The sequence below is a fragment of the Pseudomonas sp. genome (assembly GCF_051660785.1).
Classification (GTDB): Bacteria; Pseudomonadota; Gammaproteobacteria; order Pseudomonadales; family Pseudomonadaceae; genus Aquipseudomonas.
The window spans coordinates 1-48,739 of the sequence record NZ_JBOFQE010000119.1 but is presented as its reverse complement, the minus strand read 5'-3'; the positions used below and the strand labels follow the sequence as shown (position 1 = coordinate 48,739).

General features: G+C 60.6%; 40 protein-coding genes and 1 tRNA gene. 9 read left to right on the top strand and 32 right to left on the bottom strand.

All coding sequences use genetic code 11. The annotated features are described in order from the left end of the window. Positions 1-96: 96 nt before the first annotated feature. The 3 genes from ACRC4F_RS31475 to gabD form a co-directional block, all read right to left on the bottom strand. Positions 97-1,311 (bottom strand): HDOD domain-containing protein, encoded by a 1,215-nt coding sequence (locus ACRC4F_RS31475; RefSeq protein WP_438662799.1) that lies wholly within the window; start codon positions 1,309-1,311, stop codon positions 97-99. Between the two features lie 138 nt (positions 1,312-1,449). Further along, a complete protein-coding gene (gene gabT / locus ACRC4F_RS31470; RefSeq protein WP_438662798.1) occupies positions 1,450-2,727 on the bottom strand; it encodes a 4-aminobutyrate--2-oxoglutarate transaminase in 1,278 nt (425 codons plus the stop codon). A 183-nt stretch (positions 2,728-2,910) separates the two neighbouring features. Then, positions 2,911-4,353 carry an NADP-dependent succinate-semialdehyde dehydrogenase gene (gene gabD / locus ACRC4F_RS31465; RefSeq protein WP_010464868.1) on the bottom strand — a complete coding sequence of 481 codons (1,443 nt, stop codon included), beginning with the start codon at positions 4,351-4,353 and terminating at the stop codon, positions 2,911-2,913. Between the two features lie 348 nt (positions 4,354-4,701). Here gabD and ACRC4F_RS31460 point away from each other — a divergent pair. Continuing rightward, positions 4,702-4,778, top strand: a tRNA-Arg gene (locus tag ACRC4F_RS31460). A 188-nt stretch (positions 4,779-4,966) separates the two neighbouring features. Here ACRC4F_RS31460 and ACRC4F_RS31455 read toward each other — a convergent pair. The 6 genes from ACRC4F_RS31455 to ACRC4F_RS31430 all read right to left on the bottom strand — a co-directional run bounded on the left by ACRC4F_RS31455 (position 4,967) and on the right by ACRC4F_RS31430 (position 10,904). Beyond that, a complete protein-coding gene (locus ACRC4F_RS31455) occupies positions 4,967-6,610 on the bottom strand; it encodes an RNA-binding domain-containing protein (RefSeq protein WP_438662797.1) in 1,644 nt (547 codons plus the stop codon). A 447-nt stretch (positions 6,611-7,057) separates the two neighbouring features. After that, positions 7,058-7,327, bottom strand: a complete 270-nt coding sequence (locus ACRC4F_RS31450; RefSeq protein WP_438662796.1) for a hypothetical protein — start codon at positions 7,325-7,327, stop codon at positions 7,058-7,060. Between the two features lie 20 nt (positions 7,328-7,347). Beyond that, positions 7,348-7,989 carry a hypothetical protein gene (locus ACRC4F_RS31445; protein WP_438662795.1) on the bottom strand — a complete coding sequence of 214 codons (642 nt, stop codon included), beginning with the start codon at positions 7,987-7,989 and terminating at the stop codon, positions 7,348-7,350. Beyond that, positions 7,986-8,552, bottom strand: coding sequence for an RNA polymerase sigma factor (locus ACRC4F_RS31440; RefSeq protein ID WP_438662794.1), 567 nt, complete (start codon positions 8,550-8,552; stop codon positions 7,986-7,988). The genes ACRC4F_RS31445 and ACRC4F_RS31440 overlap by 4 nt, the downstream gene beginning before the upstream one ends. A 1-nt stretch (position 8,553) precedes the next feature. Next, positions 8,554-10,254 carry a vWA domain-containing protein gene (locus ACRC4F_RS31435; protein WP_438662793.1) on the bottom strand — a complete coding sequence of 567 codons (1,701 nt, stop codon included), beginning with the start codon at positions 10,252-10,254 and terminating at the stop codon, positions 8,554-8,556. An 89-nt stretch (positions 10,255-10,343) separates the two neighbouring features. After that, entirely contained in the window at positions 10,344-10,904 is a 561-nt protein-coding gene (locus tag ACRC4F_RS31430; RefSeq protein WP_438662792.1) for a YbhB/YbcL family Raf kinase inhibitor-like protein, read from the bottom strand. Between the two features lie 139 nt (positions 10,905-11,043). Here ACRC4F_RS31430 and ACRC4F_RS31425 point away from each other — a divergent pair, with 139 nt between their 5' ends. Further along, the gene (locus ACRC4F_RS31425; RefSeq protein ID WP_438662791.1) at positions 11,044-12,573 is read left to right on the top strand and encodes an FAD-dependent oxidoreductase; all 1,530 of its coding nucleotides are present in this window, start codon (positions 11,044-11,046) and stop codon (positions 12,571-12,573) included. 63 nt (positions 12,574-12,636) lie between these two features. Here ACRC4F_RS31425 and ACRC4F_RS31420 read toward each other — a convergent pair whose 3' ends face one another. The 7 genes from ACRC4F_RS31420 to ACRC4F_RS31390 form a co-directional block, all read right to left on the bottom strand. Further along, positions 12,637-14,142 (bottom strand): YdgA family protein, encoded by a 1,506-nt coding sequence (locus ACRC4F_RS31420; protein WP_438662790.1) that lies wholly within the window; start codon positions 14,140-14,142, stop codon positions 12,637-12,639. Positions 14,143-14,424: 282 nt separating this feature from the next. Continuing rightward, the gene (locus ACRC4F_RS31415) at positions 14,425-15,060 is read right to left on the bottom strand and encodes an NADH:ubiquinone oxidoreductase subunit N (protein WP_438662789.1); all 636 of its coding nucleotides are present in this window, start codon (positions 15,058-15,060) and stop codon (positions 14,425-14,427) included. 81 nt (positions 15,061-15,141) lie between these two features. Then, entirely contained in the window at positions 15,142-16,590 is a 1,449-nt protein-coding gene (locus ACRC4F_RS31410; RefSeq protein WP_438662788.1) for an efflux transporter outer membrane subunit, read from the bottom strand. Next, entirely contained in the window at positions 16,587-17,474 is an 888-nt protein-coding gene (locus tag ACRC4F_RS31405) for an efflux RND transporter periplasmic adaptor subunit (RefSeq protein WP_438662787.1), read from the bottom strand. Before ACRC4F_RS31405 ends, ACRC4F_RS31410 begins: the two co-directional genes overlap by 4 nt. Next, on the bottom strand, positions 17,471-17,680 hold the full coding sequence (locus ACRC4F_RS31400) for a DUF1656 domain-containing protein (RefSeq protein ID WP_008148151.1): 210 nt from the start codon (positions 17,678-17,680) through the stop codon (positions 17,471-17,473). The genes ACRC4F_RS31405 and ACRC4F_RS31400 overlap by 4 nt, the downstream gene beginning before the upstream one ends. Beyond that, on the bottom strand, positions 17,677-19,749 hold the full coding sequence (locus ACRC4F_RS31395; protein WP_438662786.1) for an FUSC family protein: 2,073 nt from the start codon (positions 19,747-19,749) through the stop codon (positions 17,677-17,679). Before ACRC4F_RS31395 ends, ACRC4F_RS31400 begins: the two co-directional genes overlap by 4 nt. Further along, positions 19,746-20,174 (bottom strand): MarR family winged helix-turn-helix transcriptional regulator, encoded by a 429-nt coding sequence (locus ACRC4F_RS31390; RefSeq protein ID WP_438662785.1) that lies wholly within the window; start codon positions 20,172-20,174, stop codon positions 19,746-19,748. Before ACRC4F_RS31390 ends, ACRC4F_RS31395 begins: the two co-directional genes overlap by 4 nt. A 197-nt stretch (positions 20,175-20,371) precedes the next feature. Here ACRC4F_RS31390 and ACRC4F_RS31385 point away from each other — a divergent pair, with 197 nt between their 5' ends. Further along, a complete protein-coding gene (locus tag ACRC4F_RS31385) occupies positions 20,372-20,650 on the top strand; it encodes an antitoxin of toxin-antitoxin stability system (protein ID WP_438662784.1) in 279 nt (92 codons plus the stop codon). Beyond that, positions 20,647-20,970 carry a type II toxin-antitoxin system RelE/ParE family toxin gene (locus ACRC4F_RS31380; protein ID WP_438662783.1) on the top strand — a complete coding sequence of 108 codons (324 nt, stop codon included), beginning with the start codon at positions 20,647-20,649 and terminating at the stop codon, positions 20,968-20,970. The genes ACRC4F_RS31385 and ACRC4F_RS31380 overlap by 4 nt, the downstream gene beginning before the upstream one ends. Here the strand turns inward: ACRC4F_RS31380 and ACRC4F_RS31375 are convergent. Then, a complete protein-coding gene (locus tag ACRC4F_RS31375; RefSeq protein WP_131060483.1) occupies positions 20,931-21,176 on the bottom strand; it encodes a DUF2789 domain-containing protein in 246 nt (81 codons plus the stop codon). The two genes, ACRC4F_RS31380 and ACRC4F_RS31375, sit on opposite strands and share 40 nt — an antisense overlap. A 137-nt stretch (positions 21,177-21,313) precedes the next feature. Further along, positions 21,314-21,775, bottom strand: coding sequence for an aminoacyl-tRNA deacylase (locus ACRC4F_RS31370; protein ID WP_438662782.1), 462 nt, complete (start codon positions 21,773-21,775; stop codon positions 21,314-21,316). A gap of 198 nt (positions 21,776-21,973) precedes the next feature. On the opposite strand from ACRC4F_RS31370, the gene ACRC4F_RS31365 reads away from it, so the two are divergent. Together ACRC4F_RS31365 and ACRC4F_RS31360 are read left to right on the top strand one after the other, a co-directional pair. Beyond that, positions 21,974-22,504, top strand: a complete 531-nt coding sequence (locus tag ACRC4F_RS31365; RefSeq protein ID WP_438662781.1) for an NfeD family protein — start codon at positions 21,974-21,976, stop codon at positions 22,502-22,504. 2 nt (positions 22,505-22,506) lie between these two features. Beyond that, positions 22,507-23,265 (top strand): slipin family protein, encoded by a 759-nt coding sequence (locus tag ACRC4F_RS31360; protein ID WP_131060480.1) that lies wholly within the window; start codon positions 22,507-22,509, stop codon positions 23,263-23,265. A gap of 129 nt (positions 23,266-23,394) precedes the next feature. Here the strand turns inward: ACRC4F_RS31360 and ACRC4F_RS31355 are convergent, their stop codons facing one another. From ACRC4F_RS31355 to ACRC4F_RS31325, 7 genes are all read right to left on the bottom strand, one after another. After that, positions 23,395-24,390, bottom strand: coding sequence for a sulfotransferase family protein (locus ACRC4F_RS31355; RefSeq protein ID WP_438662780.1), 996 nt, complete (start codon positions 24,388-24,390; stop codon positions 23,395-23,397). Further along, the gene (locus ACRC4F_RS31350) at positions 24,378-25,163 is read right to left on the bottom strand and encodes an aspartyl/asparaginyl beta-hydroxylase domain-containing protein (protein WP_438662779.1); all 786 of its coding nucleotides are present in this window, start codon (positions 25,161-25,163) and stop codon (positions 24,378-24,380) included. The genes ACRC4F_RS31355 and ACRC4F_RS31350 overlap by 13 nt, the downstream gene beginning before the upstream one ends. Further along, positions 25,160-25,765: an adenylyl-sulfate kinase gene (gene cysC / locus ACRC4F_RS31345; RefSeq protein WP_438662778.1), complete on the bottom strand. Its 606-nt coding sequence runs from the start codon at positions 25,763-25,765 to the stop codon at positions 25,160-25,162. Before cysC ends, ACRC4F_RS31350 begins: the two co-directional genes overlap by 4 nt. Further along, positions 25,749-27,263 (bottom strand): TolC family protein, encoded by a 1,515-nt coding sequence (locus tag ACRC4F_RS31340; RefSeq protein WP_438662777.1) that lies wholly within the window; start codon positions 27,261-27,263, stop codon positions 25,749-25,751. The genes cysC and ACRC4F_RS31340 overlap by 17 nt, the downstream gene beginning before the upstream one ends. Positions 27,264-27,303: 40 nt before the next feature. Then, on the bottom strand, positions 27,304-34,590 hold the full coding sequence (locus ACRC4F_RS31335) for an Ig-like domain-containing protein (RefSeq protein WP_438662776.1): 7,287 nt from the start codon (positions 34,588-34,590) through the stop codon (positions 27,304-27,306). 51 nt (positions 34,591-34,641) lie between these two features. After that, positions 34,642-35,478, bottom strand: a complete 837-nt coding sequence (locus tag ACRC4F_RS31330; protein WP_438662775.1) for a sulfotransferase family protein — start codon at positions 35,476-35,478, stop codon at positions 34,642-34,644. Between the two features lie 126 nt (positions 35,479-35,604). Continuing rightward, positions 35,605-37,176, bottom strand: a complete 1,572-nt coding sequence (locus ACRC4F_RS31325; protein ID WP_438662774.1) for a glycosyltransferase family 39 protein — start codon at positions 37,174-37,176, stop codon at positions 35,605-35,607. A gap of 245 nt (positions 37,177-37,421) precedes the next feature. Here ACRC4F_RS31325 and ACRC4F_RS31320 point away from each other — a divergent pair, with 245 nt between their 5' ends. Both ACRC4F_RS31320 and ACRC4F_RS31315 read left to right on the top strand, forming a co-directional pair. Then, positions 37,422-38,009 (top strand): phage tail protein, encoded by a 588-nt coding sequence (locus ACRC4F_RS31320; RefSeq protein ID WP_438662773.1) that lies wholly within the window; start codon positions 37,422-37,424, stop codon positions 38,007-38,009. A 53-nt stretch (positions 38,010-38,062) separates the two neighbouring features. After that, the gene (locus tag ACRC4F_RS31315) at positions 38,063-38,374 is read left to right on the top strand and encodes a DUF6916 family protein (RefSeq protein ID WP_438662772.1); all 312 of its coding nucleotides are present in this window, start codon (positions 38,063-38,065) and stop codon (positions 38,372-38,374) included. Between the two features lie 121 nt (positions 38,375-38,495). Here ACRC4F_RS31315 and ACRC4F_RS31310 read toward each other — a convergent pair whose 3' ends face one another. Genes ACRC4F_RS31310 through ACRC4F_RS31295 form a run of 4 tightly spaced genes read right to left on the bottom strand, consistent with a single transcriptional unit; the run spans position 38,496 to position 43,200 of the window. Next, positions 38,496-38,993, bottom strand: a complete 498-nt coding sequence (locus tag ACRC4F_RS31310; RefSeq protein ID WP_438662771.1) for a GNAT family N-acetyltransferase — start codon at positions 38,991-38,993, stop codon at positions 38,496-38,498. Between the two features lie 11 nt (positions 38,994-39,004). Then, positions 39,005-41,101 carry an HlyD family efflux transporter periplasmic adaptor subunit gene (locus tag ACRC4F_RS31305; protein ID WP_438662770.1) on the bottom strand — a complete coding sequence of 699 codons (2,097 nt, stop codon included), beginning with the start codon at positions 41,099-41,101 and terminating at the stop codon, positions 39,005-39,007. Then, a complete protein-coding gene (locus ACRC4F_RS31300) occupies positions 41,102-42,421 on the bottom strand; it encodes an efflux RND transporter periplasmic adaptor subunit (protein ID WP_438662769.1) in 1,320 nt (439 codons plus the stop codon). Next, positions 42,418-43,200: an efflux RND transporter periplasmic adaptor subunit gene (locus ACRC4F_RS31295; protein WP_438662768.1), complete on the bottom strand. Its 783-nt coding sequence runs from the start codon at positions 43,198-43,200 to the stop codon at positions 42,418-42,420. The genes ACRC4F_RS31300 and ACRC4F_RS31295 overlap by 4 nt, the downstream gene beginning before the upstream one ends. Positions 43,201-43,730: 530 nt before the next feature. Between ACRC4F_RS31295 and ACRC4F_RS31290 the strand changes: the two genes are divergently transcribed. Then, positions 43,731-44,387, top strand: a complete 657-nt coding sequence (locus ACRC4F_RS31290; RefSeq protein ID WP_438662767.1) for an NYN domain-containing protein — start codon at positions 43,731-43,733, stop codon at positions 44,385-44,387. Here ACRC4F_RS31290 and ACRC4F_RS31285 read toward each other — a convergent pair. From ACRC4F_RS31285 to ACRC4F_RS31275, 3 genes are read right to left on the bottom strand one after another with little or no spacing between them, the layout of a single operon-like run. After that, positions 44,368-45,924, bottom strand: a complete 1,557-nt coding sequence (locus ACRC4F_RS31285) for an efflux transporter outer membrane subunit (RefSeq protein ID WP_438662766.1) — start codon at positions 45,922-45,924, stop codon at positions 44,368-44,370. The two genes, ACRC4F_RS31290 and ACRC4F_RS31285, sit on opposite strands and share 20 nt — an antisense overlap. Next, positions 45,921-46,985 carry an HlyD family secretion protein gene (locus ACRC4F_RS31280; protein ID WP_438662765.1) on the bottom strand — a complete coding sequence of 355 codons (1,065 nt, stop codon included), beginning with the start codon at positions 46,983-46,985 and terminating at the stop codon, positions 45,921-45,923. The genes ACRC4F_RS31285 and ACRC4F_RS31280 overlap by 4 nt, the downstream gene beginning before the upstream one ends. 26 nt (positions 46,986-47,011) lie before the next feature. Next, the gene (locus ACRC4F_RS31275) at positions 47,012-48,547 is read right to left on the bottom strand and encodes an MFS transporter (RefSeq protein WP_438662764.1); all 1,536 of its coding nucleotides are present in this window, start codon (positions 48,545-48,547) and stop codon (positions 47,012-47,014) included. Between the last annotated feature and the right edge of the window lie 192 nt (positions 48,548-48,739).

Below are 48,739 nucleotides of genomic sequence, written 5' to 3'. Positions count from 1 at the left end.
AGCCTGCTCGCGATAGCGGTGTAACAGTCGCTGGTGATGTCGACTGATCCACCGCTATCGCGAGCAGGCTCGCTCCCACAGGTTCTTGTGTGAAGTTTACTTTTTGCGAAGGCGCATCAATTCCGGCAACCCGATCTTGAGCAACCTCGCCGTCCGACTCTTGGCCAACTCCTCAATGCCCTCATGCTCGGTCAAGCGTGCCAGTTGCGCGGCCATGTTCATCACCAGCGCTTCGCGGGAGTAAACCCCGCCACCGAGCCGGTAGACCGCTGCAATCAGCTCTCGCAACTCCAGCGGCAGCCGCCAACGAGTGCGCAGCGCCGAGCCGTAGGCCGCACCGAACTCGGCCAAGGACTCTCCCACCTCCGTCCATTCATCCAGCTCGCCACCGGCCTGCTTCCATTCCTGCAAACACCTCAACAACGCGAGGTCGCCTAGGCAGTGCAACATGCCCGCGCAATAGCAGCGCTCCTGATCCAGGTCCAGCAAGCGCGCCAGCGTGCGGGCGTATTCGGCGGTGTGCAGCGACAACTCCCAGAAACGCTCGGCGTAGTCCGCCAGGAAAGGATCGCTGAGCCGGGCACTGCGCTTGAGCGCCAGCCCCAGAATCAGGTTCATGCTTTGCCCGGTGCCCAAGCGGTGCAGCGCCTGGGACAGGGTCTGTACGGCATCGCCAAGGTGATGAGCCGCACTGTTGGCGGCGGCGATCAGCACGGCAGTAACCTGCGGATCGGTGCGAATTTCGTCTCCCAGCCGGGTGAGATCGAGGCCGCCGGGATTGAGGCTACGCTTGATCGCGACCTGCACATCGGTCATCAACGGCGCACCTTCCGCCAGTTCACGGCGACGCTCCAGGTACACCGACAAAGTCATGCCGGGCGCCAGCGTTGGCACCTCGCAGGAAACTTCCTCTCCAGCATTCACCAGCAATTCTTGCAGGCGATGGGTCAGGCCCTCCATGTCCAGAGGTTTGGTCAGGTACGCCGTGGGCGCAAGGGGCAATGCTTCGCGCACGCTGGCGCTGTCGTTGCGGCTGCTCATCAGAATGAAGGGCAGCGGTGGATTGCGCCTGCGCTGACGCACATTGCGCAGGACATTCAGGCCATCGACGCCGGGCAACTCCCAGTCGACGATCACCAGGTCGTACGGATTTGCTGCCAGGAGTTCCAACGCCTGTTGGCCATCGGCACACACATCCAACCGAGCGTCACAACGCACACTCAACAACACCTGCTTGAGCAGGTCGCGGGACCAGGGGTCGGCCTCGGCAATCAATACTCTGGGTACAGCGGGTAAATCCACGGCAGTCATGCAGCACGCTCCCTCGCAATGCTTGAACCTTAGTCAACGCTTGCCATTCGATACAGTGTGAATGCCTTCAATGTGTTTCAAGAGGCGAAAAAAAACCCGCCTGAGCGGGTTTTTTGTCGATCAGATCACACTTGGCAATCAGAGCTCCGAGAAGCACTCTTCGATGATCGCCAGACCTTTGTCCAGTTGCTCGTCCGGCGAAGTCAGCGGTACCAGGACGCGCAGAACGTTGCCGTAAGTGCCGCAAGACAGCAGGATCAGACCCTTGTCGCGCGCCTTGGCCACAACCGATGCCACAGCGGCAGCGTTCGGCTTGTGGCTGTCGCCGTCGACGAACAGCTCGACCGCGATCATTGCGCCCAGGGCACGGACTTCGCCGATCACCGGGTACTTGGCCTGGATGGCTTTGAGGCCAGTGACCAGACGCTCGCCGACAGCCTTGCAGCGATCCAGCAGGTGCTCTTCTTCGAACACTTCCATCACGGCCAGGGCCGCGGCGCAAGCGATCGGGCTACCGGCGTAGGTGCCGCCCAGGCCGCCTGGAGCAATGGCGTCCATGTATTCGGCCTTGCCGCACACACCGGCCAACGGGAAACCGCCAGCGATGGATTTGGCGAAAGTGGTCAGGTCGGCAGCAACGCCCATCTGTTCCATGGCGAAGAAAGTACCGGTACGGCCTGCGCCAGTCTGTACTTCGTCAGCGATCAGCAGGATGCCGTGCTGATCGCACAGAGCACGCAGACGCTTCATGAATTCTTTCGGAGCGACGTAGAAACCACCTTCGCCCTGAACCGGCTCGATGATGATGGCAGCGATGTCACGAGGTTCGGCGTCGTTCTTGAAGATGCGTTCGATGCTGGCGATCGAATCGTCGATGCTCACACCGTGCAGTTCGTTCGGGTACAGCGCACGGAACACGCCGCCTGGCATCAGGCCCATGCCGGCCGAGTAAGGCACGACTTTACCGGTCAGACCCAGGGTCATCATGGTGCGACCGTGGTAAGCGCCGGTGAAAGCGATCACGCCGGCACGGCCAGTGGCAGCACGGGCGATCTTCACGGCGTTTTCTACGGCTTCGGAACCGGTGGTCACCAGCAGGGTTTTCTTCTCGAAATCACCTGGCACCTTGGCGTTGATTTTTTCGCACACTTCAACGTACGGCTCGTAAGCCAGTACCTGGAAGCAGGTGTGAGTCAGCTTGTTCAGCTGCTCGGTCACGGCGGCGATGATTTTCGGGTGCACGTGGCCGGTGTTCAGAACGGCGATGCCGCCGGCGAAGTCGATGAACTCGCGACCTTCAACGTCGGTTACGGTGGCATTCTTCGCGGACTCGGCGAAGATCGGGTGAATCTGGCCAACACCGCGTGGTACAGCGGCTTCGCGGCGTTTCATCAGGGATGCGTTAGTCTTGCTCATAAAGTCCTCATTCACCGCTCATCGGGCGGCGTGGTTCAAGGAAAATGCGGCGGGGAGGCAACTACGGCAGCATGCGATGATCGACTGCCACAGCGTTCCCGGCCACAGAGAAAATTCCGTTTGAAGCGCAGAAAGGGACAGCGCTCTCGTGCCCTTTCCGCTTGAAGCAATGCCTAGCCGGGCTTAGATGCCCAGGCAGAGGTATTTGATTTCCAGGTAATCTTCGATGCCGTACTTGGAGCCTTCACGGCCCAGGCCCGACGCCTTGATGCCACCGAACGGCGCGACTTCGTTGGAGATCAACCCGGTGTTGACGCCGACCATGCCGTATTCCAGGGCTTCAGCCACACGGAACACACGACCCAGGTCGCGGGCATAGAAGTACGAAGCCAGGCCGAACTCGGTGTCGTTCGACATCGCGATCACTTCGGCTTCGTCTTTGAAGCGGAACAGCGGCGCCAATGGACCGAAGGTTTCTTCCTTGGCCACGGCAGCGTTTTTCGGCACGTTGGTCAGAATGGTCGGCTCGAAGAAGTTACCTTCCATGACCTTGCCACCCGCCAGAACGGTCGCGCCTTTGCTGATCGCGTCAGCAATGTGCTCTTGAACCTTGGCCACGGCTTTTTCGTCGATCAGCGGGCCAGTGGTGGTGCCTTCTTCCAGACCGTTGCCGATCTTGAGTTTGGCCACGGCCACTTTCAGCTTCTCGGCGAACGCGTCGTAGACCGAATCCTGAATGTACAAGCGGTTGGCGCAGACGCAGGTCTGGCCGTTGTTCCGGTACTTGGAAATAATCGCGCCTTCGACGGCCTTATCCAGGTCCGCGTCGTCGAACACGATGAACGGCGCATTGCCGCCCAGTTCCAGGGACACTTTCTTGATGTCCTTGGCGCATTCGGCCATCAGCTGACGACCGATTTCGGTCGAGCCAGTGAAGGACAATTTACGCACGATCGGGTTGCTGGTCAGCTCGCTGCCGATGTCGCCGGCGCTGCCGGTCACGACGCTGAACACACCGGCAGGAATGCCGGCACGCTGGGCCAGTTCAGCCAAAGCGAATGCGGAGAATGGGGTTTGCGAAGCAGGCTTGAGCACCATGGTGCAACCGGCGGCCAGGGCCGGGCCGGCTTTACGGGTGATCATTGCGGCCGGGAAGTTCCACGGGGTGATTGCAGCGGTCACGCCGATTGGCTGCTTGATCACGATCAGGCGCTTGTCTGGCTGGTGGCCCGGAATCACGTCACCGTAGATGCGCTTGGCTTCTTCGGCGAACCACTCGATAAAGGAAGCGGCGTAAACGATTTCGCCCTTGGCTTCAGCCAATGGCTTGCCCTGCTCCAGGGTCATCAGGCGAGCCAGGTCGTCCTGATTCTCGATGATCAGTTCGAACCAGCGACGCAGCTTGTTCGCACGGTCCTTGGCGGTCAGCGCACGCCAGGCCGGCAGCGCTTTGTCAGCGGCTTCGATCGCACGGCGGGTTTCGGCAGCGCCCATTTTCGGCACAGTGCCCAGAATTTCGCCCGTTGCCGGGTTGTTGACCTTGATCGTCAGACCATTGTCCGCATCAACCCAAGCGCCATCGATAAAGGCTTGTTGGCGGAACAACTGGGTGTCTTTAAGCTGCATGTCGGCTTTCCTTAACAGCACCGCGACCAGCGCGGAGCGAATTATGATTGTAGAAAGGCGCCTTGTAGGCTGCCGTCAGGGAAATCATTCACCGGGCTGAAGCACATAAATAGCGCACGGAGTGGACTCGTGCGGTTCAGCACCCAGACAAGAGCGTTTGAAATCTCAAACGAATCCTAGGATCAAAGGGGGTAAAGGACAATAGCCTGTTCGAAAAAAAGAACGAAAACGCCGCATTTGCCTAATTTTTCTGATCAACGTAGCAAACGGTTGTTACGGTTGCGAAAACCGCAGTCGATTCAGCAGCATGGACGCCCGCAGTGCATATGAGTATCATGGCGCCCGCTTGCACCAGTAGCTCAGCTGGATAGAGTACTGCCCTCCGAAGGCAGGGGTCGTGGGTTCGAATCCCGCCTGGTGCACCATATAGTAGAAACGAGAAAGCCTCAGATCTTAGGGTCTGGGGCTTTTTTGTGGGTGCTGTCTCGTCCTGAAGAAGGTTTACACCTTCCGACTTCTTATCAAGAAGGTGCAGTTTCGTCGGCGTCGGGCTAACCCAACACGACGCGCGAATGTCTATAAATGTCTAAAAACGTCTAACAATGTCTAGAAATCAGCCTTTAGACATTTGCCACAGCTTGCCCTTGACCTTGATAACACCCTGAATCTTAAGCGCCTGCAGCAGATTTTTGATCTTGTTGGCTTTCTGCTGACGGTCTAGAACCTCGGGTAGTTTGTCTATGAGTAACTTATCGATGTCGATACGTTTGGCTGAGCCCGATTTTTGGATCAACTCGCAAATCAGGCGTTTGTAATGCGTATCGTCGATGCCCCGGTTACGGATGTACTGCGCCAGATCATCGCTGTGCTGGGCCACTTGGGCGGAGATATGAAAATTGGGCTTGCGCCCCTCAATCAGCCCCTGCGCCTTGAGATGGAGAGACTGCGCATCGGTCAGCGGTTTGCGCTTCTGCACCCGATCCAGCAGGAGGATGTCTTCCAGTGACAAATTGGGCATTTCCGCCAATTTGCGCGCATAGCTCATATCCAGCACGCGTCCGGTGATGGTGACCTGCACGCGATTCCGCTCAAGCTGATACTCAGGAAGGGGAAAGAAGCGGTTTTTCTGGATCAAAAACATCTTGCGGATGCCACTGCCGATGGTGTCGATCATGTTCAGGTTGACCATGGCATCGGTGAGGAAGCGATTGCGGTAGCGCGTTTCCGGTGCGTCGGCCTGAATCACTTGTTCCACCGAGCCGGGAATGAAGTCGCCGGGGTTGCTGAAGCATAGCCGCCCATCTTCGAACTCAACCACCGAGACCTTGCCACCCAGCTCGTAGTCCTGGTGGGCAATGGCATTGTTGAGTGCTTCGCGGATGATGAAGGGGTCATACTGGTCGACCTCCTCTGGGAACAACGAGCTCTCTGACATATAGCGGTATTTCAGGTTGCGGATTTTGCGGTAGACCTCATCGGCGCTGACCAGCAATGGACAGGAGAAGTGCTGGTAATCGCGCTCAAAACCGTCGCGGTCTTTGAGAATCCAGCTGAGGGTGGGCGAGGCTGGGTTGAGCCAATGCGCCGCCTCCGGTTTGCCCAGCAACAAAATGGCAGTTCGGGTGATATGCCCCTGGATGGTTACCTTAGCCTTGTTGAGAAAGGTTTCGTCGCACCAGCCCGCCAGTTCGTCGGTCAACTTAGGATGCTTAGTGGAATACTCGCGCCGGGCCAGCGCAATTGCCTCTTCGCTCAAGTCCGCCAGGCTGGCTCCGGGACAGAGACCCGCGCTCCAGTCCTGAAGCCGGTTCTGGCGGCGGATGCGTTCAATCTCTTCGAGCGAAAGCGGCCCAAGGGACTCACCGTCGCGGCCGTAGAAATGTCCTTCCCAGGCCATCGGCAGACCTTGTGGTGCAGCGGGAATTTCGAACAGCAACACCCGGCCCGCAAGATGCTGAACGGTATGAATCTCGATAAAGGTCAGGCGCTGACTGATCTTGTCAGCCACTTCCTTCTTCAAAGACTGCAACTGCTTGGGCGTCTCTCGAAAGCGTGTTCCCACCACTTGTTGGCGGTCATTGACGCCGAAGACCAGCCAGGCTGCGGACAGCCCCTTGAGGTTAGCCTCGTTGCTCAGCGCGGAGAAATAGCGGCCGAGCTTGTCGAAATCGTAGTTGCTCTTGGCTTCCTTGAACTCCACTACTTCACTCTCGCCATTGCCGGCCAGCAAGCGCTGCAGTTGCTGCTGGGCATCCATTAGGCCACCTCCATATCCACTGCAGATACTCCGTATCGAAGACGCTGGCCAACCGGGCGGCTTGGCAGCTCAAGGGTTGAGGAAACGCGGCATCTTAACCAAATGGGACCGAGACTGAGCTGAAATCTGGCCATGGAACAGCCGTCGATCACTTTGTCCCGTCTCTTTCGGATAAGGATACTTCGCGGGCTCGCGCCTAGGGTTGAGCGGACGCTCCCGTCGAAGGCGGGATTACTGCCATGACTAGGGCTGGCGGAACCTCAAATGGTAAAAAGAAAAATCCAGATAATAAAAACCCCTGAGCAGTATCAGCGCCGGAACGCATCAACCGACAGGGGCCGTGTTGACGGCGATTATAAGGGGTGAGGGCATCTCGGCAACTGCTGGTTGGTCCGATGCAACCGTCAAGGAAAACTTGATGGTTCAAATTGAGCGCACGCGTGCTTGTCATTCAGTCGTCCAATCAAACTCATCGTACTCATCATCGTCTTCTTCGTCCTCGATCAACTCATCATCAAGAACGTCTTCCTCCAGCGCCTCTTCTGCCTGCTTCGCCAGAAGAAACTCCTTGCGACTCTCAGTCACTGCTCGCCGCAATTCCTCGCCCTTCACAGGGCAGTTGAGCATTTGGGCGATGCGGTCAATTTTTTTTGCCACGGCATCCTCCAACGCATCGGCTATAGGCCGATAGTGCGCGCTTTCGGGTGTTGATGCCAAATCGCTGACCGCTTTGCCTCTCAGTTTTGCTGCAGATTTTTGAGTCGGACGGCGAGATTCTCCTTGGGAAAGCGTTTGTGCAAGGTCGCCATCAGGTCGTCGGCCGCTTTGGTTTGACCGGCATTTTGCAGGCGGATCACTTCTCGTAATTGGTCGTCGAGGAACTTCGGTGGGGCCGCGAAGCGTTTACTGACCTTCGCTTCTTCAGCCAGGTCAGCGCTGATCGATTCGCTCTGCGCGGGCGCAGCCATATCGGCCATTGGCGCCACAGGTGCTGGCGCTGGCGCTGGAGCGGACATCGTGCCGGCCGGGGCAGCCATTGAGCGTGCAACCGACTCAGGCGCTTCTGCGGCTTCTTTCTTGGCCGCAAAAGATGAGGCTTTCGGCGCGGGGGTGGAGTCGTAGGTCGGCACTTGCTCAGGCGTACGTTGCACCAACGCCAACATCAAAGCGACGCCAACGAGGCTGGCGAACGCGACTTGCCAACGGGGTTTCTGGCAGGCCAGAACCCAGCGTTGCCACAGGTTCGGTTTTGGCACAGGCGTTTCTCGGTGTGCGGCGGCGAGAATGAACGCGTCGAGATGGGCCGGTGGTTCGCCAGCCGCGTGTTCACGAAAATGCTTCACCACATCGTCTTCCGGTGTTTTGCGGGCGTCTGTCATGTCAGTACCTCCTCGGTCAGCAGCCGACGCAGTTTCTGCTGGGCGTAGCGCAAGCGACTCTTGACGGTTTCCAGGGGTGTTTCGGTGAGGGAGGCGATCTGCGGCAGGTCGAGATTGCCGTGGGCGCGCAGCAGGAAGACTTCGCGCTGATCGGCGGGCAGGTTTTGCAGGGCGGCTTCGAGGCGCTGGGTGTCGCGGCTCAGGCTCAGCAGTTGCTCGGGATCGGTCGCCTCATCAATCACGGCGTGGGTCTGTTCGTCATAGCTGTCGTGCAAAGGGTTGTGGATTCCATGTTTGCGCCAGTGATCGATCAATCGATTGCGGGCAATCTGAAACAGCCACGTACGAAAATTCGCCCGGCCTTGTGGCTGACTGGTGCTGCGGATCAGGCTCAGCCAGGTTTCCTGGTAAACCTCTTCGGCGAGCTCGGGCCTGCCGCTCAAACCGAAGAGGAATCGGTAGAGGCCTTGGCGATGACGGGCGTACAACATCTCGAACGCCGGCCCGTCGCCTGCGCGATACCGGGCCAGTAGCGATTCGTCGCTCGGTTCAGGCGCTGACATGTCAGTTGTAATCTCCTTTATGCGGCTCACTGCTGGAGGCGGTGGTGGTCCGCAGGCTCTGCGCCAACTCTACCAATTGCACGAACTCTGCCCGCAGGCCGAATCGGTCGTCGCCCCGCGCACTGCGCGCCAGGGCCTCGGTGTCCTTCAGGGTGAAATCACCGGTGTAACGCCCGTCCTTCAGCTGCTGGGAGAACGCGGCCACGGCCGCCGCAAATCGCAGGTCATCACTGGCTTTGCCGACCGGATTACCCGCGATCGGCCGCTCGATCAAGCGACTGTTCCCACCTTCCGGTAACTGATATCGCACACGCAACATCGCCAATTCCCCAGTAGAACCGGAAGCTACCGACTCAGACTTGCCATATCGCAACGGTTCCAGCCAGCCCTTCTCGCCCTTGGGCACAATTTCGTACAACGCCGTCACCGTGTGTCCTGCACCGATTTCTCCGGCATCGACTTTGTCATTGCTGAAATCCTCACGCTTCAACGCCCGATTCTCATACCCCAGCAGCCGATATTCGCTGACCTGCGCCGGGTTGAACTCCACTTGCAGCTTCACGTTCTTCGCCACCACCGCAAGGGTCGAACCGAGTTGATCCACCAGCACCTTGCGCGCCTCGCGCAGGTTGTCGATGTAGGCGTAGTTGCCATCGCCGGCGTCGGCCAATTGTTCCATCAGGTGTTCATTGTAGTTATCCACACCAAAACCCAAGGTGGTCAGGGAAACGCCGGTCTTGCGTTTATCCACAGCCATTTGCTTGAGGCTGTCGAAGTCGCTGATGCCGACGTTGAAGTCACCGTCCGTGGCCAACAGGATGCGCTTGATGCCTTTGGCGATGAAGGCCTGTTGCGCCATCTGATAGGCCAGTTCGATGCCCGAGGCACCCGCCGTCGAGCCACCGGCGGTTAATTGGTCGATCGCTGTACGAATCTTCGCTTTCTCGCGTCCGGAAGTTGGCTCCAGTACGACACGCGAATCGCCGGCATAGACCACCAGCGAAACGCGATCCTGCTCGCGCAGTTGATCGACCAGCAATTTCAGCGTGCTTTTGACCAGCGGCAGACCTTCGCGCCGGTCCATCGAACCGGACACGTCCACCAGAAACACCAGGTTCGCCGGGGCCAGTTCCGCAACCGCTCGGTCCGACGCCTTGATGCCGATGCGCAGCAAACGGGTATGCGGGTTCCACGGCGACGGCGCCAACTCAGTAGTCACGCCAAACGGCGAGCCATCGGTGGGCAGCGCGTAATCGTAGGGGAAGTAATTGACCATCTCCTCCAGTCGCACCGCGCCTTCGGGCGGCAGGCGTCCCTGATTCAGCAAGCGGCGGACATTGGCGTAAGCGCCGGTATCGACGTCAGCACTGAAGGTCGAGACCGGTGTCTCGGCCACGCTGTGAATCGGGTTATCCGCCAGCGCTTGATATTGCTCACGCGGCTCATCCCGATAACCCGGCGCAGCCATCTCAGGCGCAAAGCCCGCTACGGGCGCCGGACGCACGCTGCGCTTGGCCATCGAAGCATCCGCCGCAACGGATTCGTTGCGCACCAGCGCCTCAGTCTTCATTGCACCTTGAGCCGGAGGCGACACAACTGCGGAATCAGGTTTAGAGGAAACGCCGCAACCGGCAACGGCCAGCAGCAATCCGACGGCGAAACCCTGAGCGGCCGGGCGGAGGAAATGCAGAGGGAGGGACATGGGGGCTGACCTCAGGAGGAAATTGATCCATTCATCCTCTGAGACGAGCCCCGGTTCAGGTTCGGGTTAACCCGACTGAAAAATTAATCTCAGCGGTGATAACGCCGCACCACACTGCTGTTTTTCAGCACATGGCCTTTGATTTTTTCCATCAGCTGCACGCGGGTCAGGCCGGCAGGCAAGGCGTCCGGCGCCAGATCGAGGGCGTAGAGCTGGATGATGTAGTGGTGGGAGCTGTCGCCGACGGGCGGGCAAGGACCGATGTAGCCGGTGGCGCCTTTGCTGTTGTTGCCGCCCACGCCTTCGAGCGCGGATTTGGCGCCCACGCCGGCCGGGATCTGGCGTGTCGTTGCCTTGAGGCCGTAGTGAATCCAGTGATCGACGCCCAGGCCTTTCTGGCCGTCCGGGTCGTGCATGACGATGGCGTAGCTCATGGTACCGGGTGGGCCGGCGTTCCAGCTCAGGGCCGGGGACTGGTTCTTGCCGCCGCAACCACTGGCGTCGCTGGCCGCTGCCGAGGTGAACAGGCGGTTATCCGAAACACCGGGAATGCTGACGGTGAAGCGTTCCTGTGCCTGCGCCGGAAATTGCACGCAAAGGGCGACTGCAACGGCCGCCAGCCAAGGGTTCAGAGAGGTCAATCGGGTCATTCCGGAGCACCTTGTGCGGATGGGGCCTTCGTCGGCTTGCGAACTATAGCTGTACCGTTCGTGCGGTGGCAGTGGGAATTGGCTGAACCTCGGGATAAGCGCCAAACTCATAACTGAAACGCTTGCCTGGAGAGTGATCATGGCCCTGCACCGCGTCGCCCGTTTCGCCGATGTGCCCGAAAACCAAGGCCTGGAAGTACGGATCGCGGACACCAAAATCGTTTTGCTGCGGGTCGGCGATCAATTGCGCGCCTATCAAGGCGAATGCCCCCACGCCGGGGCGCCGCTGGCCGAGGGTGCGTTGTGTCATGGGCGCCTGATTTGCCCGTGGCACAAGGCTGCTTACCGGATCGAGGATGGAGGCCTGTGTGATCCGCCGTCTCTGGACAGCCTCAAGCGCTACCCCCTGGAAATGCGCGATGACGAGGTCTGGGTCGACGATCAGCCGCTATCGGATCCCCACACCCCGCCGGCCGATGACGAGCGAACGTTTGTCATCATCGGTGCCGGTGCTGCCGGCACGGCGGGGGCAGCGGCATTGCGCGAGAAAGGCTTCGGCGGGCGCGTCGTGTTGATCGACCGCGAAGCGGAGGCCGGTTACGACCGCACGGTACTGAGCAAATTTGTGATTGCCGGGGAAATGCCACCCGAAGAAGTGCCGCCGCTACGAGAGGAAAGCTTTTATCGCGAGCAGCGCATCGAACGAGTTACCGGGGAAGTGGCGAGCCTGGATGCCCCCAACAAAACCCTGCGACTGGTCGACGGTCAGTCGCTGACGTATGACGCGGCGTTGCTTGCGACCGGCGGCACACCCAACCCCCTCAAGCTGCCCGGTGCTGACTTGCCGCAGGTCTTCCTACTGCGTTCCAAGGATCAGGCGACACGGATTCTGAACGCTGCCAAACCTGGTCAGCGGGCGGTGATCATCGGCGACAGCTTCATTGCCCTCGAGTCCGCGTCGGCCCTGCGCGAATACGGTCTGGAGGTCACCGTCCTTGCCCGCCACGCTGTGCCGTTCGCCAAGCAGTTCGGTGAGGCAGTCGGCAAGTCGATTCGTGCCCTGCACGAGGCCAACGGCGTGGTGTTTCAGACCGACAGCGAAGCCATGCAGATCGAAGGCTCCGACAAGGTCGAAGCGGTGAAACTGGAAAACGGTCAACGTTTGCCAGCCGATCTGGTGCTGGTCGGCATCGGCGTCAGCCCCGCGACGGAGCCGTTTGCCGACCTGCCCAAGGAAAAAGATCGTTCACTGCAGGCCGATGGCGGCATGCTCGTGGCCGAGGGGCTCTGGGCGGCGGGTGATATCGCGACCTTCCCGCTCAACGGCCAGCCCCAGCGCATCGAGCACTGGCGCCTGGCCCAGCAACAGGCGCGGATCGCCGCGGCGAACATGCTGGGCGGCGACGAACACTACCTCGACGTGCCGTATTTCTGGACCTGGCACTTCGGCAAAAATTATGACTATCTCGGTCATGCCGAAAGCTGGGATGAAGTCGAGTTCAAGGGCGATCCTGACCATCCACCCTTTATCGGCCTGTTCAGCAAAAACGGCGTGGTCGCGGCGGCCGTAGCCTGCGAAAAAGAGCGGGCAATGGCGATGCTCGCCGAACGGATGAAACAACCGCTGCCGGTGGATGAGGCGTGGCGGCTGATTCGGGACGTGGATTAGGCTTTAAACAGCGGACGGCAAAACGCCCGGCAGAGACCGGGCGTTGCCTTGAAGCGAGCGGTTTTATTGAATCTGTGGAGCGCCGCCGAGCTTGCTCATCACGAAGCCGACAAATTCTTCAACGGTCATTTTCTGGCCATTGAATTCCACCTGATTGTTGGCGTAGTGCAATTTGGTGACGATGTCATTGCCTTCCAGTTTGGCCAATTGCGTACCAACCGCCATGCTGCTGAACATGTCCGCGGTCGCCGTTGCCTGATCGGCAATAAGCTTGGCGTCGGTCTGGCCTTCGATCTGCGATTGCACAGTAAGCAGATCAACGAGCATTGGTTTGGACACTTGCAGATTGAAATCCAGCAGCGCGATCAGCTGTTGAGTCAGCTGGTCCGGCGGCAGGTCCATGGACTTCGGCTTGGTCAGGTCGAGCACCATGTTGGCGCGGCTTTCACCGTTGGTGGATTTGAACGACAGATTTTCCAGGGCCACTTGCGGGCCAGCCGCGAGCAGTTTTTCCAGGCCGGTTTTGACCTGTGCCTCTTCGGCCGGGGTCAACACCAGTTCCGGGGTCGGTTCACCGGCGGCAGCGGCTTCAGCGGCGGCTTTCTCGTACGGCTGCAGTTTGGTCTGATAGACCTGCATCAGCGACATGGTCGCCGGGATGTCGAGGTTCTTCAGGCTCATGGCCATCTGCGCAGAGCCGACGGCCTTGCCATTCAACGACACCTCGCCCACCTTGTAATCGGCACGCCCCGAAGCGCTGGTGCCCGACTCTTCGGTCTGGTTCTTCATTTCAAATTTCTTGAAACCCAAGACCGATTGCTGGGCGCCGAAGGTGGTTTTGCTGTCGGTCAGCTCCAGCGTGTTGTCGCCGATGTAATAGCCGTAGGTGCTTTTGCTCAGGTTGCTGGCCACGGTCAGGCCGTTCAACTCGACCTTCACCGGCGTCTGGTCTTCAGCCACCGTGGTCAACGTCAGGGTGTCCATATAGCCGTTGGCCTTGACCTTTTGGGCCTGGGCACTGGCGGCGACGTCGAGGTTCAGGCCGGAAAACTTCAGGTTGGACTTGGCATCCAGCGCGACGTCCAGCGGCAGCAATTCAAGGGTGCCGTTGGTGGAGTTGTCGTAACCGATATTGACCAGGCCCTTGAGCGGCGATTGATCCTTGGCAGCGGCGAACCATTTTTCGGTGGCTGGAGTTCTTTCCAGTTCGTAGTGACTGGTGGCCATCACCGGCAGCCATTTCAGCGACATCAGGCGTGAGAACGGCAGCGGACCGTGTTCGAGGCGGTCGACGAACAGCAACTCGACCGGCGCTTCGCCAAACATTTCACCTTCGCCCTTGAGGCGGTAGTGCGCGGTGCTGCTGAACACGTGGCGCTCCAGCGACACCAGTTCCAGCGTCGCTGTGCCGTTGGAACCGACCAGCGCGGCTTTCAGCTCTTTGTTGGCGTCGGCGATCGAGGTGTTGAGCACGCCTTCGATTTTGGTGCCGGTATACCAGGCACCGCCGGCGCTGATTGCACCGATGGCAACGACGATTCCAAGAAGCACGCCTGCTGATTTATTCATGAATGACCCGATCAATGTCCGTTGTTGAAAATGTTGTCGTCTTCCCTGAACCCATGACGGGTTGCGGTTGCGACTGCGCTGAAAGTGCGATGCAGATTAGCATCAGGCGCAGTGGGCGGCCCAATGTTTAAAGGTTAAAGAGTGTCTATGGACCGCGTGCGGGGGTTGAGAGTTTCTGCGGACGTGAAATCGCCATCGCGAGCAGGCTCGCTCCCACGGGGACACGCAGTCAACTGTGGGAGCGAGCCTGCTCGCGATGACGTCAGCACAGACAACACCAATTCAGGAGTATTGGACCTCCATCTCATCCAGCTGATGATCAAAGCTCTTGAGCCGCGCCGTCCACGTATACACCAGCACTTCAAAATCGCGATTGATCACCGCGCCGCCCGTCACTTCCGCGCGAGGGTCGCAGAAGTCCAGCTGATAGCGTTCGCGGGCCATGGCGGCTGCCACATCGGAGAGTTCGCGGGCATTGTTGAGCCAGTGCCTGTCGTCGTCGCAGACTTGCTTGTCCAGTTCGAGGCATTGCTTCTTCAAGGTCTCGAGGCTTTTTTCCAGCGGCGTGCCGGTCAGTTCGCCCATGACTTCCTGGAACGTGCGCCCCGGTTGCCAGTAGCTGCCCCAGAAATACCGGTCAAACACCGTTTCGACCCGACGCAACGCCACCTTGGTGTCCCAGATCAGCACCAGGGTCTTGCCTTGTTCGAGTTGTCTTTTCTTGATGCGCTGGCCCTGGACTGAAGCCCAGGCCACCACCACGATTGCCATCACGGCAATCAGCGCCGCGGCGCTATCGAGGAACACCAAAGCCTTGTCGATCTGGTGAGCCAGCATGATGCCGTAGAAATAGGTGGCCGACAGCAGGACCAATGCCGTAATAGCGCACCAGAAGCCGGGAGCATAAGGGTTTTTCATTATTAGATCCCCATGACCAACGCGAGCCTTGATCGATGAAATCGACGCGCGACCTCATCAAGTCAAAGCATAGCAACGGCCTCAGGGTTTGCCGGAGTTCATGCCTTGCGTTCGTCCGCTTTCCCAGCCGCCACCCAGCGCGAGGAACAGATCAATCTGGCTCATGGCGACTTGCGTGTTGGCGGAGGCCAATTGGGCCCGCACATCGGTGTAAGTGCGGGTCGCTTGCAGGTCTGCCAGAAACGATTCACGGCCGGCCTGGAAGAAGCGATGGGTCTGATCCGCCGCCAGTTGTGCCGATTGCTCGGCATCCGCCAGCGCATCGCGGCGTTGCAGCAACGCGGAGTATTGGGCCAGACCGGTTTGCGTCTCGCGAATGGCGTTGAGCACCACGCCATCGAAGTGCGCCAGCGCGCCTTGGGTCGCTGCTTCGGCTTCGCGGATTCGCGCCCGTGAGCCATTGGACGGCACGGTCCAGGTCAGCAACGGGCCGAAGCCCCAGCGATTGGTCGCTGGTTTACCGAGGTTTTCCAGGATACCTACAGTGCCGACGGTCGCGCCGATGCTGATGTCCGGGTACAACTCGCCCGTGGCGATGCCGATGCCGGCGGTCGCGGCTGCCAGTCGGCGCTCAGCCTGGCGCACATCGGGTCGGCGCTTAAGCAAAGTTGCGCCGTCACCGACCGGCAACAATTGGGTAATTTTCGGCAGTTCGGCGCAAGTGGCGGTCCCGGCCGGCAACTGCTCGACCGGTTTAGCCAGCAACATCGACAAACGGAACAACCCGGCCTGACGCGCCGCTTCATAACGAGGCATGTCGGCGCGAAGGGATTTGAATTGGGTTTGTGAGCGGGTGACCTGGGTTTCGTCGCCGCGCCCGGCGTCGCGCAAACGCTGGATCAGGGTGGTGCCTTGAGCCTGCAGGTCGAGGGAATGCTGGGCGATTTCCTGCTCTTCATTGGCCGCGCACACTTGGGTATAAGCCCGGACCACATCGGCCACCAACGTGATGCGGGCGGTATCGGCGGCGGCTTGAGTCGCATCGGCATTGGCCTTGGCCGCTTCGATCCCGCGTTGCAAGGTACCGAACAGGTCGAACTGATACGAGGTGGTGATGCCGATGTCGCCGACGTTAGCCACCGGCACTTTCTCCGGTAGCAAGAAGGCTTCACCGGACTCCTGCAAACGCTGGGCGCCGATCTTCACACCACCGCTCCAACCGCCTGCTGCCTGCGCTTCGTCGACCTGAGCGCGGGCCCGGGAAAGACTCGCCGCCGCCACGCGCAAATCGGTGTTGCTGGCCATGGCCTGCTGCACCAGTTGGTCCAGGCGCGGGTCCTGATACAAGCGCCACCAATCGGCGGGAACGGGGGCTGAAACGACATTTTTACCGTTCACCGCCAGGTCGCCCTGCAAGTCTTCACGGTGGATGGCGGCCTCGTCCGGCAAATGATAATCCGGCCCGACCACCTGACAGGCCGACAGCAAAAAACCTAAGCCGACAACCGCCAAACCCGAGGCCCTGCTCATTTCGCGGGCTCCTGGGGTTGGTCTTCCATGATCGACACCGTGGCGGTGCGCCCGGCGATCATGCGGAAATCCGCCGGCACGTCATCGAAGGCAATCCGCACCGGAATCCGCTGGGCCAGCCGCACCCAGCTGAAGGCCGGATTGACGTTGGGCAACAGGTTGCTGCCGCTGCTGCGGTCACGGTCTTCGATACCGGCGACGATGCTTTCCACATGACCGCGCAAACGCGCGCGGTCGCCGACCACCCGAATGTCGACCGACTGGCCGACATGGATGCCGTCGAGTTTGGTTTCTTCGAAATAACCGTCGATGTGGAACGAATTGCTGTCCACCACCGACAACACCGGACGCCCGGCGGTGACGAATTCCTGTGCGCGCGGCGCGCGGTCGTTGACGTAACCGTCCACCGGGCTGCGGATGGTCGAGCGGTCGAGGTTGAGTTGGGCGCTGTCCACCGCAACCTGAGCTTCCATTAATGCCACTTCGGCGCGGGCCACCCGCGACTGGCTTTCTTCCAGTTGCTCGCCCGGCACCAGATTGCCGAGGCCACGGTTACGCTTGGCTTCACGTTGCGCCTGGGCCAGGGTTTCCTGACGGTCGGCGACTGCGGCCTTGGCTTGGCGCAGCGCCAGTTTGAAGCGGTCCTGGTCGATGCTGAACAGCACCTGGCCGCGTTTCACCAACTGGTTGTCGCGCACTAGCACTTGCTGGATCAGCCCGGACACGTCCGGGGCGATCTGCACGATGTCGGCACGGATGTGCCCGTCCCGGGTCCAGGGCGCGAACATGTAATACATCACCATGCGCCAGACCACGACGACGGCGAAGGTCACGATCAGCAGGGTCAGGACCACGCGACCGAGGGTCAGAAAAGGTTTTTTCATGTCATCAGGTATCGACTGAGTGAGTCCACGGCGCCGAGCAGCAAGGCGTAGAGAGCCACGTTAAACAATGCCCGGTGCCAGACCAGACGGTAAAAGTGCAGGCGCGTCAGCAACCCGTGCACCAACAGGAACAGCACGTACGTAATGCCCATCAGCACCAGCAGCGTGGGCAGGAACACCCCGCTGATGTCCAGATCACCGATCATAAAGGCGCTCCATCGATGCCATGGGGAAGCGGTTCTTCGAGTTCGCCCGAGGCGACGAATTCCACTCCAGGCAGCAGCGACAGACGCAGACCGCTCAAGGCGTGCAACAGGTGCAGACGCGCACCGTCATCACACTCGGTGGTCAGGGCGCGGCGGGTGCGGTCTAGGGTCATCAGCAGCGGGCTCGGTGCCGGCAAGCGCTCGCCAGCCTTGAGGCAGGCTTTGAAATATTCGCCGACTTCCGCCACCACTTGATGCAGAAGCACTTGCGGTGTGCCGTGTACTCGCGGCGTGTAGGCAAGCAGGTCGAGCATGTTCAGCGCTACGCGTACTTCCCGCAGCGCGATGCCGGTGTCTTGCCCGGTCATGGCCAGCCGCGGCAGGTGCTGCATCAGGCGATCGAGCATCTGCACGCCAAGCTGCCGGTGTTCGGCCAGCGTGGCTGGCTCGGTCAGGCTGACAATGTCGCGCCAGCTGAAACGGGTCAGGCGCTTGGCCGCCAGTTCCGCACCGAATGGCCGGGCGATCAGGGTCCAGACAAAGGCGAACAGCAAGCCGATAGGGCCGGCGAGGTTGGAGTTGGCGAAGCTGAGGAAATCCGCGTCGTAAGCGCCCTGAATGCTGATGAACGACGAGGTATTGACCAGGGTCAGCAGCATGCCCAGGTAAAACTGCGGCTTGACCGTCAGAGTGCCGATGCAAATGAACGGCACGGCAAACGCTAGCACCAGCATCGGAAAGTCATGCAGGTTCGGCAGTACCAGAAACAGATACAGGCTGGCAAACAACACCGACATCGCGGTCCAGAAAAAGAACCGGAAAATCTGCGGCGCCGGGTCGTCCATCGAGGCGAAGAAGCTGCACGCCACTGCTGCCAGAATCACCGCAGCACCACCGTCGGTCCAGCCGAGCAGAATCCACAGCACCGAGGCGACGATGATTGCGGTCACCGTGGACGCCGCCGAATAAAGCATCAGCCCACGGTCAAGAAACGGCGACAGCCGACCCAGGCGCCAATGCCGATACACCGCGCGCCAGCTGTCCTGGCTTTCGCACTGAATCGCGTATTGCAGGCTGCGGCAGTCTTGCCACACATCAATCCATTCGCCGAGGCGATACAACGCGTTGGAAAACAGCAGCTGTTTGCGATCATCCAATGCATTGGCGGACGGTTGCAGGGCCTCAAGTTGATCTTTCAGTGCTTGCCAGCGGCCGAGGTCGGCGTCTTTGTGGCCAAGCCATTCGGTGGTCGCGGTCAGCAGCGGCGCGAACTTATCCACAAGCTCGGGCGTTCTTCGTTCAAGGGCATGGAGCGCGTCGTCGAGCGCGTCGATCACCGGCAACAGGTGAATCATCCGCCCGCGCAATTCCTTGGTATTGCGCACCGTTTGCGGCCGGGCCCCCTCGTGGGGCAACTGACCAATCATCAGCTCCAGGCTGTTGAAGGTCGCCACCATCGCCGAGCGCAAGGCGCTGACTTCGTCCGGTTGCACGTTGCGGCTAAGGAAACGCAGGCTGTACGTCGAGGCATCGGCGAACCATTTGTTCACCGAATCGTTGAACACCGGCGCCAGCCGGCGTGGCCAGAACATCGCACCGACCACCGCCGCCACCGCGATGCCTAGGAAGATTTCTTCGGTTCGCGCTTCAGCGATATCCCACACCGCCAGCGGGTTATCCACCACCGGCAAAGCGATCAGCGGCAAGGTGTAGCCGGCGAGCATCAGCGCGTAACTGTTGGCCGTGCGCAGATGCAGGGAAAGGAACAGCAACGTACCGGTCCACAGTGCGATTACCACCACCAGCACATAGGGGCTCTGGACAAACATCGGCACGAAAAAAACCGCTGCCGCCGCACCGAGAAAGGTGCCGACCGCGCGGTACAAAGCCTTGGAACTGGTAGGGCCGACGAAAGGGCTGGAAACAATATATACGGTCGCCATCGCCCAATATGGACGCGGCATTTGCATGAGCATGGCGATGTACAGCGCAATCATCGACGCCGCGAACGTGCGCACCCCGTAAAACCAGTCCCGCGCAGGAGGAACGCCTGTGAAAAATCCGCTCAAGGGTTAGCCACCGACGGCGGATTAGCCGCTTCAAAGGCTCTCAGCACACGCAACGTCGCTTCCAGATCACTGCGGTCGATGCCTTCTAGCACTTCATTGCGCAAACGCACCAGCTCGATCTCGACAGCCTGCACCAACTCCCGACCGGTTTCCGTCAGGCTCAGGCATTTGGCACGGCGGTCATGGGCGTCTCCGGTGCGACGAACGTAGCCGGCATGACACAGCTGATCGAGCAGACGCACCAGCGACGGACTCTCCATCCCCGCCGCCTGCGCCACCGTCACCTGCCGCACACCCTCGCCCAGACGCCCGATCATCAACAACGGGACGGCGCAGGCTTCAGAGATTCCATAGTTGACCAGCGTGGACTGGCAAATCTTCCGCCAATGCCTGGCGGCCACCACCATGGAGCTGCTGATGTTCATCTGGAGAGCGTCGAGGTTTTTCGGCACGAGGGGAAACACACACTGTTAGTTTGCTAACTATCAATATGGCATTGGAGGGGAAAGTTGGTCAAGTTTTGAAACAATTTGGCCGCCATCCGTCGCCAGTCGGCTGCCTGAATCAACATTGGTACTGAAGATGTATATACTTCGTCGGTATCCACATCGAGGAAATGGAAATGTCCAAACAAGCTGTTTTTACGATGAAACTTGAACCAGAGTTGCGAGAAGAGTTCATGGCAGAAGCTGAAGCTTCTCATCGCCCCGCATCGCAAATCGTCAGGGAAATGATGCGTCAGTTCGTTCAAACACAACGAGAGTTGCGCGAGTACGAGTCGTTTTTACAACACAAAGTCGACAGTGCACGTATTTCGATGCGAGCTGGCGAAGGCCTGACCAATGATGAAGTTGAAGCACAATTCGCTGCCAGGCGTGCGCAGGTAACCAAGAACGGATGAAGATAATATGGACGCCCGCAGCAGCACAGGATCGTGCAGACATCTGGGATTACCTGCATGCCGTCAACCCAATAGCCGCCCTGGAAATGGACAACCGATTCATTGATGCGATATCTCGCATTTCCCAGTTTCCTGAAAGCGGCCCCGTCGGAATCATTACAGGTACTCGCGAGTCAACTCCCCATCAAAACTATCGCTTGGTTTATCAGCCCGAGCCGGACGCAATCTGGATACTCGCACTTGTCCATACCTCCCGACAGTGGCCCAAGAAAGGTAATTCTCACACCCCCCGCCCCTTCCTCATCAGCACATCCAGCTGATCCACCACCTCTGCCCAATCTGCGTCATCCAGAATCTCCTCCCGCAATAACTGCGCTTGGCCCTCGCTCCAGAAAAATGCATCGGCCAGATGCAATTCGGGCTTGAGCGGTGAATGGGTGGCGATGAATTTGTCGATGCTTTCGGCGTCGTCCGGCAGGCCGAGTTGTTTGAACAGGGAAGGGAGGCTGTGGGTTGGGGATTCCATGTCGGGCTCCTTTTTTATGGCAAATGATTGGGTGACTGCTGCGCAGTCAATCGCGGGCAAGCCTCGCTCCTACAGACAGCGTGATCCTGTAGGAGCGAGGCTTGCCCGCGAAGGCGATATAACTGACGCAGTAGAACTCACTGGCTCAACTCGCGCACCTCCGCATGCGGCACCATTTTCAGAAACTGCGGCATTTCCATGTGCAGCAGATTGGTGTGGTTGCCGGCTTCCAGGTAGATGTCTTTCTGCCGGGTCAATAGCGGGTCGATAACCACATCGAGTCCATAGGCCTCGCCAAGGGCTGGCACGGCGCCGCGTTCGCAATCATCGAACAGGTGCGGCAGGTTGCTTTCCCGGGAGACCTGCCATTCGCCACTGCTGCGAACTTTGCTCAGGTCCAGATGACGGCTGGCGGGCAGCACAGCCATCAGGAAATGCCCGTGCTGGTCGTCGAGGATCACCGACTTGGCCACCCTTTCGGCAGGAATGTTCGCAAGCCGTGCGGTTTCAAGGCTGCTTGCCGAGTGCGGGTGGGAAATGATGTCATATTCGCAGCGCGCCTTATCCAGGCTGCTCTGCAGGGTTCTTGCCATTCGCATGATGCACCTCGGTGTCCGCAACAACGTTTTGGCGGACGATGGTTAAACCTTTTTACACCTTTAAAGTCTAGGCCCGCCGGGGGATTGCGGAGTGAAATCCGCCCGCCGGACCAAGGTCGACAACTGTTCAAAATTCGTACAATCCACAGCTCAGCTAGACTGTATAAAGAACCATCAATGACTCTCCCGGAGGGTCACGTGAACACTCGTTGCTGGGCAATTGCGCTGCTGTTGGCCTTGAGCGGATCGGTCTTCGCGGCGGACACCGTCGTTCTTCTGGCTCCCAACCCCATGGGGATCTGGCTGATCACATTCGGCATCGCTTTTTTGATCGCCGAGGCGGCGCTGCCCAATTACGGCGTGATCGGGCTGGGCGGCATTGTGATGTTCGTGATCGGCGCGGTGATCATGACCAACACCGAGGTGCCTGTGCCGTTGATGATCGGCCTGGGATTGATCAGTGCACTGCTGCTGGTTTTCCTGCTGATCCACGCCCTGAAAACCCGACCGCGCGAAAACGTCAGTGGCGATGCCGGACTGGTGGGCAGTGTGACCCCGGTGATGTCGCTGGCCGGCAATGACTACAACGGCTGGGTGCATCTGCAAGGAGAGAAGTGGCAAGTCCTCAGCACCACGCCGCTGCGACCCGGTCAGAAGGTCCGTGTGGTGGCACGCAAGGGATTACTGCTGGAAGTGGCCGCGGCTGATGCGGCGTCGAAGGGAGAATAGACATGGGCCTGCAACTGGGTTTTGCCGCGCTGCTGTTACTGCTGATTGCACTGGCGGGGTCGACCTTCCGCATTCTGCGCGAATACGAGCGCGGGGTGGTGTTCCAGCTCGGGCGCTTCTGGCAGGTCAAGGGCCCGGGCCTGATCCTGCTGATTCCGGTGGTCCAGCAAATGGTCCGTGTCGATCTGCGGACCGTGGTGCTCGACGTGCCGCCGCAAGACGTGATCACCCGCGACAACGTCTCGGTCAAGGTCAACGCGGTGCTGTATTTCCGCGTGCTCGATCCACAGAAAGCCATCATCCAGGTCGAAGACTTCCTCATGGCCACCAGCCAACTGGCCCAGACCACGTTGCGGGCGGTGCTTGGTAAACATGAACTCGATGAACTGCTGGCCGAACGGGAACGGCTGAACATCGACATCCAGCAAGTGCTCGACGCCCAGACCGATGCCTGGGGCATCAAGGTGGCGAACGTCGAGATCAAGCACGTGGACCTCAACGAATCGATGGTCCGCGCCATCGCCAAACAGGCCGAAGCCGAGCGGGAACGCCGGGCCAAGGTGATTCACGCCGAAGGTGAATTGCAGGCCTCGGAAAAACTCATGCAAGCCGCCGAGATGCTGGGCCGCCAGCCGGGGGCCATGCAGTTGCGGTACATGCAGACGCTGAGTTCGATTGCCGGTGACAAGACCTCGACGATCGTCTTTCCGCTGCCGATCGAATTGCTCAAGGGGATGGCGGATTTGTCGTCCAAATCCTGATGGCTGCGATCTTTTGACCTTCCCCACAAACACCAACGCCGGCCGGCGTAGATTGGCGGTGAATTGACCACCGCCATCGCGAGCAGGCTCACTCCCACATTGGATCTCTGTCGTACACATAATTTGTGTTCACTGAAGATCAACTGTGGGAGCGAGCCTGCTCGCGATGGCGTCAGTACTGTCAATGCATGACTGGGTTACTAGCGCGTCATAAGGCACCCGCGCCCAACGCTCCACCCGCTCACACAACAGCGCCGAGGCCTCGCGGCGCTTATCATCGCAGTCCCCGACAAACACCGCTGAAGGCTGTTTGGCATGCAGACCCACCGCCGAAAACACTTGCTCCCTCTGCAAGTCATCCAACCCGAAAAACCCAGCCAACCGCCCCGCCATCGCCCCGGGCAATTCACTGTAATTCACCGCAAACCCACCAAACTCCCGACATTGCGCCAGTCCCAATTCCAGCAACCGCCCCAACCGCCGCGCAATGAAATCCTCGCGACTGTCGAACGGCAATTCGTCATCCAGCCCACTCGCCCCGATCATCCCCGGCACCATGTGCATGCCCGGGCGGCGTAAATGGGAAACAGCGATTTCCAGCGGATCGCGGTACACAAACAACCAAGGCGTGTTGGGAAAACAATCACGCAACAGGGGCAATTCAGCGATGCTCCAGGCATCGAGTTTGATCACCAGCCGCTGCTCGACACTGCACCGCCGCTGACCATAGGCGGATAACAACCCTCTGATCGCGGCACGTCGTTCGACGGCTGGCAAACCACTGCGCAACAAGGCATCCAGCGGCGGCGGTTCGCTGATGACGATGTGGTTGTCGAGTTGCGCGAGCATCTGGCTGATGAGGGTCGAGCCGCAGCGTGAAGCGTGAAAAATGAATGCACTCGGCGCCAAACCGGGACTTTGCGCTTGCCATTCGCTGAGAGCGACCAACGGCGTTTGCCGTCGAAACGCCTGATTGAACGGCAGTCTCAGCGCCTCCTCCACGGCATCACGGAAAAACGGCTGATGCAGCGGCGTTTCGCCGAACCAGCACCAATCGACCTGCCACTCGCCAGCCTGCTGCCAGACCCGAATCGGTAACCAGCCTTCAAGGCTCAGGCGTTCCATTGTTCATTCCATCGGCGACGGCCGTTGCGCATCTCGGCCCGCAGTTCTTCCCGAGAAAACACCAAGCCTCGCTCAGCCGCCAGTTCCAGCGTACGGGTGATGAAAACTTCAGTGTCCGGCAAACCCTGCAACGTCTTCGACAGCTGCAAATCACTAACCACCAGACGCTGAAACTGCAGCAAGGTGCCGTCGCCCATGCCAGGCGACGGTGTGGTCGAGACACCGTCGATAATCGCCTGCTCCAACCAGACACCCGGCCGGCAATCGAGCACCAGATGAACCCGCGCCTGAGTATCCCGATTGTCCACCCGATGCGGCCGCGACAAATCGAGAAACCAGCACTCGCCCTCCGCCATCGGCATGCGCTGGCCGTCCAGCATAAAGTCCACGTGAGGCGGGCTGAGCAAAGGAATGTGCAGGCGCAGATCGGCGTCTGGCCCGCCAAGGTCGTAGTCGCGATGTTCATGAATTTTTCCGCCCGGCCCAAGTCGCAACAGGCGCGCCGAAACGATATCCAACGACAGATCCCTCAAGCCCTGCTGCCATCGCGGATCCCGCAACCAAGGCGCGCGCAACTGCGGCTCTCCGCGCCCGGGCGATAATTCAGTCAACGCATCCGCCGCCGACACCAGCGCGACACCGCTCCAGTTTCCGGCGTAGTAATCGATGTTGAAATGAGCGCGCCACGCGTCCTCTTTAATGTTCGCCAGCGCCTGCAACAGCAGCGGTAAATCCACCGCCACCGGTAAGCGGGAGAATGCCGGTCGACTCATCGTCTCGGCAGCACCGCACACTCGCCGAGCCAGGTCAGCAAGCGGTCGAGACAGGCCTCAACCGACTGCACACCGGTGTCGAGCACCAAAGAGGCGGATGGCGGCGGTTCATAGGGGGCGGACACACCGGTAAACCCGGCCAGATCACCGCGACGGGCCCGCGCATAATGACCTTTGGGATCACGTTGCTCGCACACCGCCAACGAAGCGCTGCACCAGACTTCGCGGTAATCTTCGCCCAGTCGCCGGGCGAACACCTCACGCAATTCCACCAGCGGCGCGATCATCGCGAGGATGACAATCTGCCCGTTCTCCACCAGCAGCGCCGCGAGTTCGCTGGCGCGGCGGATATTCTCCAGGCGATCGCTGTCGGAAAACCCCAGGTCGCGATTGAGCCCGACCCGAAGCCCATCGCCATCGAGCACCACGCTCTGCACGCCGAGTTCGAACAACTCGGCGTGCAGCGCCTGGGCCAGCGTCGATTTACCCGCCGCCGGCAAACCGGTCAGCAGGATCGCGGCGCCGTGATGACCGTTACGGATCTCCCGTTGTTCGCGATTGATGCTCGCGGTCGGCACCCGCAGATTATTGGACTGGGGCATGGGACACCGGCACGGCGATGTTGCCCGACGCCCACGCCGCTTCGCGGTTGGCCAGGGCGGTGGCGATGGACTGAACTTCGGTGGATTGCACCTCATCCGGCATCGGGTCGAGGCCGGCGCTGGCGAAGATCTGACCGTAGGCGTTACGCAGATCGGCATAGGACAGATCGCGGCGCAAATCCGCCTGCAAGGTGTTCAGTTCACCCTGAATCAGGTCCAGTTCACCGAGGCCCGCCGCCTGATGGCGGTTACGCAACTGCCCAAGAATCTGCCCGTCAATGCTCGACAATTCCTGGTTGGTCTCGAACTGATGCAGCGCTTCCTGATAGTTGGCGTTGGCCACGTAGAGCTGGGCCAGCACCGCAATGGACATGGCCTGACGCCGAGCCTTGGCGACTTCTTCGCCGGCCTTGGCCACGTTGATCGCCGCCGGTGCGGAAATCACGTTGAACAGGTTCCAGGTCAACTTCACGCCGTAGTCGGCCCATTTGTCGTTGACCAGAAACGAGTTGCTGTCGTAATGCCCGCCCGCTGAGAACTCCAGCCCCGGCAACAGCCGCAGCATGGCTTTACGGGTTTCGGCGGTGCTGATGCGGGTCTGGTAATCCTGTTCGCGCAGTTCCGGACGGCTGGCCAGGGCTTCATGCTCGAGGCTGGCCATGCCGACCTTCAACTGCGGAATCGAGTAATCATCCGGGGTCGCCAGTTTCAGATCGGTGCCCATCGGCAAATTGATCAAGGTCGCCAGTTCGGTTTTGGCCAGGGACAGCGCCCGGCGCTGCTCTTGCAGCTGGCGAGTCGCCTCGATCAGCGAACGCTGGTAACCCAACGCCTGGATCGGATCGCCGATGCGCTGTGTGCTCATGCTTTGGCTGTTGCTGCGCGCGGTATCGACCCGGGCCATCAGGCTGTCGATCTGCGTGAGCAGGCGTTCGGCAGCCACCGCTCGCCAATAGGCCGAGCGCACGTCCTGGACAATGGTGTTGATTACTTTGCGTCGACGCTCCTGAACGATCAGTCGCTGGTCGCCTTGCTGCTTGGCGCTGATGTAACTGACGCCGAAGTCGAGCACGTTCCACACCATGGTCAGGTCGGCGACTCGACGGTCGCGGTCCTGGGAGGTCGACGGTTCCAGGGATTGAGTGTCGGTCAGCACACTCTGGCTGCTGGAGGCGCTGACGTTGCTACGCCCTGCGTAGCCTGCCGCCAGGGCCATGCGCGGCAGCATGTCGAAACTGGCCAGGTCGAGTTGGCGCTTGGCCAACGCCTCTTCCATGATCTTGAGCCGGCCTTCGAGATTGTATTTCACGGCGCGGGCCATGGCCTGGTGCAAGGTCAGCGGACCACTGAGGGGCTCCTGACCGGTGTACATAGTCTGCAGGTCGCTCTTGGCGCGCTGTTCGCTGACGCTGCGCTCGATCGGTTCACTTTTGACGGCACATCCGCTTATCGCAAGCGCCAGCAGGCTGGCGCCGAACAACATGTGACTTCTATTCATCCTTGACTGCCCCTGGGTACTGCACTGTTTTAAGGTTTTTTCAGGCCTGCATTTCGCTGATGCCGACGTGTTTCAAGGCTGCGGCCAGGCTGTCAACCTGCCGTTGCTCGGTGTCTTTGAGTTGCTGCAATTGCTGGTTCAGCGTCAGCGCGCCAAACACGCCGCGCAGTCCTTGGGATACATCCGAACCCTTGATCGAATGACTGCCGAATGAGTTCAGCTCGCCTCGCTCGCTACCGGAGTCCTGATTGAACAGGCTCGACAGCGTGCTGGTGCTGAACACCCCGCCATCGCCGCCGCCAAAGCCGAGGAACCCCTGCCCCGAGCCTTCGCCAACGCTGTCGCTGCTGCCGAATACCTGTGCAATGAAACTTGGCGAGAGCGCCCCGCGGTTAATGAAAATGTCCCCCAGTGGCCGGATGCCGTCGCCGATCACCCGCTGTTCGAACAGCGGCGCAAAGGTCAGCGGCGAGCCAAGCGTGCCCGTTGGCGGGGCAACGATGATCGGCTGCAGCGGCACGTTCGGTTGATCAGGAGCAATCACCGGTTGTGGCGCGCGGAACTCCGGATCCGCAGGCACCACCACAATGGGCGACGACGGTACCGACACGGTGCTGATCGCATAACTGTTCGACTGGCTAGAGCCGCTGCCGGCATTGCCCGAACCGTCACTGACGCCCGCGATGTTCAGGCTGATCGCATTGTTGCCGTTGCTGATATTGCCGGTGGGCGTCAGCGTCGCGGTCCAGGTTTTGCCACCGTCGCTGCTGACCAGGTTGGACAACGTGCCATTGGCCACACTGATGTCGGACAGGTCAAAACCGGTCACCGCCTCGTTGAAGGTGAAAGTCACCAACGAAGTATGACCAATACCCAGATTCGGGTTGGCGACGACGACGGTGGCGGTCGGCCGCTCGCCGTCGATGGCGTAGTTGTTGGAAACCGCCACACCACTCCCGGTGTTACCCGCCAGGTCCGAGATATTGTTGGTGTCGAGAGCGATGAAGTTGCTCGGGTCGGACAGGTTCGCGGTCGGTGTGAAGGTCGCGGTCCAGGTCTTGCCGCCATCGCTGCTGCTCAGATTGGTCAACTCGCCGTTGGTCACGCTCAAATCCGACAAGTCGAATTCGCTCACCGCTTCACTGAAGGTGAACGTCACGAGCGTCGTCTGGCCAATGCCCAAATTCGGATTGGCAACCACGATGGTCGCGGTCGGGCGAGTGGCATCGAGGACAAAGTTGTTGGAGATGGCAATCGCGGCGCCGGCATTGCCTGCAGCGTCGGCCACTTTGCCGGTGTCGAGCAGGATCAGGTTGGTGGTGTCGTTGATGTTCGCCGTGGGCGTCAGGGTCGCCGTCCAGGTCACGCCGCCATCGCTGCTGACCAGATTGGACAACACACCGTTGGCCACGCTGAGGTCTGACAAGTCGAAACCAGACACCGCTTCGCTGAAGGTGATCGTGACGGTGGTGGTCTCGCCGATGCCGAGGCGATTGTCCGCGACCACAATGGTCGCGGTTGGACGCGCGGTGTCGATGGCGTAGTTGTTCGAATCGGTCACGCCTACGCCGCTGTTGCCCGACGCATTGGTCACACCGCTGTTGTCGAGGCTGATCAGGTTGCTGCTGTCTGTCACGTCTACTGTTGGCGTGAACGTCGCCGTCCAGGTGACGCCGCCGTCGCTGGACGACACATTGCTCAACGTGCCGTTGGCGAGGGTCAGGTCGGCGTTGGTGAAACCGCTGACCGCCTCAGAGAACGTAATGGTCACGCCCGAGGTTTCACCGGCCTTGAGGGCGTTGTCGGCGATGACGATGGTCGCGGTCGGCACCTGGGTCTCGACCACGTAGTTGGCAGAGTTTGTTGTGCCCGAGCCGGCGTTACCGGCCAGGTCTGCGATCCCCGTGTTGTTCAGGGTGATGAGGTTAGTCGCATCGGTCACACCGAGGGTCGGGGTGAAAGTCGCGGTCCAGGTGATCCCGCCGTCGCTGCTGCTCACTGCGCTCAACGTACCGTTGGCAATGCTCAGGTCACTGTTGTCGAAACCGCTGACGGCCTCGCTGAAGGTGATGGTCACCAGCGCGGTTTCACCCGGTTTCAGGGTTGTATCGCTCAACACGATGGTCGCGGTCGGGCGTTGGCTGTCGATCGCGTAATTATTGGAATCGGTGGTGCCCGAACCCGCGTTGCCGGCCTGGTCGGCGATCCCGGTGTTGTTCAGCGTGATGAGGTTGGTCGCATCGTTGACGCTCACGGTCGGCGTGAAGGTCGCGGTCCAGGTGATGCCGCCATCGCTGCTGCTCACCGCGCTCAACGTGCCGTTGGCAATGGTCAGGTCGGCGTTGGTGAAACCGCTGACCGCTTCGCTGAACGTGATAGTCACCAGCGAGGTTTGGCCCAGCGCCAGCGAGGTGTCCGTCACGACGATAGTGGCTGTCGGGCGCACGGTGTCGATGGCGTAGTTGTTGGAATCGGTGGTGCCGCTGCCGGCGTTGCCCGAGGCGTTTTGCACCCCGGTGTTGTCCAGGGTGATCAGGTTGGTCGTGTCGGTAATAGCGTTGGTCGGCGTGAAGGTCGCCGTCCAGGTGATGCCGCCGTCACTGCTGCTGACTGCGCTGAGTATGCCGTTGGCGATGGTCAGGTCGGCGTTACTGAAACCGGTCACCGCTTCAGAGAAGGTGATGGTCACCAGGGAGGTTTCACCGATTTTCAGCGCGTTGTCGGCGACCACGATGGTGGCGGTCGGCAGCACGGTATCAATGGTGTAGTTGCCGGAATTAGTGGTGCCGCTGCCCGTGTTGCCAGACAGGTCGGCCACCCCGGTGTTGGCCAGGGTGATGACGTTGGTCAGGTCATTCACGCCCACTGTCGGCGTGAAGGTCGCGGTCCAGGTGATGCCACCGTCGCTGCTGCTCACCGCAGTCAACGTGCCATTGGCGATCGTCAGGTCGGCATTGGTGAAACCGCTGACCGCCTCGGAGAACGTGATGGTCACCAGCGACGTTTCGCCGGCACTCAGGGTTGGGTCTGCCAGGACGATGGTCGCGGTGGGGCGGACCGTGTCGATGGCGTAGTTATTGGAGTCGGTGGTGCCGCTGCCGGCGTTGCCCGACAGGTCCGCGATCCCGGTGTTGTCCAGGGTGATCAAGTTGGTCGTGTCGTTGATGCTGGCGCTCGGGGTGAAGGTTGCGGTCCAGGTGATGCCGCCGTCGCTGCTGCTCACCGCGCTTAACGTGCCGTTGGCAATGGTCAGATCGGCGTTTGTGAAACCGGTCACCGCCTCAGAGAAGGTGATAGTCACGAGAGACGTTTCGCCAATTCGCAGCGCGTTGTCGGCGACCACGACTGTCGCCGTTGGCCGTACGGTGTCGATGGCATAGTTGTTCGAATTGCTGGTGCCGCTGCCGACGTTACCGCTGCTGGCTCCCTGCACGCCGGTATTGTCCAGGGTGATCAGGTTGGTCGCATCGGTAATGCTGGCGGTCGGCGTGAAGGTCGCGGTCCAGGTGATGCCGCCGTCGCTGCTGCTCACCGCGCTCAAGGTGCCGTTGGCGATGGTCAGGTCGGCATTGGTGAAACCGGTCACTGCTTCGGAGAAGGTGATGGTTACGAGGGACGTTTCGCCGATTCTCAGCGCGTTGTCGGCGACCACAATGGTGGCCGTCGGCGCCACAGTGTCGATCGTGTAATTGCCGGAGTTGGTGGTGCCGCTGCCCGTGTTGCCGGACAAATCGGCCACCCCGGTGTTGTTCAGGGTGATGACGTTGGTCGTGTCATTCACGCCCACTGTCGGCGTGAAAGTTGCGGTCCAGGTGATCCCGCCGTCGCTGCTGCTCACCGCGGTCAACGTGCCATTGGCAATCGTCAGGTCGGCGTTGGTGAAACCGCTCACCGCTTCGGAGAACGTGATAGTCACCAGCGAGGTTTCGCCCGCTGTCAGTGCGCTATCGGCCAACACAATCGTGGCGGTCGGCCGGACTGTATCAATGGCGTAGTTGTTGGAATCGGTGGTGCCGCTGCCGGTGTTGCCCGACAGGTCCGCGATCCCGGTGTTGTTCAGGGTGATCAGGTTGGTCGTGTCGTTGATGCTGGCGCTCGGGGTGAATGTCGCCGTCCAGGTGATACCGCCGTCGCTGCTGCTTACCGCCGTCAATGTGCCGTTGGCAATCGTCAGGTCGGCGTTGGTGAAACCGCTGACCGCCTCAGAGAAGGTGATCGTAACCAGCGAGGTTTCGCCGATTCTCAATGCAGTGTCCGTCACCACGATGGTTGCCGTTGGCCGCACGGTGTCGATGGCGTAGTTGTTTGAATCGGTGGTGCCGCTGCCGGCGTTGCCCGACAGGTCGCTCACGCCGGTGTTGTCCAGCGTGATCAGGTTGGTCGTGTCGCTAATGCTGGCGGTCGGCGTGAACGTCGCGGTCCAGGTAATGCCGCCGTCGCTGCTGCTCACGGCAGTCAACGTGCCGTTGGCAATGGTCAGATCGGCGTTGGTGAAACCGGTCACCGCCTCGGCGAAGGTGATGGTCACCAGCGAGGTTTCACCGATTTTCAGTGCGTTGTCGGCCACCACGATGGTTGCGGTTGGCCGCAGAGTGTCGATGGCATAGTTGTTCGAATCGGTGGTGCCGCTGCCGGCGTTGCCCGCCAAGTCAGCGATCCCGGTGTTGTTCAGGGTGATCAGGTTGGTCGTGTCATTGATGCTGGCGTTCGGGGTGAAGGTCGCCGTCCAGGTAATGCCGCCGTCGCTGCTGCTCACGGCGGTCAAGGTGCCGTTGGCAATCGTCAGGTCGGCGTTGGTGAAACCGCTGACCGCTTCGCTGAAGGTGATCGTGACCAGCGAGGTTTCGCCGATTTTCAGTGCCGTGTCGGTCACGACAATGGTTGCGGTCGGGCGCACGGTATCGATGGCGTAGTTGTTCGAATCGGTGGTGCCGCTGCCGGCGTTGCCGGCCAGGTCGGCGATTGCGGTGTTGTCCACGGTGATCAGGTTGGTCGCATCGGTGATGCTGGCGGTTGGGGTGAAGGTGCCCGTCCAGGTGATGCCGCCGTCGCTGCTGCTCACGGCCGTCAACGTGCCGTTGGCAATTGTCAGGTCGGCGTTGGTAAAACCGGTCACGGCCTCGCTGAAGGTGAAGGTCACCAGCGACGTTTCGCCGACCCTGAGCGCGGTGTCGGTGAACACGATGCCGACAGTCGGGCGTGCGGTGTCGACGACGTAGTTGTTGGAATTGGTGACGCCCACGCCGGCAGTGCCCAGGCCGTTGATCACCCCGGTGTTGTCCAGGGTGATGAGATTGGTTGTGTCGGAAATACTGGCGGTCGGTGTGAATGTTGCCGTCCAGGTGATGCCGCCGTCGCTGCTGCTCACGGCCGTCAGCGTGCCGTTGGCAATCGTCAGGTCGGCGTTGGTGAAGCCGGTCACGGCTTCGGAAAAGGTGATCGTCACCAACGTCGTTTCGCCGATTCTCAGGGCGGTGTCAGCGACCACAATGGTCGCGGTCGGTGGCGGCGCATACGCCGTGTTGAGCACACCTCCGTCGTTGAAAATGGACGCGAAGGCGGTTGGCGAGGTGCCGGTTGTCCCGCCGCCCAACGCCGCACCACCCGCACCACTGCCCGCGGCATTGCCGGCAAGTGCCGCGAAGTTGGCGGCGGTAATCAGCAGTGTGCCTTTGTTCCAGATCGCGCCGACGCCCCGGCCGCCGATGCCGCCATTGGTGGCGTTGCTGCCGTAGCCACCACCGCCGCCACCGCCACCACCGGCACCAATGTTGTTGGTGATGCTCGACGTGCCAACGATGGTCAAGGTGCCGGTTGAGGCGTTGTAGATCCCGCCCGCCGCGTTGCCGCCAGCACCACCGACCTTGTCCCAACCGGCGCCACCGCCACCGCCGCCAATGGAAATCGTGCCATTGGTGGCCGTCGCACCGTTACCGCCGTTGCTGTAATAGGAAACGCCCAGCCCACCCGTTCCGCCGGTGCTGGTACCGCCGCGACCGCCCATGTGGGTCGCGTCATAACCGCCGCCGTAACCACCGACACCACCGCTGCCCGCCTGGCCACCCAGCGTGCCGGTGCCCGGCCCGGCAGAACCGCCATGCCCGCCGCCCTGGCCGCCCAAACCACCGCCGCCGCCACCGCCACCACCGTAAAAAGCGCCCGTGACACCGCCACCACCGCCGCCACCGGAAGCGGCGTTGGAGGTCACGGTCACGTTGTTAAGCGTCAGGATACCTGCGTTGAAAATCCCCCCGGCCATCGCGCCCGTGGCACCGTAACCACCGTTGCCGCCCGTGCCCGACACCAGGCCACGGGTGATTACCAGACCATCCAGCATGACGGTTCTACCCGCCGCAATTTCAATCACTCGGGTCCTGTACTGACCATCGAGAATCACGTCCGCCGCGCCGTCGTTGTTCAAGTCGCCATCGACGGTGATGTTTTTGTTGATCAGCAGTTCGGACGTCAGCTGTACGGTCATGCTGCCGTTGAAGGTGACGATATCGCCGTTCTGCGCCGAGGCGATGGCGGCACGCAACGAGCCGACACCCGTGTTGGCGTTGTTTGTGGCGGTCCAGGTCGCCAGGCCCCATTGGTACTCGCTCATGGCCGTGGTCGACAGCACGTTCGCGCTTTCGATGTTGCCGGTGGCGATCTCAAGATCCCAGTCGCCACCGACTCCGGTGCGGTTGCTGGAAGCGGCCACATCACGGCCGGTCAGCTGCGCCAGCGAGTCGACGAAACTCAAGCCGCGCTCACCTTCGGCGGTGTAGCAGCCGTAGATCATGATGTCGCCACCGGCATTCATGTCCTTGCCGATTTCCGCCAGCACAGCGCTGCGGGCCGCGACGTTGTCGGCGGACAGATAGCTGTCGCCCAGCCACAGATCGCCCGCGTTGCCGTGGGCAATGATCTGCACTGAACTGATGCCCTGATGGGTATCCAGATAATCTGCAATCTGTTGCAGGCCGTCCCGGCTCGCATCCAGCTGAACTACCTGAGTGCCAGGCGCCACGCCTTTAAGCAGGCTGTCGGCGTCCTTGACCCGGGAATCGACGAACACCACGCTCTGGCCCGGCACGGCGACGGGTGCTGTGGCGGGCGCGGCGTTGGCCTGGCCGTGGGTGTCTTTGCTGGCGGCCGGCTGGTCGGTCGCGGGCGCTTTCGCTGCGTCGGCTGTGGGATGGCTGTCAGGCTGGGCGGCATCCGCTACCGTGGCGGCAACCGCGCCGTCAAACAGCATGCGCGGTTCCAGGGACATGATCATTGGCGAGGCCAGCGCCCGTGCGCCTTCGGTAACCCGCGACTTACCTTTGCTCCACCACATGTTGCTCACCCGGACTCGAACTTTCGTGACGCGTAAATGAAAATGCCGCGATCAACTGATCGCGGCGTCGGCTTTCATGCGAATGACATTGGCGGCGCTGGCTGAGCCATCGAGCCAGAAGGACAATTCGGCGTACTGCTTGAACAAATCCGGCGGCAGAATCGTGCGCCGCGATTGCAATTCGACCCTCGGCTTGACCTTGTGCAGGCCCGAAACTCCAAGGGCCTGGTCGAACTCCGGCGCGTCATAGGCGAGGTTGTTGAAGTCATGCTCGAACCAGGGTTCGCCGATGAAGTCGTAGACCAGCCGCATCACCCGGTCTGGCGCCTGGGTCAGCAGGTCGTAGTCGACGATCAGCAACGAGTCGGCGTGTTCGCCGTAATAGGCTTCCTTGAGCGCCGCCCAGGCAAAACCCACCAGCCGATTGCGCTGGGCCAGGGTTTCGCAACGGCTGTAGACGGTGTTGCGCTCGACCGCATCGCCGAACAGCTTGGTGTTTTCAAAGGGATTGGCGCGGTACAAACGTTCGATGCTGTCCATGACCCAGGCGACATTGCGCACACAGGCAATGACCTTCGCTTGCGGAAACAGATCGCTGATGGCCGGCAGGCGCGAGCTCCACAGCCGGTTGGTGTCGAACACCACCGGTTTGTCGGCCTTGTCGGCGTAGAAGGAATCAAACAGACCGCGCAGCAAACGCCGGCGCAGGTCAGTTTCGATCACCGCGCCAAACTCGCTGCCTGCGCTGCACTGCTCCAGAACACCGGAAAACAGCGCGCCAACGGGGCTGGTCATGCCGGCATGAAAGCGCGGGTTCTGCAACAGAATGGCAGAAAGCAGGGTCGAGCCTGAGCGCGGCAAGCCGGAGATAAAGTGGTACTGCTGCATCCCTTCACCTGATCATAAGTCCCTTATGTATGACGGAGCGTAGACTATGAATGGCCGTAGCAATAGTAGTGTTTTGATATCAAATCGAAGCTAAATCATCTGAAAAGAGCGATTTTTGTTACTGATTCAATGCAACACAAACAAACGCGCATAGGCGCCGCCTGCCTGCGTTTCACCAGCGCTCTGCCAGCCAGCGGGCACCGGCGCGAATTCGTCCGGACCACCGACGGTGCCGATCAACCACACGCGGCCCGTGCCTTTAGGCAAGCTGCCAAGGTTGTCGAGGTAAATATCCTGGGTCACCAACGTGCCGAAACCATAGGCATTCGGCCGGCTCGAAGCACCACCGGGCAACGGCGGCGTGTACAGCAACGGCTTTGCGTCGGTACGGTTGTAGTAGACGTAGCTGAGGTACCAGAGCATGTCGCTGGTGACGATCCGGTCACCGGCAACGAAGTGCTGGTTGACGTAGTTGACCATGACGTTGAACTGATCGTTGGTATCGACCGTGGCGTTGTTGTTCAGGCCCACCAGTTCGACACCGACAAACACCACCAGCACCGTCAAGGCCAGCACCCGGAAACCCGAATACAGGCGATCAATGGCCAACGCGGCAATCATCGGCAGGCCGAGGGCGTACGCCGTGAGGTACCGCTCGATGAACACCGGCGAAATGAACGACACCGAAAACACCAGCAACAACGGCAAAACGGTGTAGATCACCACCAGCGCACTGCCACGAATGACACTACGATCACGCGCCAGCGCCACCCACACCAAGGCCAGCAACGCCAATGGCAACGTGATGAAAAGCGCCGTCGGCAGATCTTCACCATCGTCCTGGATCAGAAACGACCAGATCATCGACGGCAACGAACCGAACGTGACCGGTGTCTCCCATCCCACATCGCCATTGGCCTTGAGCTGATCCATGTGCTGGACCAGATCGATCAGGCTCGGCACCCAAGGCAGGTACAACAACACGACGGCCACGTTCGCCAGCCACCAGCCGGGGCGTTGGATATGTCGCAAGCGATAACCAGGCTGCAAGCGGATCACCCCCAGGTACAGCCAGTGGCAGAGTACGCACAGTGCGGTGAAGTAATGGGTGTAGAACGCCGCAGTCATGAGCAGCACATACGCCACCAGATAACGCGTGTGCCGGGGGTATCTGATCCAGTAGACCAGGGCGATTGTGGCGCCAATCAGCCACAGACCCAGCAACGAATACATCCGCACTTCCTGGCTGTAACGCACCGCCGTGGGCAGTAGCGCCAGCAACAAACCAGTCAACAACGCAGCACGCCGGGTGGCGATCAAGTCCATCAGCCAGACGCCGAGCCACACCGTGGCAATCCCGGGCAATGCGCTGAGCGTGCGGATCGAAAAAATCCCGTCGCCGAACAACTCGACCCAGCCATGCAGCAGCATGAAATACAGCGGCGGATGGACATCATGGGCAGCGTGCAGCCAGATCTCGCTTAACGAATATTGGCTCAGCAGCAGGCTGGAGCCTTCGTCGCCCCAGATGGCCGCCGCCGTCAGGTCGTAGAAACGCACCAGCGCGGCCAGGGCCAGGATCGGCAACAGCCAATGCTTGCGTACCCACCGAAGCAAGCGCTGAACGCTCGCCCAGGCGCCGGGTGTCGCTTGCGGGCCTTGAGTGCCGTCGAGCGGCAATTCTCTATACGCCTCCATTGCCTCCCCTCAGGACTGCCGGTGAAAAAGCGTGAAGCCTGCAATCACTGTAGGACAGCGACAGCGCCGTCGTCGATGCTGGCTTTGCGACCAACGACATCCGGTATTCAAATGGATCAACTACGCTCTGGCGTGGCGTGACCCAGCCACGGAGATGAAAGGAATCGGCTAATCGCAACGATCTGCCCGGCTATCCGGGCCGCCCGCGTGGCGCGCCAGACAACTAACCTGAGGGATGAGGAACTATGGAAGTATTCATGGGCACTATTCAGCCTTTCGCCTTTAACTTTGCCCCTAACGGCTGGGCTCTGTGTAACGGCCAGACGCTGGGGGTTTCGCAATACCAGGCGCTGTTCTCACTGTTGGGAATCTACTATGGAGGCAATGGCACCACCAACTTCATGCTACCCAACCTGCAAGGCCGAATGCCGATTGCACAAGGCAACGGCCTGGGTCTGACCCCACGCGTCATCGGCGAATTCTCCGGGACGGAGAACGTCACCGCGACCATCACCAACCTGCCGAATCACACCCACGCCTTGTCCGGGCTCACGGCCACCACCACCCTGCAACTGGCCAGCCCGGCGAGCAACCCGGTCACCACGCCCACCGCGACCAACTCGTACATCGGCGCTTCGGGCGGCGGCCCGGGCTCGGCGAGCATTTTCTCCGATGCACAAGGCGCTGCGGCCGTTCCGCTCAAAGGCGTGGCCACCGCCGTGACGGGTGAAATCTCGTCCGCCGGCAACGGCTTGCCCATGGCAACGATGAACCCGTTCCTGGTGCTCAACTTCAGCGTTGCCTTGAACGGGTTGTTCCCTTCTCGCAACTGAGGTCTGGCCGGGGGATGCAAATCGCCCGGCCGTTTTTTTGGGAGAGTGACACCATGTTGCAACAGGTTCAAAGCCGACACTTTCAGGCCTTGCTGGGTAAGACAGGCACGCTACGGCTGCCCGGTGGCAGTGAATTGCCGATTCATATCGACACGCTTAAGGAAACGCCTTGTTCGCAAATGCCCAACAGCGAGCGCATGCCGTTCAGCGTCGAGATCAACAGCCTGAAACCCACCGAGTTTGTTGATGGGTTATGCACGTTGGAGTTGCCCGAGTTGGGTCAGGTGCAGGACATCTTTGTCTCCCGTGTACCGGCCATGGGACGTGATCCGGGCTTGGGATATTTCTACATCGCCTTCAACTGACCAGACCGAGATCCCAATGTGTGCGAGCCTGCTCGCGATGGCGGTGGATCATTCGACATCTTAGGTGAATGACACTCCGCCATCGCGAGCAGGCTCGCTCCTACAGGGGACGGTGGTGGATTCAGCTTTGGGGATACCACACCAACCGCTCCGCCGCCGGGTTTCGCTCTTCAACCTGAAAGCCCAGCGCCAGGTAATGCTGGCGTGCATGGGGATTGTTGGCCCAGACCACCGTGGCCACCGGGCAGCGAATTTGTTGCGCGGCTTTCTGCACACCTTGCAGCACCATGCGGCCGAAACCCTGGCCGCGGGCCTGTGGAATGAACGCCAGGTACAACACGCGAATTTCATTGGGGCCAAAATCGGTGGTCAGCGCGCCGATGGCCGTGTCGAGTTTTTCAATCACGTAGTGCATCGCGTTGGGGAAGCGCTCCCCCACACCCTGTTCCTGCACTTGAAACTGCTGGGCCACCACCTGCTCGACCACTTCCGGCTCACCGTCGATCCATTGCAGATCCGGTCGCGCCGCCTGGTAAAGACTCTCCAGAAAGACTGCATCGCTTGTCCGCGAGGGCCGAACCACCAAGCCGTCCGCCGCCACTGAATCGGTATTTGCCATCGCTGCTCTCCTTAGAAACCGCTTTCCCTGACACCCAGCGCGGCCATGCGCCGCCAGGCCACGCCCAATAGCGACTCGCCGCTGCCCTGCAACACCACGACACCGCGCAAGGGCTGCATCGGCGTCGGCGCGGTTTCGAGGGTGCTCAACCGCGCCCCGTATTGTCCTTGCACCGGTTCGGCCCGTTGATGCGCATCCCGGCGAACAGCAATCGGCCCGTGGTGATCGGACGTCAGCGCCTCCTGATCGACATAGGCCGCGCCATTGGTATCGATTTCGGTCAGTTGCACGGCGATCGCCGGGTGCATCGGATCATCGGCGATGAACCGCCCGGTGGCCCCCGGTGCAACACGCCACAGTTCGGCTTCGGCCAGATAACCGCGTAACCGCGCACCGTCTTCGACGACCCGCGCCAAGGGATCCTTGGTCGACAACCAGCGACCGTCCACCAATTGCGGCAACAGATCACGCACGGTGCCGGCGTGGGGCGCGCGCAGCAGCAGCCGTTCACGTTGGGCGGCAAGGCCGCGATACTCCGCCACCGCTTCGGCCAGGCGCTGTTCGACGATACCGGCGTCGGCGGCGGTTTCGCTACGACTGGCCTGACGACGCATCTGCAACTGCTGGATCTGGATTTCGCGACGGACGATGGCCTGGCGCGAGTCCAGGTCCGGCGACTCCAACTCGATCAGCACCTCACCCTGCGCAACCACCTGGCCGTCCTGCACATTCACCGTTTTGACCCGCGCCGCGACTGGCGCATGCATTGCACTAGCGCGCCCTGCTTCAAGCATCGTCGGCAGCTCCACCGCACTGCGCCATGGCAAGACCAGCACCAGCATCAATCCGAGCAAGGCCAGAGCGCTGAGCAACACGCGGGAGGCATGCGCCTGGTCGCGCCGGCTCCACCATTGCCGCCACTCGCTGAAGATCGGCAGGAAGATGAACCACACCAGCTCCACCAGCATCAGGAAAATCCCCAACACCTTGAAGAACAGGTGATAGACCGCCAGCGCAATCCCGAAAAACAACACCGCGCGCCACAGCCACGCGCCATAGCCCCAGATCAGCAATCGGCGCTGCATCTTCGGCGACCAAGGCTCCGGCGCTGCCGCGCCATAACCGAACAAGAACTCGCGCAACCGCCAACGGCACAAGGCAAAGGCTCGCCCTTGAAGGTTATCCACTTCCCAGAAATCGCTGAGCAGAAAGTAACCATCGAAACGCATGAACGGGTTGAGGTTGATCACCAGCGTGGTGATCCAGGTGGCGCTGGCGAGCATGAACGCCGCGGTGCGTCCGGGACCGTCCGGCAGCAGGGACCAGACCAGCAATGCAATGCTCGCCAGCAGCAACTCCGCCAACACGCCACCGGCACCAATCAGCAACCGAGCACGACGATCATTGACCCGCCAGGCGTCGCTGACGTCGGTGTAAAACATCGGCAGCAACACCATGAACGCCACGCCCATGCTCTGCACCCGACAACCCGCGCGCTTGGCCATGAAGGCGTGGCCGAACTCGTGACAGAGCTTGGCGAAAAACAGCGCCACACCGAACGCCAGCGCGCCGCCGAGGCTGAACAGATGCGGGAACGTGGCGATAAATCGCTGCCAGTCCCGAGAAACAAGAAACACCCCGAGCACCAACGTCGCCGGCAACCCATAGCGCAGCGCTCGCGGGCCGAAGCGTTCCAGCCACGGCCAGGCACGATTGAGAAAAGCGTCGGGGCGCCACAGTGGAATACGGAAAAACAGGTATTGGTGCAGCAGAATCTGCCACAGCGTCTGACGCTGGGCGGCCGCCTTCAGGCTGTAGCTGGCGCGCTGTTGCGGGTCGAGCGCACTGATCAGATCGTGGCCGCGCAAAAAGCCCAGCAACTGCTCAAGCTCTGCGCCATCCAGCGGCAACCCGGGCTCGCGGTTGGCGGCGCGCAGCACTTGCTCGGGATCACCCAACGACCAATGCCGCAGCAAACGCATCGCGGCGGCGCCGAGTTTGAAATAGCGCCCGCGCACCGGGTCAGCCAGGGTCCAGCGCGGCGAGCCATCGAGGGCCGGGGTCGCCACCGACAATTGCAGGTCGGCCCGCAGGCTCGGCAGGCTCATCTAAAAACCCACACTCTGGCGCAAACCGGCCAGCGGTCGACGCAACAGGTACAACGCCAACGGTGCACGGTCGCCGAAAACTTTCGCTGTTCCGCGCAGGCCGATGCGCGGTGGTGTGCCCTCGAAATTCGCGTCCAGACGATAAGCGAGTTGTCCGGCAGCGGTGGGCTGCGCCTCATAGGCCGACCGTTCAAGTTTCGCCAAGTGGCGTTGCAGAGGATCACTGTCGAGAAACAGCGCGACTTGCGCGCCCGGCTCAAGGGAAATCGCATCGCCCACCGCCAGTTCGATGCGCAACTCAGCCTGCGTCGGGTCAGCAATTTCCATCAACCGCTCGCCGGTCTGCACCGGTTTGCCAGTCCAGCGCTCCGCGTCGGCGAACACCGCAATACCGCCGCGCTCGGCGCGGACTTCACTGCGTTTGAGCAATTCACGGGCGTAGTCCCGTTCGGCGCGTTTTTGCTCGACTCGCGCGGCCAGCAGATCGATCTTCGAGCTGGATTCGGCGTCGGCGAATGAGCGTTGGGAATTGGCCTTCAGCTCAGCTTCGGCCACACCCAATGCACGCTCGGCCACGTCGGCCTGGGCCTTGAGCGTGGTGCTTTCGAAACGCAGTAACAGGTCGCCGGCTTTTACCGTTTGATTGGGTTTGACCAGAAACTCGGCGATCACGCCGTCCAGTGGCGCAGCCACAACGCGGCCACCCAATGGAACCACTTCGGCCGGCGCCAGCACCGATTGGCGTACCGGGATCAGCAACGCGAGCAGCAGCACGGCGACCAGGGCCAACCGACGCTTTCGGGTCCAGCGCAGTCGCCACGGTTTGCGCGGTTGCAACGCCAGCCAGGCGTGGCTGTAGGTGTCGCCCAGTTGCGACAGCAGCACTTGTTCGGAAGGATTCCACTGCAGGTCCCGCGCCAGCCACAGCCCCCCAAACACCTCGCCCAGGTGATCGATCAGCGGCAGCCAAAACACCTGGGCCGCGGAAAGACTTTGCCAATCAGCCTGGACCGATTCGCTGAGCCCACTCACCGGAATCACCCGCGCCTGCTTCAGCACACCGGCCTTGAACAACTGCGTCACAGCCTGCTCGACGAACGCCACGAACGGCGCATTCGGGTCCACGGCACTGACGCCCGTCACTGCCTGCACTTTCCCGGCGATCAACAGCGCCGCGTGACGAAAACCAAACAATGCCTGCCCGTCATTGACCAGGCTGTAGGCCAGTTGCGCAGGCGTGCGCGCAGCGCGGGTCAGGCGTTCGAGATCAAGAAACCTGGCGAAGACCTGTTCAGCACCGCTCGCAACGGGCGCGTTCATTTAAGCTCCGCGAAACGCGCCGTGCCGCTCATGCCGGCCAGCAAACCGTTGGCGTTGGGCAGTGTCGCGACCAGCAACAACGTCTGGCTGCCTTCGTCAATTCGAGCGCCGAGGCGCTTGACCGTGGCATCCAGCGGTTGACCGGTTTCATCGGGGACAAAGCTGAAGGTCTGACCGGGCTTGAGCCGGGCCATCCAGCGTGACGGCACCAGCAGATGAATCTCAAGGGTGCGGTTGTCGACTACATCTAGCAACGGCGCGCCGGCCGCCACGCTTTCATAGCGCTTGACCTTGCGCTCGACCACTTGGCCATCGAACGGCGCCAGCACGCTGCAGCGTTTGACCTGAACCTGATAAACCTGCGACTGCGCCTGCGTCTCGCTGACCTTGGCCTCGGCCCGCGCCACTTCAAAACGCCCGACTGAATTCAACGCCGCCAGTTGTTTATTGTGGGACAGCTCCTCACCCGCGCCACGGCTGGCAGCCTGCGCTGCATTGAGTTGGGCCTGATAGGCGGAGCAATCGAAACGCGCCAGCGTATCGCCCTTCTTGAACGACTCGCCCTCGCTGAACGGCAACTCGACAATACGCCCGGGCAACTCACTGGCGAGCACCGCCTGATCCCGGGCCCGCAACACACCACGGGCTTCGCTGCTGGCCGTCGCATTGTTGCCAGTGGCGCTGTTTTCCAACAGCGGATCCTCTGACGCGGGCGTTTGCGCCTGAACGGCGCATGTAACCAAGGTCAATCCAATAACCCAAAACCGAACACGCCGCATAACCGTATCTCCCTGACGGATGAGCGGAGTCTATGACAGGGTGGGTGGGCGTCAAGTGGATGGATGTCATTGGATGGAAATGTGCTGTTTCAAAATAGCCAGATTTCTTAGCGCAGATACTTGGGTTTTCCTTCAGTAGCCCTCGGTAATAAATCCCACATCAAATTGGGAACATGCATTCAATCGATACGGAGAGCAGCGGGTCGACACTTCAAACTTTTATCGAAATGCAGCACCTCTCCACTCTTCCTGTAGCAATCACTAATAAATCAGGCCAACAACGCCTTGACGATCGCCCAGGCCGGTGATCAAAACTGGCTCGCCGGTGCTGTAAATCTTTCAGTCGAGCAGAACGTTGATCAGCCATTGGGTTGACGTATATGACACACCCGACTTAGGATTACCCCACTGAACCCCGTACGCAGAGATTAAATTCACTGGCCGTTGGGGTGAAGAAACCGGCTTCGGCCGGTTTTTTCGTTTCTGAGGATTGAGTTTGTGCGAACCGCTTTTTTGTTGATGGCTATAACGTGTTCTATGGACTGCTCGCTGGCATTCCATACAAATGGCTCAATCTCAAAGGCTTGCTGAACCATGTCGCATACATCGAGAATCCGCAAACCTCAGTCATATCGGTTGAATACTTCACCTCCTCCGTCAAACCAGAGCTTGCCACTCGCGGCATAGCCTCCAAAGAAGCTCAAGACACCTACGTGCGGGCTTTAAAAGCACACAACGTTACCGTTCACTACAGGCGCCATAAGCTAGAGCCCGCTAAAGCTCCTCGCTTCATTAACAGAAAAACCGGTGCCGATCGCCGAGACAAAGTTGATATCTGGAAACTTGAAGAGAAAGAAACGGATGTCCACATCGCAATAAGCATGTATCGCACTGCAGCAAGACAGGCCAATCACCACTGCCTTGAGCAAATCAAACAGCTAGTCCTGGTCTCTAGTGATACAGACATGACCCCAGCACTGAGAGCTATTCGAGAAGATTTCCCTGACATGAAAATCGGAGTCATTCTTCCTCACCGTGCTGAGCTAAATCGTCCATCTCCAGGCTCTTTAAAAGAGCACTCACACTGGATGCGACGTGTCATCACCTCTGAAGAGCTGCAGGCACACCAATTTCCAGCACGGGTGCCTACCCACAAGGCTCCCGCCATCAAACCGGATTACTGGTAACGACGCCAGCCAACGGATACACCGACTCCCATCCCCCGCCCAACGCCTTATACAAACCCACCATCGCCAGCGAAACCCCGGTCGAGCTCTCGACAAACTGCTCCTGAGTCGCCAATAACGCACCTTGAACGGTCAGCACGTTGACGAAATCCACCACCCCTTCCACATATTGCTGCTGCGCGGTGCTCAGGGCGATCTGGTTTTGGCGCACGGCTTCGGCGAGGCTGTCGCGGCGCAGTTGGCTGGCCGTGTAGGCGCTCAGTTGATCGTCAATTTCGTGCCATGCGCGTAGTACGGTTTGTTGATAGGCGATAGCGGCTTCCTGTTGCTGGGCCTCTCGCAAATTCAAGACCCCGCGCAGACGGCCGCCATCGAATAGCGGCAGACTGAATTGCGGGCCGATACCGAAGGAACGCGAGCCCCAAGAGCCGAAATCACTCAGCTGCATGGCTTGTGAACCGAAGTTGCCGGACAGGGTAATCCGCGGATAGAAGTCACCTTTGGCCACGCCGATGCTCGCGGTAGCAGCGTGCAGACGGGCTTCGGCCTGACGGATATCCGGGCGGCGTTCGGCCAGTTGCGACGGCAGGCCGATGGCGACCTGACGCGGGGTTGGCGGCACGGGTGCGTCTGTGGATAACTCGGCATGCAGCGCTTGAGGTGGCTCGCCCATCAACAAGCTCAGGGCGTTGATCAGTTGTGATTGACGCTGTTCCAGCGCGGGCAGGCGCGATTCGATGGCAGCGACTTGCGCGGCTGCTTCGGCGACGTCCAGGTCCGTGGCAACGCCGTCGGCCAGACGCAGTTGCGAGAGTTTCAGGCTGTGGCGGGCGACGTCGAGGTTTTGTTCAGTGACAGCCCGAGTGCTTTGCACACCGCGCAGTTGAATGTAATCCTGAGCGGTTTCGGCGAGCACCGACAGCAGCACACCGCGGCGATCGTTTTCCGCGACTTCCAGGGTTGCGTCGGCGGCTTCGGTTTCGCGGCGTACACGGCCCCAGAAATCCAGTTCCCATGACGCGGAGAAGCCAGAGTCCCAGAGGTTGAACGCCGAGTCGCCGTTGTGGCCCGAGGGGTCGTTCAGGCCTTCGCCGCTGTTGCGTTTGCGTCCGTAACTGCCGGTGGCGGCGGTGTTTGGATAGCGGTCGGCGGTGATCACCTGGCGTGCGGCGCGACTTTGCTGCAGGCGGCGGCTGGCGAGTTTGAGGTCGAGGTTGTCGGTCAGGGCGCGCTGGGTCAGGGCCGAGAGTTTCGGATCGTTGAAGACCTCCCACCAGCGTTCGTTCATGTCGTTGGGTACAGCTTCACTGGCGGCGGTTTTGGACGGTTTCGACCACTCGGTGATTTGGTGTGGTTGAGGCTTCTGGAAGTCGGGGCCGACGGTGCAGGCTGTAAGGCTCATGACCAGTAAGGCGCACAAGGTGAGTTGAGGCATCCGGCCTCTTCGCGAGCACGCTCGCTCCCACATTGAAAAGCGGTCAACTGTGGGAGCGAGCCTGCTCGCGATGACGTCGGCCCAGTCAACATAGATCTTCATCGCTTGGTCACCTCACGCGACACCACGCTCGCCGTATCAATCCTCGCCTCCACCGACATCCCCACACGCAACCGCTCGGCCAATGCCTGACCCGGTTCCAGAACAATCTTCACCGGAATCCGCTGCACCACCTTCGTGAAGTTGCCGGTGGCATTGTCCGGTTTGATCGAAGCAAACGTGACACCGGTGGCCGGCGCGATGCTCTCAACACGACCCGTCAGAACCTCACCACCAAGACTGTCGACACGCACCTGCACGTCCTGCCCAGGCTTCACGTCGGTCAGTTGGGTTTCCTGAAAGTTGGCGACCACGTAAGCCTGCGCCAGCGGCACCACCGCCAGTATCTTGCTGCCCGGCGTCACATAAGCGCCGACCCGCACCGCCCGCTCGCCCACCATGCCGTCCTGAGGAGCCACGATGCGCGTGTAAGACAGCTCGTAGCTGGCCATTTCCAGCGCCGCTTGCGCCCGCTTCAATCCACCTTCAGCCGCGTCGCGCTGTGCCGTAAGAATCTCCACTTGTTTGCGTTCCGCCGCCAGCACCGCGGTGACGTTGGCCAACCGCGCAGTAGCCTGATCGATGCGCGTGCGCGCTTGCTGCGCATTCTGCACCGTACCGGCACCGACTCCGGCCAAGTGGTTGTAGCGGTTCAATTCATGCTCGGCGAAAGCCATTTCAGCCTTGGCCGACACCACCGTGGCCTGGGCCTGAGCGATCACTGACGTCTGACGCTCAAGGGTCGCCCGAGCGTTCTGCAGTTGCGCCCTGGCCACCAGCGTTTCGGCGTCGGCAGCTTGAGCGGCGGCACGCAGGTCGCGGTCATCGATCAACGCCAGCAACTGCCCGGCCTTGACCTGCTGGTTGTCTTCCACCAGCACTTCCTTGATGAACCCTGCCACGCGAGGCACCACCAGGGTGAAGTCCGCCGAGACAAACGCATCGTTGGTGCTCTGCTGCGTGCGTTTGCCGAAAAGCCCTGGCGTCAGCAAGTAAATCAGCACGCCGACCGCCACCACTGCGGCGACGCCGACGGCCACTTTTTGCTTTGTTTGAGTCGTCATAAAAACCTTCTGTTTCAGTGAAGCGTTCAGGTCGGTGCGCGCGGTGGATAAATCCGCGTCGGCAGCCAGAAAATCAGCAGGACCAGCGCCAGCGCGACGCCGGTCATGCACAGATAAAGATCCGATGACGTCAGCACCACGGCCTGCTCATGCAGACGATGGGCAAGGCCAGCGCTGTCGATGTTGGCCAAAGGGGAGTTGCCGAGGTTGTCCACCAGCATGGTCGAGTGGAAATGCAGCCGAGCGGTGGTCAATGCTTCGATCACTCCGGTAGCGATCACCGCTGAGAGGCCTTTCACGGTGTTGAACCAGGCCGAGGCGTAGGGGCCTTCCATCGGCGTGATGCTGCCGGTGGAGAGCATCAGCAGCGGCAGCACCGCCATGGGCTGACCGAAAATTTGCAGCCATTGCAGCGCGTAGAAATCGTCGCGAATCCACACCGACGTCAGCTGTGAACCACCGATGCAGGACAGCGCCAACATGCTCAGACCGATCCCCAGCACCCAGCGGCAATCGACCCAACGCAGGTTGCACAGCGCCGCCACCAGCGGCAGCGCGATCAACTGTGGCAGGGCCGCCAGCAACATGATCGGGGCTGTCTGAACCGGGCGATAACCTTGCACCTGTGCCAGATAGCTGGACGGAATAATGATCACCGCCAGCAGCACCACCAGTACCCCAGCCAACGTCATCAAAGCGAACGCCAGGTTGCGGATGCCGAGCATCTGCATCTTGAAAAAAGGGATCGGCTGCGACCATTCGTTGATTAAAAACAGCACCAACAGCAGCAACCCACCGCCGAGCAATCCGCAGATCAGGCTCGACTCAAACCAGTCCAGCCGATTGCCCTGCAGAATGCCGATCACCAGCATGCAGATCGCTGGAAAGCCCAGCAGCAAACCGCGCCAGTTGAATTGCTTGAAACGCTCCAGACGCAGCGGATCCTGGGGCAAGCCGTAGGCCACCGCCGCCATGGCAATCAGGCACGGGGCGATGATTTGCCAGAAGGTCCATTGCCAGCCGACGTACTCGGTCCATAAACCGGCCAGAGGAGTACCGAGACCTGGGCCGAAAGTGGCCGTCAGCGCATAGCCCGCCAGACCGTAAAGCTTCACGTTGGCCGGCAAAAAGCGTAACGCGACGGTCATCAGCATCGGCGGAAGCGCGCCCCCAGCCAGGCCTTGCAAGGTACGCATCAGCAACAGGCTTTCGTAGTTGGGGGCGAACGGACACAACACGCCCAACAGGGTGAAGGCACTGATGGCGCAGAGAGTGAAGCGCCGCAGCGAGAACGTCACCGAGCACCAAGGCGCGAAGGCCATGGCGGCTACCGAGGTCGCCGTGTAGCTCGCGACCAGCCAGGTGCCTTCGTCGTAGCCAATGGCCAATGCGCCGCGAATATCCGCCAGCGCGACCTTGGTCACCATCTCATTGAGGCCCGACACCAGCACCGCCAGCAACACGCCCACCAGACCGATGATGATCCGCGGACCGAAGACGGGAGGCGTGACGGCGGCGGAACTGGTCGCGACGAGAGGTGCCGCGACCGTGAGGGAAGTCATTTGCTGCAAGCTCCGGGGTTTGAATACCGAAGCATTGTAAGAAGCGCGGGACGTTACGAAAATTGACTTATTGGCAGGTTATAAGTGCGCCCGATGCAGCAATGCAAAACCCCTGTGGGAGCGAGCCTGCTCGCGATTGCGGTGTGTCAGTCGGCATTGTTGTCACTGATCCACCGCAATCGCGAGCAGGCT

Excerpts from the sequence above, each read along its gene's own strand:
- ACRC4F_RS31340 (WP_438662777.1), bottom strand. The coding sequence starts at position 27,263 with ATGAATAGAAGTCACATGTTGTTCGGCGCCAGCCTGCTGGCGCTTGCG.
- ACRC4F_RS31435 (WP_438662793.1), bottom strand. The coding sequence starts at position 10,254 with ATGTCCCTCCCTCTGCATTTCCTCCGCCCGGCCGCTCAGGGTTTCGCC.
- ACRC4F_RS31400 (WP_008148151.1), bottom strand. The coding sequence starts at position 17,680 with ATGATCGGTGATCTGGACATCAGCGGGGTGTTCCTGCCCACGCTGCTG.
- ACRC4F_RS31285 (WP_438662766.1), bottom strand. The coding sequence starts at position 45,924 with ATGAAGATCTATGTTGACTGGGCCGACGTCATCGCGAGCAGGCTCGCT.
- ACRC4F_RS31280 (WP_438662765.1), bottom strand. The coding sequence starts at position 46,985 with ATGACGACTCAAACAAAGCAAAAAGTGGCCGTCGGCGTCGCCGCAGTG.
- ACRC4F_RS31445 (WP_438662795.1), bottom strand. The coding sequence starts at position 7,989 with ATGACAGACGCCCGCAAAACACCGGAAGACGATGTGGTGAAGCATTTT.
- ACRC4F_RS31305 (WP_438662770.1), bottom strand. The coding sequence starts at position 41,101 with ATGAGCCTGCCGAGCCTGCGGGCCGACCTGCAATTGTCGGTGGCGACC.
- ACRC4F_RS31320 (WP_438662773.1), top strand. The coding sequence starts at position 37,422 with ATGGAAGTATTCATGGGCACTATTCAGCCTTTCGCCTTTAACTTTGCC.
- ACRC4F_RS31410 (WP_438662788.1), bottom strand. The coding sequence starts at position 16,590 with ATGAGCAGGGCCTCGGGTTTGGCGGTTGTCGGCTTAGGTTTTTTGCTG.
- ACRC4F_RS31355 (WP_438662780.1), bottom strand. The coding sequence starts at position 24,390 with ATGGAACGCCTGAGCCTTGAAGGCTGGTTACCGATTCGGGTCTGGCAG.
- ACRC4F_RS31325 (WP_438662774.1), bottom strand. The coding sequence starts at position 37,176 with ATGGAGGCGTATAGAGAATTGCCGCTCGACGGCACTCAAGGCCCGCAA.
- ACRC4F_RS31275 (WP_438662764.1), bottom strand. The coding sequence starts at position 48,547 with ATGACTTCCCTCACGGTCGCGGCACCTCTCGTCGCGACCAGTTCCGCC.
- ACRC4F_RS31440 (WP_438662794.1), bottom strand. The coding sequence starts at position 8,552 with ATGTCAGCGCCTGAACCGAGCGACGAATCGCTACTGGCCCGGTATCGC.
- ACRC4F_RS31430 (WP_438662792.1), bottom strand. The coding sequence starts at position 10,904 with ATGACCCGATTGACCTCTCTGAACCCTTGGCTGGCGGCCGTTGCAGTC.
- ACRC4F_RS31425 (WP_438662791.1), top strand. The coding sequence starts at position 11,044 with ATGGCCCTGCACCGCGTCGCCCGTTTCGCCGATGTGCCCGAAAACCAA.
- ACRC4F_RS31360 (WP_131060480.1), top strand. The coding sequence starts at position 22,507 with ATGGGCCTGCAACTGGGTTTTGCCGCGCTGCTGTTACTGCTGATTGCA.
- ACRC4F_RS31310 (WP_438662771.1), bottom strand. The coding sequence starts at position 38,993 with ATGGCAAATACCGATTCAGTGGCGGCGGACGGCTTGGTGGTTCGGCCC.
- gabD (WP_010464868.1), bottom strand. The coding sequence starts at position 4,353 with ATGCAGCTTAAAGACACCCAGTTGTTCCGCCAACAAGCCTTTATCGAT.
- ACRC4F_RS31295 (WP_438662768.1), bottom strand. The coding sequence starts at position 43,200 with ATGCGGCGTGTTCGGTTTTGGGTTATTGGATTGACCTTGGTTACATGC.
- ACRC4F_RS31385 (WP_438662784.1), top strand. The coding sequence starts at position 20,372 with ATGTCCAAACAAGCTGTTTTTACGATGAAACTTGAACCAGAGTTGCGA.
- gabT (WP_438662798.1), bottom strand. The coding sequence starts at position 2,727 with ATGAGCAAGACTAACGCATCCCTGATGAAACGCCGCGAAGCCGCTGTA.
- ACRC4F_RS31455 (WP_438662797.1), bottom strand. The coding sequence starts at position 6,610 with ATGGATGCCCAGCAGCAACTGCAGCGCTTGCTGGCCGGCAATGGCGAG.
- ACRC4F_RS31315 (WP_438662772.1), top strand. The coding sequence starts at position 38,063 with ATGTTGCAACAGGTTCAAAGCCGACACTTTCAGGCCTTGCTGGGTAAG.
- cysC (WP_438662778.1), bottom strand. The coding sequence starts at position 25,765 with ATGCCCCAGTCCAATAATCTGCGGGTGCCGACCGCGAGCATCAATCGC.
- ACRC4F_RS31475 (WP_438662799.1), bottom strand. The coding sequence starts at position 1,311 with ATGACTGCCGTGGATTTACCCGCTGTACCCAGAGTATTGATTGCCGAG.
- ACRC4F_RS31375 (WP_131060483.1), bottom strand. The coding sequence starts at position 21,176 with ATGGAATCCCCAACCCACAGCCTCCCTTCCCTGTTCAAACAACTCGGC.
- ACRC4F_RS31350 (WP_438662779.1), bottom strand. The coding sequence starts at position 25,163 with ATGAGTCGACCGGCATTCTCCCGCTTACCGGTGGCGGTGGATTTACCG.
- ACRC4F_RS31390 (WP_438662785.1), bottom strand. The coding sequence starts at position 20,174 with ATGAACATCAGCAGCTCCATGGTGGTGGCCGCCAGGCATTGGCGGAAG.
- ACRC4F_RS31300 (WP_438662769.1), bottom strand. The coding sequence starts at position 42,421 with ATGAACGCGCCCGTTGCGAGCGGTGCTGAACAGGTCTTCGCCAGGTTT.
- ACRC4F_RS31370 (WP_438662782.1), bottom strand. The coding sequence starts at position 21,775 with ATGCGAATGGCAAGAACCCTGCAGAGCAGCCTGGATAAGGCGCGCTGC.
- ACRC4F_RS31415 (WP_438662789.1), bottom strand. The coding sequence starts at position 15,060 with ATGAAAAACCCTTATGCTCCCGGCTTCTGGTGCGCTATTACGGCATTG.
- ACRC4F_RS31380 (WP_438662783.1), top strand. The coding sequence starts at position 20,647 with ATGAAGATAATATGGACGCCCGCAGCAGCACAGGATCGTGCAGACATC.
- ACRC4F_RS31335 (WP_438662776.1), bottom strand. The coding sequence starts at position 34,590 with ATGTGGTGGAGCAAAGGTAAGTCGCGGGTTACCGAAGGCGCACGGGCG.
- ACRC4F_RS31420 (WP_438662790.1), bottom strand. The coding sequence starts at position 14,142 with ATGAATAAATCAGCAGGCGTGCTTCTTGGAATCGTCGTTGCCATCGGT.
- ACRC4F_RS31330 (WP_438662775.1), bottom strand. The coding sequence starts at position 35,478 with ATGCAGCAGTACCACTTTATCTCCGGCTTGCCGCGCTCAGGCTCGACC.
- ACRC4F_RS31405 (WP_438662787.1), bottom strand. The coding sequence starts at position 17,474 with ATGAAAAAACCTTTTCTGACCCTCGGTCGCGTGGTCCTGACCCTGCTG.